The sequence below is a fragment of the Candidatus Saganbacteria bacterium genome (assembly GCA_016223245.1).
Taxonomy (GTDB): domain Bacteria; phylum Margulisbacteria; class WOR-1; order XYC2-FULL-46-14; family XYC2-FULL-37-10; genus JACRPL01.
This window is the reverse complement of sequence record JACRPL010000006.1, coordinates 57,672-115,342: the sequence shown is the minus strand read 5'-3', so window position 1 is coordinate 115,342 and position 57,671 is coordinate 57,672. Positions and strand designations below refer to the sequence as shown.

The following is a 57,671-nucleotide window of genomic DNA, read 5'->3' as shown; positions in this document are numbered from 1 at the left end:
TGCTCGATGCGGCAATGCATGCCGGCGCACGCGAAGCCTATTTGGTCGAAGAACCGATGGCCGCCGCGATCGGCGCCAATCTTCCTGTTTCCGAAGCCGCTGGTTCAATGATCGTTGATATCGGAGGCGGTACGACCGAAGTTGCGGTCTTGGCTTTAGGCGGAATTGTTGTCAGCAAATCAATAAGGGTTGCAGGCGATGAAATGGATGAAGCTATCGTTTCACACTGCAGAAAAAATTATAATTTGCTTATCGGGGAACGCACCGCAGAACAAATAAAGATCGATATCGGGTCCGCTTATCCATTACCTGAAGAAAGAACAGTTGAAGTCCGCGGCCGCGACCTCGTGACAGGACTTCCAAAAACCCTAACTTTAACATCATCTGAAATAAGGGATGCTTTGGCCGAACCCGTCGCAACAGTTGTTGATGCAGTAAGGATCACGCTCGAAAAAACCCCGCCGGAGCTTGCGGCTGATATCATGGACCGTGGGATCGTTATGGCAGGAGGCGGATCTCTTTTAAGAGGTTTAGACAAGCATTTGTCACAGGAAACGGATATGTCTGTTTACGTCGTCGACGACCCGATATCATGCGTCGCGTACGGAACGGGCAAAATATTGGAAGAGATAGATATTTTGAAAAAAGTCCTGATCATGCCCAAAAAAACCTCCTAGAAGAACCGAAAAAATAGCGTGCGTTACAGCTTCGTTGCATTTTTAATACTTGCATTGTCGTTTGCCTTGAATTTTAAGCAGGTTGCGGAATTTCCGTCGGTTGTAATGTTAAGACAAGGCGCGCATTATTCCCTTTATCCCTTTGAAATTGGTTTTTCAATTGTCATTAGGGCGGGAAAGGGCGCGACCCTTTTCTTTGCGAATTCATTCAGGGCTCAATCCCGCATCAAAGAATTGGAGCTCGTCTTAAAAACTACAAAAGCGGAGCTATCGTCTAGCGCGAGCTTGAAAGAGGAGAATCAAAGACTTAAGGAGGCTTTAAAGTTTTCCGAGACCGGGTTTTTTGGCCGAAAGCTTATACCGGCGAATGTTCTCGCGCGAGAGAATAAGAATTTTTCGCAAATAATGATAATTGATGCCGGGTCGCTAAAACAAATAACTCCTGGAATGACAGTTGTTTCAAGCTATGGCCTGGTCGGGCGCGTGGCAGAGGTTTCCAAGTTCACTTCAAAAATCATTCTTGTTACTTCCCCCCAAAGCTCGATCTCGGCATATCTTCCGCATGTAAACGCATTTGGGGTCATAAAAGGGAACGGGGGGAACAGGCTTGAGCTTGAATACATCGGCGAAAACATTTCTGTCGAAACAACAACGCCTGTAATTGTTTCATCGGTGAGCGATTCATTCGTCCAGGGAGTGCTTATCGGCAAGGTTTTAAAGGTTGAAAGAAATATCGACGATATTTTCCAAAAGATCCATGTTGAGCCGGCAACGGATTTTTCGAAATTGGGGGTCGTTTTTATATGCAAGCCATAGCTTTAATAGTTTTATCGGCATTAACACTTGTCCTGCAGGGGCAATTAAGGGCTTTTGGTTTTCCGGACCTTAGTCTTGCGCTTGTGATCGCGGCCGCCGTAAAAATGCGGGAAACGCAATCGGCTGCCTATTCATTTACGATCGGTTTTTTTGAGGACGCGGCCTATTCGGGCTCGTTTATTAATACGCTTGTCAAAGTTTCGGTTGCGATCTTATCCGCGTCCATCAGATCACTTCTAACGCTTAATGCGGATAGGCTTTGTATCGTCCTAGCGGCCATCATGACGCCTGTTTCAATGCTCCTGTCGAGCTTGGCATCGAGTTTTTTTATCCCTGATTTCCACCAAAGCTTCTCGATATTTAATTTTTTCTATATCCTTGTTGTGAATTCCATCTGCGCGCCGATATTTTATAATATCCTCGACCGGATCCAAAATAATGAACAATAGGTCCCAAGTATTTATTATCGCTTTGAATGTGATGCTTGCTTTTTTTATTTTGAGGCTTATAGGCCTCCAATTGGTAGAAAATGAAAAATATAAACGGTTGTCAATGGACAATGCTGCCCACACGACCCCGATACTTGCGCCTCGAGGTATAATTTTTGATAAATACGGCAAAGTAATGCTGAAAAACCATCCCGTTTTTATGGCATATCTTCGTCCCCATCTATTGCCGGACGACCCCAAAAATGTTTTACACAAGCTGGGCGAAATTTTAAAAATGGATCCCGGGAAAATCCATAAAAAATACATTGAAAGAAAAACGCCTTTATCCGAAGGCATTCTTATCGCTTCTAATCTTCCGACTTCTGTTGTTTCAAGGATCGAAGAAGACAGGGACGGGCTTCCAGGGGTCGAGGTCATCTGTTTCCCTCTTAGGTCATATCCGTATAAAAAGGTTGCATCCCACATTTTGGGCTTTGTCGGTGAGATAGACAAGAATGAACTTCGAGCCCTCAAAAATGAAGGTTTTAAGCTCGGGGATCTTATCGGCAAAGACGGCGTCGAAAAATCTTATGATAAATATTTGAGGGGCGTTTCAGGCGGAAAGAAGATCGAAGTTGATGCCCTGGGAAACCCCATGAGAGTGTTGGATATTGTCGATCCGGTCCCGGGCAGCAACATCATTTTGACGGTGGACCTCGACTTGCAAAAAAAGGTCGATGAAGCATTGGGCAACAGGGAAGGGGCAGTTGTGGTTATTGACCCCAATAGCGGGGAAATTTTGGCGATGTCGTCGCATCCTGCATATGACCCTTCAAATTGGGATGCACAGGGCACGAGGAACCATCCTTTTATGAACAGGGCTCTTTCGAGCTATCCGCCGGGATCGATCTTTAAGCCTGTGACCCTTTCCGCCGCGCTTGAAACCGGCAAAACGACCGAAAATGAAATATTCAAATGTTCCGGCGTATACAGGCTTGGACATAGGATCGCAAAATGCTGGAAGGAGAGCGGACATGGGAGGATAACGCCTATCGAAGGGCTTGTCTGGTCATGCGATGTTGTTTTTTACGAGCTTGGCAAACGATTGGGGCCTGATATATTGCATGAGTTTGCGCAAAGTTACGGTCTTGGGCAGAAGACAGGGATCGATCTTCCGCAGGAGAAAAGAGGCTTTGTGCCGTCGTCCAAATGGAAAAAGGAACGGTTTAATGAGGATTGGTATGACGGCGACTCGATCAACCTCGGTATAGGGCAGGGATACACGCAGGTAACGCCCCTCCAAATGGCTTCCTTATTTGGAGAAATCGCTGCCGGTAAAAGGTTCAAGCCGTATGTCGTAAAAAAAATCATTGATAATAACGGGAAAATATTATTTGAAAACAAGCCGATAATTGTTTCCGAGATCCCGATCGCGAAAAGATTCCTCGACTTGATAAAAAGCGCATTAATGGACGTTGTGTTCCGCGGCACTGGAATTGCGGCTTATGTTCCAGGGAACGAAGCCGCCGGAAAAACAGGCACAGCAGAAAATCCTGGGCTTCCGCATGCTTGGTTTTTAAGCTATGCGCCGGCAGCAACGCCTGAAGTAGCTGTCGCGACTTTTGTGTCGCATGGGGAACATGGGGATCGTGTTTCTGCAATGATCACGCATGATATATTAGAGTGGTATAGAAAAAACCGATTAAGTGCCAAAAAAATCATCCTGGACAGCAATTGATTTGTTTGGTATAATTAATAACTGTTATGGAAAAATTAGATCTCGAAGCGCAGGATAGGGTTGAATTAGGCAATAAAAATAAGTCCCTAAGGAAAAAGGGGGTTATCCCTGCTGTTATTTACGGCCATGGGATAAAGTCCCGTGCTATAGCTATTGAATGGAAGTCCTTCCTAAAGACCATAGGGACGAAAGCCGGGTCAAACGCGATCATCACGCTTAAGGTCGGCAAGGATAATTATCCTGTTATAACCCATGAGGTCCAAAAAGACGCGACAAACGACCATATCCTTCATGTTGATTTCTTTAAGATCAACATGGACGAAGCGATCAAGGCCAAGGTCCATATTGAATTAAAAGGCGTTCCGACTGGCGTAAAAGACGATGGCGGCATCTTAGTTCTTAAATTAAGGGAAATTGAGGTCAAATGCCTTCCGTCTAATATCCCCGAAAAATTTGAAGTTGATGTGACAGGATTAAAATTAGGCGAGAGCCTTTTGGTCTCGGACATTAAGGCTTCTGAAGGCATAGAATTTATAACTCCAGCGAATGAAGCGATCGCAAATGTCGCGATACCTGCCAAAGAAGAAGAAATTGCTCCTGCTCCTGAAGCCGGAGCCGCAGTTACTCCTGAAGCTGGAGCCGCTGTCCCGGTTGAAGGCGCCGCAAAAGCCGTTGCACCCGTCGCGCCTGCCGCAAAGCCCGAAGCTAAAAAACCTGAAGCCAAAAAATAAACTCCACAAGATTTTCTCGCCGCACTACGATATAATTACTGGTAATTATTATGGCTGGTTCAGATCTAAATACTTCATCGTCTGGCATTCATCCCGGGAAGCCGATCATTTGGCCTTCGGGAAAAAGCTCGGCCCAATCAGAATCCGTTAAACAAGCGCAAACAACACAAACTGCCGGCGGGGTGCGCCCTTCAGCGGGGGCAAAAACTGCAGGAGTAACAGCTCCTGCCCAAGCACAAATGGCGCCCGCAGTCTCCGCGCCAAAAGCCGCAGTAAATATCGCGCGCGCCCTTACTATGGCTGATATAAAACAGCATTTAACACAGCTGCAGGTGCCGGATTCGGATTTTAATGTTACCCTTGCGTCTTTAATGATAAAAGACGGCATGGAAATATCCAGGACGAATTTTATTGCTCTTTTATCAATGCTTACGGGGACGGATAAAAGCTTGAACATGCAGGAAGCCGCAATAATGCTTTTAATGAAAGGCATCGAATCCCCTGAAGCTTTGCAAATACTCGGAAAATTCTTTTCAGAAAACCCGCAGATCGCCGCACAGCTCACAGCCCTTCTTGAAGGCCTAGGCAACCTTTCAACCGCCCTAAGCGTAAGCCAAGGACTGCTCAATCCAAAACTTGTAGCACAGCTTGGGGCGCTGCTTAGCCAATTTGACAGCGTGATCAAGGAATTGAACCAAAAGACGCAAATAAGCGGGAACAATTTAAAATTGCTGAACGACCTTTCGGGATTAAAATCGCTTCTTGAAGGCGTCCAAGCGCAAGCCCAGGCATCTGATTCCGCGGAAGCGCAGGTACTCCAGGCAAATCTAATGTCGACGCTCGGCAAGATGAATTCCGCGATGGATAACCTTGTCGCGCAAGCTTTGCTTTCGCAGAAAGGCAGGGAAGAAGTAAATTATTTATATAAGCAGGTCCCAAACACTTCTGTCGCTCCGCCCAAGGACGTTGAAATTGTCGTAAAAAGGGATGGCCACGGGCCCCAATCCGAAATAGATTATGAGAATACGCAAGTTATCCTTTCCCTGCAGACCGCAAACCTGGGAAAAATGGTGTGTTCAGTCTATATCAAAGGCAAACGGGTTTATGTCGTATTCGTATTTAATGAAAAGCAATATGGCGACGAAGCCAGGGAGCTTATCGCAAAAGAATTTTCCGAGCTGCAAAAAAAACTTTCCGGCAAGAATTTTGCAGTTTCAGGATACCAAGTTAAGATCGATCCCGCCATGTGTTCAGTTAAACCATATTTGATTCCAATGCTCGCAAAATTGGGCGATCAGTTAAAAAAGATCGACCTGGAGGCTTAAATTGGCTGAACCGGAAAAAATCGAGGTCCCGCGCAAAACGGCAATTGCTATACGCTACGATGTCGAAAAAGACAAGGCCCCGTTGATATTAGCATCGGGCCGCGGGCCGATCGCCGATGAGATATTAAGGATCGCGGACGAAAACAAGATACCTCTTTATGCCGACCCGGAGCTTGCAAAATTATTAGGAAAGCTAGAGCTTGATACCGAGATCCCTCCGGAACTTTACGTTCTCGTTGCTGAAGTGCTTTTTTTCGTCTTTCAGCTTGACCGCATGGCTGAAAAACGCGAGAGGCTTATAACCAGGATGAGAGACCAGGAAAAGAAATAAAATAAATAATTTTTTTATTGATTTTGTTTGCCTTAGTGTTATAATTTGTTCAATAATTATTCCCATGAGGAGGGGCTATGTCCGATTCGATTTTGGAGATCGGGAACAGCGGTCTTGAAACCACAGACGAAAAGGTAAAAAGCCTCATTAACCGCATGGTAAACGCTGATACCCCGGGCTTTAAGAGCTCCGATGTCACGGTCAGGTCATTCCCTATGGAGCTTGATGCGGCCGAAAAAAAGATCAAAACGCAAAAACCCCAGGTCGACGGGACATTTTACAACTTCGACCAAGGATCATTGATCAGGACTGGGAAAAATACGGATCTTTCAATCGCAGGTTCGGGATTTTTTGTAGTCCTTGGGGAGTGGGGCGAGGGATATACGCGCGACGGCAGGTTTACTGTAAATTCCGAAGGAAGGCTTGTTACTACGACCGGGAATCTTCCTCTATTAGGGCAGAACGGGCCTATATCTATTCCTTTAAACTCCGGCATAGTTGTTTTGGAAAATGGGGAGATCCGGGCGGATAAAGTTACAATTGACAAGATCAGAGTTGTTGATTTTGAAGATAAGGCGTCGCTCTCTTCTATAAACGGGATTATTTTTAAACAAAGCTCTAATTTGCAGCCTGTTAAAGAAGTTGAAACACCAAAAATCCTCCAAGGGTTCATTGAATCATCGAACGCAAAGGCTGTCGACCAGATGGTTGAGCTTATAAGCTTAAGCCATCTTTATAACCTTAATACAAAAGTTATTTCAACGCGCGATGCCAGCATGTCCAGGGCGATCGAAATGGGCAAGTCCCAGTAAAGGAGGTAATTTTATGTTCCAACCGTTATATGTTGCAGCAACGGGCCTAAACGCATTCGAAGATGAATTGCTTAATATCACAAATAATGTTTCAAATTCAAAGACAGTCGGATTCAAAAAATCCGATTCCCAAATGGAAAGCTTGCCATATGTCCAAAGGTCTTTTAAGGATGAGCTGGCGTGGGCCATGCAGGCTGACAAATCGGTGCCTTCCGTTTTCCCTGAATTCGGCACAGGGGTCAAAGTTGCAGCCACTCTAAAGGATTTTTCGCAGGGAACGCTTGAGAATACTTCAAACCCATTGGATATAGCAGTCCAAGGCGCCGGGTTTTTGCAGGTAAAAATGCCTGACGGGTCAATAGGATATACGCGCGCCGGGAATTTGCATGCCGACAATGACGGCAATCTTGTCGATTCAAACGGCCATTTGGTCGATCCTGCGGTTATTCTTCCTTCAGGCACGACCGGCGTCGTAATCCAGCAGAATGGGACAATGCTTGTTTCTATAAACAACAGCACGTCATTGGCCTCTATCGGCCAAATAACATTGTCAAGATTTTCCAACCCGGAAGGATTGAGGAGCATGGGCCAAAATTTATATTCAGCGACAGATTCTTCCGGCGACCCGATTGTCGGATATCCGCTTGATCCTGGTTTTGGGGCCATAACGCAATATGCCCTGGAATCATCGAATGTCGATGTCATCTCCGAAATGATGCGGATGGTAATGGTGCAAAGGGTTTTTGACACTATCACAAAAGCGGTCTCAACCTATGAAGGCATGCTTACGGCCCTTGAAAGGATGAAAGCGTAATATATTAATGACAAATGACAAATTTCAAATGACAAATTGGGTCTTGGTTTTGGTATTTGGGATATTATCATTTGCTGCCCCTGTCCATGCCGATTCGATAAACGACAAGATCGAGAATGCCATAAAAGATTATGTCATGTCCGAAAGGTCTGACTGGGAGGACGACAATATTAAGGTATCGTTCTCCGGGGCCGAGAATATGACCGATAAATATTTAAACGACCAAAATGTCCAGGTTAAAGTTTCCGAAAATTACAATCTTTCAAAGATCACGCCCCGGATGCTTATTCCGCTGATCTTTAAGGGGGGCGGCAAGATCGAGAACGTTAATTTGTGGGTAAGGCTTGAAGTTTTCAAGGAAATAGCAACGGCTAAGGAAAGAATAAAACGAAATGCCGTTATAAAAGATGATGACCTTTCCATTTCAAACAAGGAAGTCGCGCTTCTCCCGATGAATTATTATGAAAGAAAAAATGACATCATCGGCAAAGTCGCAAAGATTAACATCGAAAAAGGGGCTGTGATTTTTGAAGCGATGGTTAAAACAAAACCGGACGTTGCCAAAGGCGCAAAAGTCAATATCAAATCATCAAGCGACGGCATTGTGATAGATGTTTCTGGAATTGCGCTTGAGGATGGGCGGATTGGTGATACAATTAAGGTCAAACGTTTAGATTCAAGCAAAAGTTTGGATGCAGTAGTAAATGCCCAGGGAGAAGTCGAGGTTAAACTATGAAATATAATGTTGGGATTTGTTTGTTGCTTGTATCTTGTATCTTGGTTATTTCGTCCCACGCCGATTCATTATGGAACAAAAATTCATCATCGCCGTATTCGCCTGAAAAGGGCTATAAGGTCGGGGATATCATAACAATAATTATTTTAGAAAGCACGAATGCCCAGCAGAAAGCTGGCACCGACACTAACGTAAAAGACGATCTTGGGATAAAGTTGACGCATACGCTCCAGCGCCTGACGCCTTTGGTCGGGACGAGCAATGATATTGCATTCGGCAACAGCAATAAATATTCCGGGGCAGGATCGACGCAAAGGGCGTCAAGTGTGACTTCAAAAATAGCATCAACAGTAACGGAAGTATTAGACAGCGGGAATTTAAGGGTCGAAGGCCATCGCACCCTGGATATCAATGATGAAAGCCAGGAAATATATATTTCCGGGGTTGTGCGGTCGAAAGATATAAGCGGGAGCAATACAATCTTTTCGTATCAAGTCGCAGATGCGCAGGTATCGATCAAAGGCACTGGCGTTATACAGGAAGCAGAAAGCCCGGGCTGGCTTTCGAGGTTGCTCAATTGGCTTTTCTAAAAAATAATTACCAAGTTGGGATTTGGGATTTGGTCATTGGGATTTTGATTCTGACCATAAGTTTTCCTTGTTATGGAACGCCTTCTGTCAGGATCAAGGATATCGCGCATGTTCTCGGGGCGCGCGAAAACCAATTGATGGGTTTTGGGCTGGTCGTAGGGCTTAGGAACACAGGCGATACGCAGCAAACAGGGTTCACCAAACAAGCAATGACAAACCTGCTCTCCAAAATGGGCGTTGCCCCGCAATTGGACTTTAACAGCAGGAATATTGCCGCAGTAATGGTCACAGCAACCCTTCCCCCGTTCGTAAAATCCGGCCAAAAGATCGACATTACTGTTTCTTCGATGGGTGATGCGACAAGCCTTGCAGGAGGAACTCTTTTATTGACTCCCCTTCAAGGGCCCGATTCGGCAGTTTACGCCTCGGCGCAGGGGAATATTACCGTTGACCAGGATATCCTTATCCCGAACCTTCCGCCGATAAGGAACAGCAGATCGACCGCCGGGCGGGTTCCGGGCGGAGGGCTTGTCGAAAAAGAAGTCCCTGTTACGTTCAGCGAAAAGGGCGGATTATCAATAGTGCTTGATTCACCTGATTTTACGACTGCGGGAAGGATCGCGGACGCTATTGCTGCTGCGGGGTATGATGCGAGGACTTTTGATGCTGGGACCGTTAAAGTTACGGTTTTTAGCCAGGAAGATGCGCTGGCTGTCATTCAAAAAGTCGAAAATCTGACAATTGTTCCTGATTCGGTCGCAAAAGTTGTCATTAATGAACGAACGGGTACAATAGTTATGGGAGAGAATGTTAAGATCGCGGCCTCCGCAGTGAGCTTCAGCGGGATCAATGTTTCGATCGGCCCTGTAAAGCTTTATTCTGAAGGAAGTTCGATCGACAAATCAGAAATTAACACTTTGAGGACGCAAACCAACGCAAATTTCAAGAAATCTCAAAAGGCCTTGACATATGTCCCGCAAGCGGCAAGGCTTGTAGACCTGGTACGCGCATTGAACAGGATTAAGGCTACTCCGCAGGAGCTGATAGCCATACTTCAGGCATTAAAGAAAGTCGGTGCGCTTAAAGCTGACCTGGAGATAATATAATGGAAGTAAATCCATATATCAACCATGGCGCAATTCCTAATATCAAACAGGCTTCCAGCGTTAACAAAGAATTCCTCGCGATGTTCTACAAAGAGATACTTAAAGAAGGCTTTAGCGGCGAGTTTATGGGGATGAACGAGGGCTCGCAGTTTTCGCAAATGACAAAAGATGTTTTTATCGAAAAATTATCGAAGGAGCTAAGTGACAATACTAAAAAGATCTAAAGAAAAGAAAATTCTGCCCAAGTCCCTCGAGGCATATATGCCTCTTGTGCATTCGATCGCTTCGATGGTGTCTGGCAAAGGATTGCCGCCATCTGTTGATTACAATGATCTTGTCTCTGACGGCACTATCGGGCTTATGAAGGCATGGGAAAATTTTGACGTGAACCGAGGAGTAAAATTTGAAACATATGCCTCATACAGGGTCAGGGGAGAGATATTGGACGGCCTTAAAAATTACAGCCCTGTCCCTTATCGCATACAAGTCATGATAAGGGACCTGGCAAAAAAGGGATATAAGGCGACCGTTGCGAAGAAAATGGAAAAAGAAGAAAAAGAGCTGGAAAAGAAGGACCTATCCGAAAGCGAGTTCAAGTCTGCGGTAAAGAAGATAAAAAAGATCGTTGCGGCATCCGCACTGATGTATTTACTGTCCTTGGAAGAGATAGTCACAAGGACCGAGGTCCAGGTTGCCGGTGAGCGCGGCCCGGAGCATGACGTAGAATTTTCGGAGCTTCGGGAAAAACTTGGAGCTTCCATGCAAAAACTTCCTTCTCTCCAGAGGGATGTAATGGACCTGTTTTATAACAAAGGCCTGAACCAAAAAACTATCGCAGCAAAGCTCAAGCTTTCCCGGCCGAAAGTATGCCGCCTGATAGACCGCGGCGTTAGGCTGCTGCAGGAGGAGCTTAAACATGGTTGAAAATATCGGAATGTTCGATGATGCGTATCTTGGGCTTGAGACTGCTATGAAAAAGTCTGCCGAGATCCAGGCTGTCCACGCGCATAATCTCGCGAATATCAATACTCCGGGTTTTGAGCCGCTGGAATTCAATAGCGAGCTTGGGCGGGCGCAAAAAAGGCTGGATGGAAAAAAGGTTAACCTGGAAGAAGAAATGTCAAAACTTTCCGAAAATTCAACAAAATATTCCGCTTATGTGAAGCTATTGACCCAAAAAATCAATATTATTAAGTCAATAGCTTCGCAGGGGAGAAAATAATTTATGGGGATCTCGCGCGCGCTTGAGATAAGCATTTCGGCTATTGAAGCTGAAAAGCTTCGGATGGAAGCGATATCTTCAAATATCGCGAATGTCAATACCACAAGAACATTGGATGGCGGCCCGTATAAGAGGCGTGAAGTCTTATTTTTGGAAAAACCTCTTTCTTTTGACGAGGAATTATATATTGCGAACAATAAGATAGAAAAAAAGACAGGCGGGGTCAAGGTCGCGGAAATTGTTGAGGATAAGACGCCGCTTCAAAAAGTTTATAATCCCACGCATCCGGATGCCGATAAGAATGGGATGGTCCAAATGCCGAACGTAAAGCTTTCTAAAGAAATGGTTGATATGGTCGAATCGTCTAAAATGTATGAGGCGAATATTACGGCTTATAATACCACAAAAAAAATGATGCAGGATACTTTGCAGATCCCGTAATTTGGGGAGGATATTAAATGGTTGAACCGATCGACAAATTGCAATTGAGGCTGGCGCAGCTGTTAGAAGATGATATCCCTCAATCATCAAGACCGAGTTCAGTACAGATTACGCCGCAGATAGGCAGTTCCCCGTTTGTTTCGAGCAATCCTTTCGAAGATGTGCTTGCGAAAGCGGTAAATGCGTTGGATAATATCTCAAAAACAGAAATGCGGGCGAACCAATTGATAGGGGATTATATACATGGGAAAGCCGACTTGCAGGATGTTATGATCGCGACATCAAAATCGAGCGTATTGATACAACTTGCGATAACAACAATAAATTCGGCTGTCAGCACATTCAAAGAAATAACGCAGATGCAGGTATAAAATAAGGCAAGGAGGCGAAATGGCGGAGGAAAACCAACCGATCGTTAGCAACCAAAGATTAATTATAGCTATTTCGGTAGTTGTAATCGCCATCTCTCTGTTCCTGTTATGGAATTTCCGCGGGTGCATGCCGATGTCCGCAAGCAAAGGGCCTTCAGATGTCAGGATTTACACCAATTTAGACCTTAAAGACGCGGCAAACGTTATTACCAGGCTAAAAGAGCTGAAAATTCCCTACAAAATTGAACAAGACGGGTCGGCGATCAGTGTCCCGAAAGAAAAAGCGGATGACGCGCGGCTTGGTCTCGCGGAAAAAAACCTGCCGCAAGGCGGCGCCGTCGGCTGGGAAATATTCAATGAAACAAGGATGGGAGCCACCGACTTTGACCGAAGGATCCAATTAATACGCGCGATATCTGGAGAATTGTCGCGTACGATACGAAGAATCGAAGGAGTAGATGATGTTCGGGTCCAAATAGTGCTTCCGGAAACCAGGTTGTTTGAAGTTACAAAAGCTCCTGTAACTGCGGCTGTCCTTTTGAAGATGATGCCCGGAGTATACCTTCGTCTCGAACAAATAAACGGGATCATCCATCTTGTTGCAAGCAGTGTCGAGAACTTGAAGGCCGAAAACGTAACGATCGTTGATGACATGGGCAATATTTTAAGCAGCAAAGCCTTGAATGCAGTGGAAGAGTTCCAGCAAAAGCCGATCATTAGGGAAACGATGCCTCAAAAGGAAATAGAAAAAGAAGTTAAAAAGAAAGTTGGGCCGGAAATCGCAGAAGAACAAGAGGAAGCAAAAAAGACGGAGGAAAAAATAACAGAAAAAGTTGAAGGGCCTGTAAAATCCGAAGTAAAGGCAAAATTTTCCCTGCCGTTCAATATTTGGCCGATAAATAAACAAAAGGAAGCCGCCGCAGAAAAACCCATCGAAAAACCGGTTGAAAAACAAATCGAAAAACCAGCAAAATTATCCGCCGAAGAAAAGGCTTTGCTCAAGCTGAAGGCGAAAGAAGAGTACGAAAGGCAATTGACCTCTAAGGTACAGGAGCTATTAAGCCAGTTCTATCCGCAAAACGGAGTGATTGTTAGGGTCAATGTAATGTTTGGCGATTCAGGCTCTTGGCAGAAAGCCACCAAATTAAAGATCAGATCGGATGCAGGCTTCATTATTGCGCCGATCCGTAAAATTACGACAATTGTACTGATCGATAACAGTTTTCCGCTTTCATACAAGCTGAAAAAATCCACCTACCAAACTATTGCTCTTGCGATCTCTTACAACAAACTGCGCGGCGACAGGATGATATTAAAGCAAGTTCCGTTCCATTACGCTTCCGTCCAGCCGATAAGCCCAAAAAAGCCTTTTCAGATAAATCTTCTGAATTATTTTCTTTGGGCGTCAGGGGCAATAATTGTTATTGCAATATTCTTTATTGCGGGGAGATTTGCAAAACGAAAGCAAATAAACATGCCATTTGAACATGCGGCTGAATCAAGCGCTCCAAGCGTTCCGTCCGAATCTGAAGCTACAACTACTGTAAAACAAATACAGGATATAGCGCATGACAATCCTGAAAGGCTGGCCAATCTATTGAAAAAATGGCTTACGGAGGAAGACCAATGAAGCTTTCGGGGCGGGAAAAAGCGACTATTTTTCTTTCTATTTTAGGATCCGAAACTTCGTCCGCGATCCTTAGATATCTTCCCGAAGAACTTGCGGATATAATCGCATCCTCTATAAATCATCTTCCGACGCCAACCCCTGAAGCGCTCGGCGAAGTTTTTGCTGATTTTAACAGTTATGTTGCGCTCCCTCCAAAATCTAAGGCATCGGAAAAACCTGCTTTTGAAATACCGGAAGAATTCAGAAAAACAGGCATTGATTACTCGGGGCCGAAAGCGCCTGGAGATAAGGATAGGATATACCATTCGAGCAGCAAGAAAATAGCATATTTGCTTTCAAGCGAGCGCCCGCAGATCGCCGCATTTATGCTTTCAAAACTTCCGCCAATGCAGCGCGAAGAAGTATTGATGAACATAACTGTTTCACGCGACCAAATAGACGATATTTTGAGCGATATCAAACCGACCCCGCTTAGCGACGAATTAAAAGATAAATTGATCGAGCATTTTTCGGAGAAGCTTTGATGGCTTTAATAAAGCATTCAAAGATCAAAGAAACAGGCGAGATATTAATAAAGACAAAGCCGGTCCAAGTTCATGTGGAGCCTGATGCGCTATCGCCCATAGAACCTGAAAATTCCGGCGGAGAAAGGCTTGACCTTTCCGAGGCAGAGCAAAAAGCAAGCGAGCTAATTGCTGAAGCCAGGTCAGAGTCAAAATCGATCAGGGATCAGGCATTTGAGGAAGGGATAGAACAGGGCAAGAATCAGGCCGCAGAAAATATCAAACAATCGCTCCAAACGTTAAACGAGGCCGTAATCGAAAGAAAAAAAATAATAAAAGACGCCGAAAGCGAAATATTGCGCCTGGCGATCAAAGCTTCCGAGCAAATAATAAGGTCTGAAGTTTCACTCCACCGCGATGTCTGCTTGAATATCGTATCAGACGCAATAAACAGGGTGTCTGACCGCGAACAGGTCATTATCCGCGTAAACCGCGAGGATGCGGATTATATAAAAAAGTATAAGGATAAATTAATGGGGATCGTCGATGGGGTGAAAAGCTTCTCTATACTTGAAGACAGCCAGATCGAGCCCGGGGGCTGCGTTATCGAAACAAACCTTGGATATGTCGATGCCAGGATCTCCACAAAATTACAGGCTATAGAAGACGCTTTTAAAAAAGAAAACAAAGAAGAAGGCGAGTAAATGCCAGTCGATCTTGATAAATACCATCGCGCTATTGAAAAAGCCGACCTTGTAAAAGTAATAGGAAAGATCGTCCAGGTTGTAGGGCTTATTATTGAAGCCCAGGTCGGCGGTGTTTCAGTTGGCGACCTATGCGCAATAAAGATAGAAAAAGAGGGAAGAGAAGCATTAGCCGAGGTTGTGGGCTTCAAAGAGCAAAGGGTGCTGCTTATGCCTCTTGGATCTACATCGGGCATTTCGCCTGGGTCCCAAGTGTTTGCGGCAGGAAAACCTCTTATGATCAAAACAGGCCATAGTATCCTAGGCAGGGTCTTAAGCGGATTAGGCGAGCCGATTGACGGCAAGGGACCAATTTCTTTTAATGAAGAAAGGCCTCTTTACGCCGAGCCTCCGGATCCAGTAAAAAGACCCAGGGTTGCAGAAATATTGCGCGTTGGGGTTAGGGCTATTGATGGGTTGCTTACAATTGGCCGCGGCCAAAGGATGGGTATCTTTGCAGGGTCAGGCGTTGGGAAATCCACTCTTATGGGCATGATAGCAAGGAACGCCGAAGCGGAAGTCAACGTTATCGCTCTGGTTGGCGAGCGCGGACGCGAGGTCAGGGATTTTATTGAAGAATCGTTGGGAGAGGAAGGCCTTAAAAAATCGGTTGTCGTGGTCGCAACATCCGACCAGCCTCCTCTCATCAGGCTAAAAGCCGCCTTTGTCGCAACAGCTATTGCCGAATATTTCAGGGACCTTGGGAACAAAGTTATTCTAATGATGGATTCGGTAACGCGTTTTGCAATGGCCCAGCGCGAGGTCGGGCTTGCGGCCGGAGAGCCTCCCACGACCAGGGGATATACTCCGTCTGTTTTTGCGCTCCTGCCGAAATTAATGGAGCGGTCGGGAACGTCAGTTGTCGGGTCGATCACTGCATTTTACACTATACTTGTTGAAGGCGATGATTTCAACGAGCCTATAGCCGACCAATGCCGGTCGATCTTAGACGGGCATATTATCCTTTCAAGGGACCTGGCGGCACGCAACCATTATCCTTCAATTGAAGTTCCACATAGCGTTTCGAGGCTCATGTCTAATCTCGTGTCTGACGAACAGAGGGAAGCGGCCGGGAAATTAAGGGAAGTTTTGGCGCGCTATGCCGAGGCCGAGGACCTGATAAATATCGGGGCATACGTCAAAGGAAGCAACCCGAAGATCGATTATGCTCTTTCAAAGATCGATGAAGTCAATGACTTCTTGAAGCAAGGGACATTTGAGCATATTGATTTTGAAGAAACTGTCAACAGATTGATAGGCATTTTTATTTTGGAGCAATATATGGCGCGAAAAGTAAAGGCCGGGAAATTCAAATATAATTTGGAAGCAGTGCTCAAGGTCCGCGGGATCCGCGAAAAAAAAGAACAGGAAAAATTTGCCGAAAAAAAGAGGGAATATCTCAAGGAAAAAGAAGAGGAAGAAAAATTAAAATCCAAAAAAAGGAAAGAAGAAGAAGATATAAGGCAAGTCTTCAAGAAAGGCGCGGTGTCCGATTTTGAAAAAGTCCTCCGCAGGCATGCGCATCTGGGGATACTGAAGGAAGACATTAAAGAACAGGTGGAAAAAGTGATAGAAGCAAGCCGGGTGCTGGAAGACCAGCGCGAAAAGCTTGTATCATCAATGAAAGACAAGAAAATCATCGAAAAAGACAAAGAAAAGACGCTTGAAAAATACAAAAAGCTGATGCAAGACCTTGAACTGAAGTTTTTGGACGAGATCGCGACCCAAAGGTTTCAAAGGGAAAAGAGAGAGGATTAAGCCGCCTTTACGATCTTGTGAGCTTTAATGCATTTTGTGCAGACGTTTTCGCGCAGTTTTTTCTTGCCTTCCATAATATATATCCTTTGGATATTCGGCAAAAATACGCGCTTTGTTTTTTTGTGGCTATGGCTGACATTTTCGCCGTAATTCGGAGATTTGCCGCAAACATAGCATTTTCTGCTCATTATAAAAATATCTTATCAAAATTATGTTAAAATGTCAAATAATGATAAGCGGCAAACTTCAAAATCCAGTCCAATACTTGAAAGGCGTGGGGCCAGCTTTGGCGAATATCCTTTCCAAGATCGGAATATTTTCCATAGAAGACCTCATCTATTATTTTCCCTATGAATATGAGGATCGCAGTGTTGCAACAAGGATCGGTTCTATCAAATGTCCTCAAGACAGGATAGTTATCAAAGGCGAGATCACGCATGTTGAGAAGCAACAGACCAAAAATCGATTTTCCATACTCAAGGTCACGCTAAATGATAAGACAGGGGATATTAAGGCCGTTTTTTTTAATCAGCCATTTTTAGACAGGCAATTCAAGCCCGGAGTAAAACTTATAATCACCGGAAGGTCCGAAATGAACCATTTCCAAGGCGGATTGCAAGTGATACCAAAAGAGTGGGAGTTAGATACCGGAAAGACCTTGGCAATCGTTCCCATTTACCATTTAACCGAGTCCCTTTATGCCAAAACTTTAAGAAAAATAATAAGCAACGCGATTGATCTCCATCTAAACGATATAACTGATGTAATCCCTGGAAGCATACTTAAAAAATATGGCCTTCAAAATATCCAAGAATCCATAAAGAACCTTCATTTTCCAAAGGACCTAAATAATATTGGAACATATAAGAACCGGATAATATTCGAAGATCTCTTCTTGTTCCAGCTCGGCCTCGGAATGAGAAAGAAAGATTTTTCCAGGGGAAAATGCATTCAATTCAAGATCAAACATGAAATCATCGACGCATTTCCGATCGATTTTGAATTGACAAGAGCGCAGAATAAAGTGCTTTCAGATATATTCAGCGATCTATCATCGGGGCTTTCCATGCATAGGCTGCTGCAAGGGGATGTTGGGTCCGGTAAAACTGTGGTTGCGGCTCTTGCCTGTTTTGCTGTAATTAAGAATGGATTTCAAGCGGCCGTCCTCGCTCCAACGGAAATATTGGCGCAGCAGCATTTTGAAAAGATGTCGAAATGGTTCAAGACGCATAAAGTTAGATTATTAACAGGCACTTCCCAGAGAGCCGCAAAAAAAGCCGTGCCTGCCGGCAGGCAGGAATATCTCGATGATGATCTGGTAATAGGGACCCATGCCTTAATTGAAGATAAGATCAAATTCAATAAATTAGGGATCGCTGTGATCGATGAACAGCACAGGTTTGGAGTCCTGCAAAGATCGGCGCTAAAAGAAAAAGGCATTAATCCGCATTTTCTATTCATGACTGCAACTCCCATTCCAAGATCATTGGCTTTAACTTTATACGGCGATCTTGATAGGTCGATAATCGATGAAATGCCTCCGGGAAGGACGCCGGTCAAAACACATTTTGTTCCAAATCAAAAAAGAAAAAATTCGTATGATTTCATGCGAAGCAAGATAAGCGAAGGACAGCAAATATTCATTGTTTGTCCGCTTGTTTCAGAGTCGGAAACGTTAGATCTAAAAGCTGCTGTCGACGAGGCGGAGCTTTTGCAAAAAGAAATATTCCCCGAATTTATAGTCGGCCTTGTCCATGGGAAAATGAAGCCAAAAGATAAGGATGAAGTTATGGAACAGTTCCGCAACAAGAAGATACATATATTAGTTTCGACAACAGTTATTGAAGTCGGCATCGATATTCCTAACGCGTCAATAATGGTCATTGAGCATTCAGAGCGATTCGGGCTTTCACAGCTTCATCAATTGAGGGGTAGGGTTGGCAGGGGGCAAAATGAATCGTATTGCTTCCTAATGGGCGATCCAAAAACTCCCGAGGCCAAAACTCGGATCAAGGCGATGATTAATACCAATGACGGATTCAAAATCGCTGAAGCAGACCTTAAACTGCGGGGGCCCGGTGACTTTTACGGCGCAAGGCAATCGGGTTTGCCCGAATTTCACATGGCTGATATAATAAGAGATGAAAATACCTTGGATATTGCGCGAAATGAGGCTTTTGAATTCATTAAAACCGATCCCAACTTGGCAAATTCCCCGGAATTAAAAGCCAAATTATTTAAACGTTACGGTAAATTCTTAGGATATTAATGAGAATAATTGCAGGATCCGCCAAAGGAAGAAGAATAAAAGTCCCGCCAGGCAGCTTGAGGCCTTTAAGCGACCAGGCCCGAGAAGCCCTTTTTAATATTCTTGCCGCTAAAACGCCCGAAAGCAATTTTCTCGATATTTTTGCGGGTTCAGGTTCGGTCGGGCTTGAAGCATTGTCTCGCGGCGCAAAACTTGCATTCTTTGTCGAAAAAGATCGGAGATCGGCTTTAGTCATCAGGCAGAACCTGGCTGACCTTGGATTTATTGATAAGGCAGAAACCTACTCGCTCGAGGCAAAGCAGGCGCTAAAAATATTCCAAAAAAACGGCGCTAAATTTGATATAATATTCATCGGGGCTCCATACGGAAGTCCCGAGCTTTCAAGATCGCTCGCGTATTTAGGGGGATCCGATCTGTTGAACCCTAACGGCATTATTATTGCCGAACACAGGTTTAAATCATTATTGAAAGATAATTTCGGGACATTAGTAAAGTTTAGGGAGGAGAGATACGGAGATACCGTATTCTCTTTCTATAAGGTGGAATCATGAGGCGCGCAGTATACCCGGGAAGCTTCGATCCAGTCACAATGGGCCATCTCGACGTGATCAAGCGGGCGGAAAACCTTTTCGACGAAGTCTATGTTGCGGTAATTTCAAACCCTGAAAAAAAGCCTTTTTTCCCGCTCCGCGATAGGATAGGCATGCTGAAAGAAGCTGTTAAAGGCTTTAAAAGAATCAAGGTTGATAGTTTTAACGGCCTGCTTGTCGATTACATAAAAAAGGTTAAGGCGTCATCGATCATCCGGGGATTAAGGGCCGTCTCGGACTTTGATTACGAGTTCCAAATGGCGCTTACCAACAGGAAAATGGCGCCCGAAATCGAGACTGTTTTTTTGATGACGGATTATAAATATTCATATTTGAGCTCAAGCATAGTTAAGCAGATCGCCAGCCTAAAAGGCGATATTTACGGCCTTGTCCCAAAAAATGTCGAAAAAATGCTTAAAGTCCGGAAATAGGAGGATGTCATGGAAATATTAGGATTGCTTGACAGTTTGGAGGCCGCGATATTGGATGGTTTTAAGATCCCTTTGACAAAAAGGCTTCTTATAAATGAGGAGCAGGTCTTGATACTTATTGACAAGATCAGGATGGCCGCACAAGGAGGCTCCGATTTTGCAAAAAGAGCTATAGATAAAGATCGAAGCAAGCCCCTCGAACAGCAAGAAAATGAAATTAACCTTGAACCCTTGCCCGGAAAGAATAACGCGTCCGAGATCATCGAACAGGCATACCAGATAGCAAAAGAAGTCCGCGAAGGCGCGGACAAATACGCGGACGAGATACTTTCAAACCTTGAGCTTACATCCAGCCGCGTATTAAGGACTGTCAAAGCAGGCCGCGACCGTTTAAAGAAAAACGTACAAGGCGCTGAAGTTTCCAATGTCTAGAAGCTACAATCGAAGATCCGATGGCCTAAGACCTCTAAAGATCACAAGAAATTTTGTCAAATTTGCGGAAGGTTCCGTATTGATCGAGGTTGGCGATACCAAAGTTATCTGCAACGCGACTGTAGAAGAATCAGTCCCGCCCCATAGGAAAAACTCCGGTTTAGGTTGGGTTACCGCCGAATATTCAATGCTGCCCCGCGCGACAACGCAAAGGACTCAGCGCGATCGCGGAGGAAAAATAAACGGCAGGACGCAAGAGATACAGCGCTTGATCGGCCGAGCTTTAAGATCGATCGTTAATTTTTCGGAGCTTGGTGAAAGATCGATCTTGATAGATACCGATGTTATTCAAGCGGATGGCGGGACAAGGACAGCTTCGATCACTGGGGCTTTTGTCGCAATGTATGACGCATTATTAAAATTGAAAGCTTCGGGAAAAATAACAAAAATCCCAATTACCGAATTTATTGCGGCGGTATCGGTCGGGATCGTGAAAAATGAATCAGTCATCGATCTTGATTATTCTGAAGATTCTGCAGCATCCGTCGACATGAATATCGTAATGACCGAATCGGGGAAATTCGTGGAAGTCCAGGGAACAGCCGAAGACGAGCCTTTCAGCAAAGAAGAATTGGACAAATTGTTGGACCTTTCAAAGATCGGGATATCTCAAATGATCAAACTACAAAAAGGAGCCTTAAACCTATGAGAGGAATAATACTTGCCGGAGGCACCGGATCGAGGCTTTTTCCTTTAACCAAGGTGACAAATAAGCATTTGCTGCCTGTCGGGCGAAAACCGATGATCTTCCATCCGATAGAAAAACTGACAAAAGCTGGGATCGTTGATATATTGATCGTCACCGGTGTCGAGCATATGGGGGATATAGTGACGCTTTTGGGATCAGGCAAAGATTTTGGCTGCAGATTTACCTATAAAGTACAAGATGAGGCCGGAGGCATCGCTCAAGCTCTAGCTTTAGCCGAAGATTTCGCCGGAAACGACAAAATGGTGATCATCTTAGGCGACAATATTTTTCAAGACGACCTGAAGCCATTTGTCGAAAGATTTAAGAGACAAAAACAAGGCGCCAGGATACTAGTCAAAGAAGTTGAGGATCCTAAACGATTTGGCGTAGTCGCATTTAATAACGGCAAAGTTACAAGCATTGAAGAAAAACCCAAGAAACCAAAAAGCAAGTATGCCGTTACCGGCATTTATTTTTATGACCCGCAAGTATTCGGCATAGTTCGGGGATTAAAGCCTTCAGGACGTGGAGAGCTTGAGATCTCGGATGTTAATTCCGCTTATCTTAAAAGAAAACAACTTGAATACGATATTTTATCCGGCTGGTGGTCTGACGCAGGGACTTTTGAATCGCTTGAAAGATCAACTTTATTGGTGGAAGGGAAGATCAAGTTATGAAGCTATTGGTAACAGGCGGAGCAGGTTTTATCGGAAGCAATTTTATCCGGTATATATTATCAAAACACCCCGACTACAAAGTGATCAATTTTGATTCTTTAACTTATGCGGGGAATCTTGATAACCTAAAAGACATCGACAGCAATCCCAATTATTCATTCGTAAAAGGCGATATTTGCAATGCGGAAGATGTCGAATCGGCAATATCGGGCGTTGATGCGATAGTGAACTTTGCCGCGGAATCCCATGTTGACAGGTCAATTGCATCTGCCGGATCATTTATTCAAACTGACGTTTATGGCGCATACATTTTGCTCGAAGCCGTAAAAAAACATAAAATAGGCCGATTTCTCCATATTTCAACAGATGAAGTTTACGGGAGCATTAAAGAAGGTTCGTTCACCGAATCCCATACGATAAGCCCGAACAGCCCCTATGCCGCGAGTAAAGCAGGCGGAGACCTTATCGTCAGGTCATATTTTAAAACTTTCGATCTCCCACTGATAATCACGCGATCTTCAAATAATTATGGCCCCTGCCAATACCCTGAAAAATTCATTCCTCTATTTATTACAAATGCATTAGAGGGCAAAAAGCTTCCATTGTACGGGGACGGAAAAAATGTCCGTGATTGGCTTTATGTATTGGACAACTGCGAGGGGTTGGATCTTGTACTTCACAAAGGCAGGGAAGGCGAGGTCTATAATATCGGCGGCGGCAACGAAAAGCAAAATATAGAGATCGTAAACATTATCTTATCGGAATTAGGACTAAGCCAAAGCATTCTTGAATATGTAAAAGATAGGCCGGGGCATGACAGGAGATATTCGCTAAGCATCGAAAAGATCAAAAAAGAACTGGGGTGGGAGCCAAAGGCTAAGTTTGAACAGGGACTAATTGATACTATTAATTGGTATAAAAATAATCAAGATTGGTGGAAAAAGATCAAAAATAAAGAGGGTTGGAATGTATGAAATTAGCTGTAATTGGCACGGGTTATGTCGGATTGGTAACTGGCGCCTGTTTTGCAAATCTTGGAAATGAGGTCATATGTGTAGATAAGGACCAAAAAAGGCTTGAAGTTTTGGAAAAAGGCAAGGTTCCATTTTATGAACCCGGTCTTCCGGAAATGGTCGCAAAGAACCATCAGGCCGGCCGCATAACATTTACTTCTAATATTATTCCTGCGCTGCAAAGATCGGATATTATATTTATCGCTGTTGGTACTCCGTCAAGATCAAACGGCCAAGCTGATGTTTCATCCGTCGTTGACGTTGCGAAAACCATAGCCAAAGCCATTAAAGCCATGAAATCGTCGAATGGTAAATTTAAGGTAATTGTCAACAAAAGCACAGTGCCTGTCGGCATGGGAGACATAGTAACGAAGATCCTGATCGACAGCGAAGTGTCGGAGAAGAAATTTTCCGTAGTTTCAAATCCTGAATTCTTAAGAGAAGGATCCGCTATCGCCGACTTTTTAAATCCCGACAGGATCGTCGTTGGAGCTTCCAATAATCGCGCTTTCAATGTGATCACAGAGCTTTATAGGCCATTGAATGCTCATATCTTGTTCACTACGGTTAAAAGCGCCGAGCTTATTAAGTATGCATCAAACGCATTCTTGGCAACAAAGATCTCTTTCATCAATGAGATAGCAAATATTTGCGAACGCGTGGGATCGGATGTCAACGAAGTTGCAAACGCGATGGGTCTGGACAAACGCATCGGCCGCGCATTTTTAAATGCTGGGATAGGATATGGAGGGAGCTGCTTCCCTAAAGATGTTCTTGCCCTGATGCATCTTGCCCGTGAACAAGGGTACGATCCTCAAATATTGTCTTCGGTAACAGAAGTTAACGATTTCCAGATCGATGCGTTCGTGGGGAAAATAATCAAAACTTTAAAAAGCGTCAAAGGAAAACAAATAGCAATGCTTGGATTATCCTTCAAACCCGAAACCGATGACTTAAGAGAAGCTCCATCCCTTAAAGTAATCGATTCTTTGGTAAAAAAAGGCGCAAAGATAAATGTTTATGACCCGGCGGTTTCCGAAAATTCCAAAAAACAGCTGAATTATCTTTATTTCGCGGACAATGTTTATGATGCCCTAAAAAATGCCGATGCAATAGTTGTCGTAACCGAATGGGCAGAATTCAAGGAGATCGATCTTGACCGCGCAAAAAAACTCGTAAAAACAAGGATTATTTTCGATGGGCGTAATATTTACGAGCCAAAAAAAGTAACAGAGGCCGGATTCAAATATATCGGAATTGGGCGATGAAAATATTAATTACCGGCGGGGCCGGTTTTATTGCTTCGCATTTGACCGACCTTTTGCTTAAAGAAGGGCATGAAGTAATATGCGTTGATAATCTTATTACCGGGTCGCTTCATAACATTAAACATCTTGAGGGAAACAAAAGATATAAATTCATTGAGCATGATATTTCCAGCTATCTAGATCACAAAGACAAGATAGATTATGTGCTTCATATGGCGTCGCCTGCAAGCCCTATTGATTATCTTGAACTTCCGATCGAAACATTGGAAGTCGGGTCGCTCGGTACATTTAATGCGTTAGAATTGGCTTTAAAGCACCGCGCGAAGCTATTATTCGCTTCTACGTCAGAAGTATATGGCGATCCAGAAGTTTCTCCGCAGAAAGAAGATTACTGGGGACATGTAAATCCAATTGGCCCTAGAAGCGTATATGATGAGGCAAAACGATTTTCGGAAGCAACTGTCATGGCCTATAAAAGGCATAATAAGCTCGATACTAGGATCATCCGTATTTTTAATACCTATGGGCCGAGGATGCGTAAGAATGACGGCCGTGTTGTTCCAAACTTCATAAACCAAGCTTTAAAAAATGAGCCATTCACAATTTATGGGGATGGAAAGCAAACCCGAAGTTTCTGCTATGTTTCAGACATGATTGATGGAATATATAAAGTAATGGCTTCAAACTTCGATACCCCTATAAACCTTGGAAACCCATATGAATTTACAATGATCGAATTGGCTCAAGTTGTTTCAAAAGTCGCGGGAATACGTTTAAAAACAATATCAAAGCCATTGCCGCAAGACGATCCGAAGCAAAGGTGTCCCGACATAACAAAAGCCAGAAAAGAATTTGGATGGGAGCCAAAAGTCCAATTGGAAGAAGGCATCAGAAAAACTATGGAGTATTTCAAACAAAATGACAAATAGAAAGATATCTGCCGTCTTTTTAGATAGAGATGGGGTAATAAATGAAAAGATCGAAGGCGGCTTCGTCAAAGTTTGGGATGAATTCAAATTCCTACCTGACACAGCTTCAGCTATCAAATTATTAAATGACAAGAAAATCCCCGTCTATTTAATATCAAACCAATCCGGTATTGGCCGAGGAATAATGAGCCATAATGATCTTGAAAAAATCCACAGGATAATGACCGAATTTTTGTCGGCCGAAGGCGCTCATCTGGATGATATTTTTGTTTGTCCCCACGCTCCCGATGAAAATTGCGATTGCAGGAAACCTAAACCCGGGTTGCTCCTGCAGGCCAAGAAAAAACATCCCGAAATTGAATTTATAAACTCTTGGTTTATTGGCGATTCGGGATCGGATGTTGCTGCGGGATCGGCTGTAAAATGCAGGACTTATCAGCTTAAAAGCACAGAAAACTTGCTCGAAGTCACAAGAAAGATATTGGAGAAACAGGTTGGAAAATAAAAAACTAAGCATTGTTATGCCTGTTTTTAACGAAGAAAAAATCATTGAAAAAAGTGTTAGAGGTTTTTACGGCAAGGTGCTAATAAACTTCATCGATTGGGAATTCATTGTTGTTAATGACTGCAGTACTGATAAAACCTCAAAAGCATTGAACGACCTTAAAAAAGAAATTAGCTTGACCATAATAAATAACAAAGAAAATTTGGGGCATGGGCCATCTCTATTAAAAGGATTACATTGCGCAAAAGGCGATTATGTCTTTCATGCCGACAGCGACTACCAGATCCCGCCCGAAGCTTTTTGGGGCCTATACAAAGATATCAATACAAGTGATTATATCCTAGGATGTAGAAGCCGCAGGAAAGATCCAATAAATAGATTAATAATAAGTAATATTTTGAGATCGATAATATTTCTTTTTTTTAATTTAAAGATAAAAGACATCAATTCGCCATTCAAGCTGATGAAGGCCGGAATGTTAAAAGAGGCGCTCAAAACCATCCCGAATGACTTCTTGATGCCTTCGGTAGCTCTTGGAATATTCGCGAAACGAAACCATTATCATTTCAGGGAAACGGAAGTGGCTCATTTGCCAAGGCTTTACGGCAAATCAACGATATTAAGGTTGAAACTCGTGAAGTTCTGTATAATATCCTTTATCCAGCTTATAGGTTTTCAAAGTAAATTATGAAAACATCCACTTGCCCTCATCCGGCTTTATCTTTCAATATATTTTTTCATAATCACCTTCTCCCAGAGGGAGAAGGACTTATTGATATCCGTAAAACCAATAATCCCTCTCCCTTTGGGAGAGGGTGGGATAGAAAATGTTTTCGATCTAGGAATAGATGGGTGAGGGTTTTATGAAATATGATTACATTGTTGTCGGCGCAGGATTTTCAGGCGCTACGGTCGCCGAAAGGTTGGCAGCCCAAGGAAAATCCGTATTGATGATCGAACAAAGAGACCATGTCGGCGGGAATTGCTTTGATTATAAAGACGAAAATGGGATAACGGTCCATAAATATGGCCCGCATATTTTCCATACAAAAAGCATTGAGGTCTGGGCCTATCTTTCGCAATTCACCGAATGGCTTCCGTATAAACACAAAGTCCTTTCGAATCGGGGGGACATAAATGTATCGCTTCCGATAAGTTTTAAGTCAATTGATCAAATATACCCTGCTTCAAAAGCCGCATCTTTGAAAATAAAACTAAATGATTCGTTTGGAAGCGGCGTTAAAATATCGATAATTGATCTTTTAAATGATAAAGACTCTGAGCTTAAAGATCTTGCAAAAGAAATATTTGAAAAGATTTATCTTGGCTACAGCCTTAAACAATGGGGCGAGGACCCTAGAGGGCTTGACCATTCGATCCTGAATAGGGTGCCTATTTGGACCAATTACGGCGATTATTATTTTAATGACGTTTATCAAGGAATACCAAAAGATGGATATACACGGATAATAGAGAACATGATAAATAAGCCGAACGTAAAAATATTGGTCGGTCAAGATTATAAAAATATAATCGGGAACCTGCAATACGACAAAATGTTCTATACAGGCCCGATCGATCATTTTTTTAATCATAAATTCGGTAAACTGCCTTACAGGGCGTTACGATACGAATTTGAAACGCTGAATACCGAATGGTTCCAAGCAAATTCAGTCATAAATTATTCGGGAAACGAGCCATTCACGCGCATAACCGAGTTTAAGCATTTTGACGATCATAGATCGGATAAGACCGTTATTCTTAGGGAATATCCTGAAAACTATGAATTTGGAAAAAATACCCCATCATATGCTATCCCCAAGGGCGAAAATCATGAATTATACGAGAAATATAAGTCCGAAGCCGATAAATTGGAGAATGTCGTATTCTTGGGCAGGCTTGCCGAGTATAAATATTACAATATGGACGAAGTTGTATTAAAGGCGATCGAAGCCTTCAATTACTGCGCGGTAAATTAATATGGCACAGCCCATGGCCACAGTTTGCATCCCGGCCTTTAATGGGGCGCAATATCTTTCGCAGGCTATTGATAGCGTGCTTAACCAATCATTTAAGGATTTCGAGCTTATTATTGTTGATAATAATTCAACCGATGGCACCGGTCCTATAGTTAAGCGGTATATCGATGAACGCATGCATTACCATAAAAATCCTTCCACTCTTAATATGGCCGCGAATTGGGATGAATGCCTTTCTCTAAGTTCAGGTAAATATATTTGCCTATTGCATGCCGATGATCGTTTGCAGGCCGATTATTTAAAAGTTATGGTCGATATAATGGAAAACGATCCTGAGATCGGTTTTGCTTTCTCGGCATCGAATATTATAGATCGGGTCTCTCATATCGTGTCGCGAAGCATTCCTTTTCCGAATAACTATATTGTCCCAGGTGTTTACGAGTTCCAAAAGCATATATTGGGAAATTATATTTTTTGCCCATCAGTAATTGTCCGGCAGAGCGCCTATGCCAAGGTCGGATCGTTTCACGGCGGCTTGCGGCATCTTCTTGACTGGGATATGTGGTTAAGGCTCGAGATCTCCGTCGGTAAGGTAGCATATATCTCCCAACCGCTTGTTGATTATAGGATCCACGATAAAAGCGCGACTGCCTCGGAACTATATACAAACACGCCCGCAGAATTCAATGAATGGTTGAGCGTCATGATCGCAAACCTTTCAAGCGGCATCTTATCTAAAAAACTTGATAGGAATACATTTAAACGTTTGATTAACCGCGTCTTTCTAAGATTAATTATTCGTTATTTTAAATTATCCGCCAAATATTTGCTTTTTGGGAAAATAAGGGAATATATTCTCCTCACAAAGCATCTATTCAGCTCCATTTTATCAAAAAATATTATAAGACCAACCTTAGGTTTGGTTGGAACTGTTATTTCGTACGTTTTTGATCGTACCGGTTATTACGGGTATCAAAAGAAATTTGGCCGCGCAATGGTACCGGGCGAGCAAATCCAAGAGAGGACGCCGTGAAGCGATCAGCAGAACTTATTTTAGGGATAGTAACGAGCTATATTTTGTTCGGTATAAATTTTATCGTCAATTTGGCGATGATCCCGTTGATGCTGCATTATTTAGGCAATATGAGATACGGTTTATGGCTGACCCTCTTGTCGGTTATAGGATATATTGGGATCATGGATATGGGGAGCACCTTCACTATAAGCAAGTATACTGCCGATACGCAAGGCTCTGATCAAAACAAGAAACTAAGCCGCCTATTGTCGACAGCATTACTTATATATTTTGGGCTAGGGCTTGCCGTATTGTCCATAACTATTGGGTTAAGTTTCTTTATAGCTTCGGGATTCTCGCTAAGTGGCATATTGGCAAGCGAAGCGACGGTCGCCTTCGTGATGATCGGCATTAACTTGGCCTTAACTTTTATTTTCAATGTTTTTAGCGGGATCATTTTTGGCAGGAAACAGGTAGTCGCTTACAATATCTTTAATGCCCTGAATATTTTATTAGGATTCGCAGGGACTCTTATAACCCTAAAGCTTGGGTATGGGTTGATCGGAGTAGCTTTGGCTTTATTAGCGGCGAATGTTATAGTTTCTGTGATCCGGATATTTTTTGTAATTAAAACTCTTCCCGGATTATCTCTTAGCATTAGGGAATTCGAACCAACTCTTTTACGCCAAATACTATTTTTCGGATCGATGATGTTCATCCTTGGAGTAGGAGGTCAGATCATTTTCAATACCGACAATATCGTTATCGCCAAGTTCTTGGGACTTGGCCTTGTAGCATCCTACGCTATAGCATTCCGCGTCAATCAAGTCGCGGTTTCGTTCATAAATAAATTGGCGGATACATTCTTTCCCTTTTATGCGGAACTGCACGCTCTTGGCGATCGCGAAAAACTTCGCATATACCTTTTTGAAAGTTCCCAGTTTTCGGCGATAATTTCTTTTTTTATATTTATTTTTATGGCTTTTTGGGGGAAAACAATGATCACCCTGTGGTTAGGCCATGAAAATTTTATTGGCCGGCCTGTATTTTTCCTTTTAGCCTTGATCGTCCTTATGAGCAGTTTGGTGCATTTGCCTGCGGTAGTTTTGCAGGGAATGGGCAAAATTAAATCGGTAGTGGGCTTTAACATTGCGGAGGCGGCAATTAATCTCGGGCTTTCGATAGTCTTGGCGGCCCAATTTGGCGTATTTGGGGTCGCGCTCGGGACAGTTATCGCCATGGCAGCAACCAGTTTGTGGTATGTCCCATATCGCGCATGCAGAGAAACAGAAAGCTCCTTTAGCGCATATATTGTTTCGACAATTATCTTGCCGGCTTGTCTCTCTGCTATTACCGCCGGCGCCATTTTCATCATGGAATACGCCGGGATCGGCAGTGATCCGTTTATGATCGCGCTAAAAGCTTTTTTGGCGCTTATATTCTATTTATTTATTTTCTTTTGTTTCGGCTTGAGCCGGAAAAGAAAAACCTTTTATTTTGAAAAATTCAGGAATTTCAGGAATGAACTATTAAATAGGGAAATTGAGATAGATTATGAATAGCTCATTAAAAGCCACACTTGTTTATCCGGGCATCGGAATGCGGGGATTTAATAGCTATGGCCGTGGAAGCGATCCCGTTGTTAATTATATAAATCACGGTCTTTGTTCCATCAGCAGTTATGCAAAACAAAAAGGTTACGATGTTAAAGGCATTGATCTTCGTAAATTGAGAGATTGGGAACATTATTCCGAAATATTGAAGGAACAAGGCTCTGAAGTCGTCGGTTTCTCGATCATGAGCATCGATCTTTTACCGGCGCTCGAAGCGATAAAAATAACAAAGCAGACCAATCCAAAGGCAATAACTGTTGTTGGAGGGGTCCACCCGACGATAATGCTTGAACAGATGAAAAGCAACAATGATATCGATATAATCGTTGTTGGTGAAGGGGAAGTAATATTTTCTAGAATATTGGATATAATTAAAAGCGGCGGAATGCCTGACAGGGTCTATCAGGGCGAGGCAACCTCGCTTGACACGCTGTCGTGGATCGATAGGGACCTGTTTGATGTAAGCGCCGAACTGTTCCACCCGTTCATCAAGTCTTTAAAAGCACCTTTCGTTACGCTCAATGTCGGGCGGGGATGCCCGTTTAATTGCACTTTTTGCCAGCCGGCCGAACGGCGTGTATTTGGCGACAGGGTCAGGATGAGAAGCGTTGAAAATGTCATTGACGAATTGGATCATCTGTATAGCCGGTATAAATTCAACAGCTTTATGGTCCACGACGACCTATTTACCTATGACAAAAAATGGGTCATGAGGTTTTGTGAGGAGTATAATAGATTGGGCATCAAAAAGAAATTTGTTTGCCAGAGCCGCGCAGATATAATAAGCAACAACGAAGAGCTGATCTATGAGATGAAAAAATCGGGACTGGCATGCCTTATAATCGGTTTTGAGAGCGGCAGCCAGAGGATCTTGGATTTTATCAAAAAAGGGACAACGGTCGAACAAAATTTGCGCGCGGCCGAAATTTGCAGGAAAAATGGCGTTGAAATATTTGCCAATTATATGTTCGGCCTGCCGACCGAGACAAAAGAAGAGGTGGAACAAACGATCTCAATTATCGAAAAGATCGATCCCGACTACGATTCGCCGTCCTATTTTACCCCGCATCCCGGAAGCGAGCTTTTTTTATATTGCAAGGAACACGGGCTAAGCTTGATCAAAGATCATGAAGTTGACCGTTCTCCCAGATCTCAAAAGATCAAAGGAGTGGATTATTTGTATCTTGATTCCAGGATAAGGTCCATTAAAAAGAAAAGGCTCTTAAAAAAGATCGCAAATAAATTCCGCGAAACAATTGCGCATTGGCGATACATATGGAGGAGAAACCAATGAAAATAAAAAAAACTAAAATTGCGGGATGTTATGAAATTGAACCAATAATACATCTCGACGCGCGCGGAAGTTTGGTCAAGTTCTTCGAGGAAGAACAGTTTCTAACGCATAAGCTGCCAACATGTTTTGCGGAGGATTTTTATTCAAAATCAAGCAAAGGCGTTTTAAGGGGAATGCATTTCCAGACACCGCCGGCGGCTTATTCCAAGATCGTTTGTTGTTTGTTCGGCGAGGTATTTGATGCGATCGTTGACCTAAGGATCGGATCGGAAACATTCGGCCAGCATGAAACTTTTGAACTTAGCGCAAAAGTAAGCCATTTGCTCTACCTCCCCGCTGGAGTGGCCCATGGGTTTTATGTTTTAAGCAGCGAGGCAATCCTGCTCTATAAGACAAGTTTTAAGCATTCACCCGCAAATGATGGGGGTATACATTGGTCCAGCGCGGGGGTCCCCTGGCCAAACAATAAACCGATCGTGTCCGAGCGCGATGCTAAGCTGCAAAACCTCAAGGATTATAAGAGCCCATTTATATATGAAAAGATCTAATTCCAAATTTAATAATATACTCATTACCGGAGCTGCAGGGTTTATCGGTTCTCATTTGTTGGAACGCTTGCTGCAAAAAAAGATAACGATAAGCGTGGTTGTAAGGCCCGGAGCAGATAAGTTATTGCTGGCCAAGAAATATCCGATCGTCAAGATCTTTGAACATGACGGTTCGACAGAAGGATTACTCTCGATATTAAGGCGGGCAAAGCCTGATATCGTTTTTCATCTCGCTTCCCTGTTCATATCAGAACATTCATCAACAGATATTAATCCATTGATCGGATCAAATGTTCTATTTGGGACACAGTTGCTCGAGGCCATGAGAGTCAACCAATGCAATTACTTGGTAAATACGGGTACCTCATGGCAGCACTTTCAAAACAAACACTACAGCCCCGTCAATCTTTATGCCGCGACCAAACAGGCGTTTGAAGATATTATTGAGTATTATGCAAGCTCAACAGAGCTCAAAGTCATTACTTTAAAGCTTTTCGACACTTATGGGCCGGAAGATAAGCGGGCAAAATTATTTAAACTTCTCCATGATTCTTCAATATCCGGACGGTCGATCACAATGTCCCCTGGCCGCCAATTGATCGACCTTGTATATATAGACGATGTGATCGACGCTTATCTTAAGGCGGCTTCAAGGATTGCTAGATCAAAGGGCAAGAGAATTGAGAACTTTTCTGTTTCGTCGGGCAAACCCCTTGAGCTTAGAAGAATTGTTGATATTTATTCCAAATTGTCCGGTCGAAATGCCAATGTCATGTGGGGTGGGCGAACATACCGGGATAGAGAGGTAATGATCCCTTGGAATAAAGGAAAGAGGCTGCCTGGATGGAAGCCAAAAATTGGATTAGTGGAGGGGATCCGCAAATTACTTGGGAAAGAAAAAAAATGAATAAACCTAAAGTTTCGATAGTTATACTCAATTGGAACCAATATTTTGATACAAAGGAATGTCTCGCTTCGCTAATGAACACAGATTATGGCAACTTTGAGATCATTTTAGCCGATAACGGATCCAAAGATAGCTCGCAAATTCATATTAAAAATGAATTTCCGGGAATAACTTTGATTGAAAACGGCAAAAATCTTGGTTTCGCCGAAGGGAGCAACGTTGGGATAAGGCTTGCGTTATCCCATGGCGCCGACTATGTTCTTCTGTTAAACAATGACACAACTGTTGAACCTAATTTTCTGTCGCATCTTATTTCGGCAGGACAAGAAAATCGTTCCGCCGGCATATTATCCCCGAGGATAATGCAATATTCCGATAAAACAAAGGTTTGGTTTTCTGGCGGAAAGTTTTTACCTATCATAAGAAAACCGGCGCACGACCTTTCGGGATCCGGCGAAACAGAATGGATCTCCGGTTGTTCAATGCTTATCAAAAGAGAAGTATTGGGGAAAATAGGCATGCTCGATGCCGATTATTTCAATAATTATGAGGATGTGGATATTAGCATTCGGGCAAGAAGGGCGGGGTATCAATTGTTGATTGTGCCGAAAGCGGTGATCTATCACAAATTTGCGGCATCAATGGGGGGGAAATTGTCTCCCTTTTACACTTATTTTCGCACGAGAAATAATCTTTTGTTCTTCAAAAAGACAGGTCAATTAATACCGTTGGTGCTAAATCTGGTAATTTTCCCGATCTATTCGCTGATAGAGTCTTTAAAAAATAGGCAATTCGGCAGTATTAGAACTACAATGCTTGCAATATATGATTTTGCATCCGGTAAGCTTGGGAAGGGTTCAATGAAATGAGCTCTATACAAAAAACTATATTTTTTATTGTTTTTATATTATTATCGATCTATGTCCTGACTTTCACGCCTAATATTCCGATCGCCGACCAATGGTCTTTTATCCATATAATAAAACAACCAAATATTCAAAATCTTTGGGCAAGGGTAAGTGAGCACCGGGTATTTTTCCCAAATTTGATAACCGTCTTTTTGGCCCATATAAGCCAGTGGAATTTAAAATACGAGACTTTTGCATCTCTTCTATTGTTTTCAATGTTAATGCTTCTTATATATAATTCATTTTCAAAGAATATTAGCAATAAAAGTGCGAGAATACTTTTCTTTTTTGCGTTATTGGCCCAATACTCCCCGATACATCATGAAAATATATTATTCAGTTTTTCGGCATACCTCCTATGCCTCGTTTTTGTTTTTTTAGCTATTATCAATTCGTACAATACAGGATCAAATTTGAGGTCGCTCTTGATCATGATAATTTCATTGGTCATAGCTTCCTTCTCTTTTTTGACCGGCCTTTTGGGCTGGATCGCATGTCTTCCCGGCATAATATTTTCTCCAAAGAAAAACATTCAAAACATGCTTATGTTCTTTTCAGCGTGCATATTAACATATATGCTCTATTTTTCCGAGAATGTCCTGACCAAAAACAATACGGCCTTACCGCTCACAAATACTATTAAAATCATCGAATACTTTTTCGTTTATTTCGGGGCTAATTTTATTCCTACTTACAAAGTAGGTCATTTATTGCCGATATTGCTTCTGATCGCTGGAATTTGGGGCTTTATTTTCTTTGTTATCGGTGCTGTATTAGTGTTCAAAACGTATAAATATGGCCATAAAGAAACGATCATACCGTATTCAATGATGTTCTATTCTATTTTGACGGCTTTCATTACATCTATTGGGAGGGTTAATTTTGGGATCAAGTTCGCGTTATTATCGAGATACCATATGTTCCAAATGTTCTATTTCTTGGGCTTTATTTGGCTTTTTCTCTTATATTTAATTAGAACAAAAAAAATCGACCATTATCTAAAGCCAGCAATATTAATATTCACTTTGGTCATTATTTCAAATTGGGCAAGCGGGATAGCACTGGGGATCTATAAAATAAAGAAATTCGCGCCGATCGAAAAAGAGCTTAGGTTGAAAGGCGATAGGATGTCGATCAAGTCATCCGAGCAAATCTATGGCGACCGGAAGGTCTTGGAAGAAGGCATTAAAACATTGAAGGAGTTAAAATATAATGTTTTCGGCGATTAAAGCAAACAGAATATTCATGATCTTCTTATTTATCCTGTTATTGGGCTCTTTTATCAGGATCTATGACCCGATATTCCGAAGCCTTTGGGGTGATGAAGCGCATAGTATTTATTCCGTATCCGGCCATTTTGATATCAAGGCATTGGCAATCGAATCCCATCTTCCGGCATATTTTGCGATATTGTTTTTATGGATAAAAGTTTTCGGACCTACTGAATACGGGTTGCGCATGCTTTCAGTTATCATTGGCATATTTTCTATGATAGCTATGTACCTTTTCGTAAAAGATACAATAAGCGATAGGGCCGCCTTAGTTTGTGCCGGCCTTTTAGCTTTTTCACCATTGGCCATTATGCATTCTCACGAAATTAGGTTGTATGGGCTAATGCTATTGTTATCTATTTTATCGGCCTGGTCGCTCTTTAGGTTGTTGTACAAGCAAGTGACAATTAAAGCCTCAATTGTTTTCATTTTATGCACTTTGCTGTTAGGTTTGACCCAAATTTATTCGGCATTGATGATATTTAGCCAATTTGTACTTTGCGCGATCATTTACCTAAGAAAAAAAGATGCCAACTCTCGTTTAGCGCTTGGCTTTTTGCTTATTGTTTCAATTCTAATTTTCCCTCTTTATTTTAAGATCATCATTCATGCGGCCATGGCCGTTATTTCCGGGACCCCGGATATGGCGTTTTCCACGTTCCCCCCAACATTAAAATTGCCATTGATCTTCTTTGTGCTTGCCTTGGGTGAGACGGTCGCACCTTGGAACATTATTGTAATTCCATCGTTAATAATTATTGGATCCTTGTTGATATTTCAATTCATTGGATCGAAAGATGAAAAAAACGTGTACATGATGATATTTCTTGTAATGCCTATAGTTATAGCATCTATTTTACCGTCGACAATGCCAAAATACCTCATCTTTACATTGCCATTTTATATTGCCTTGCTTGGGATTTCCCTGTCGCGTATAAAAAATCCGGTCATTTTCTATATTTTATTTGGGCTGATCCTTTTATTTCAAAGTATTTCGATCGCCAATTATTTCACATTTAATGAATACCATAATTCAAACCAGATCGAGCCATGGAGGGAAGTCTCTCAAATAATAGAAAAAGAACATTTAAAAGGCGATCTAATTGCCGCAACAAATAGGCATATTACATATAATATCTTAAAGTATTATCTTCCGGGTGATTACGAAATGGTTTCGCTTGTAAATGGACATGCGCTCCTAAAGCCTTCCGAATTGATAGCCAAAAGGATCTGGCTCATAACAAATATTGTCGATGAGCGGGTTTTCCCGAAAGGATATATTGAAAGCATAAAACTTAGCCTAGGTAATAATTATCGGCTGAAAATGATCCGGAAATTCGTCCCCTACGAAAGCACTTTAGTTTCAAAATTGCCGATAAATAGGCACAAGAAGGGCTCATATAGGATAACAGTATCTTTGTATGAAAAAATCGGATAAAATATCTATAATGGAGGAAACAATATGAAGGTAATGATCCTTGCGGGAGGTTTAGGGACAAGAATTGGCGAAGAATCGTCATTGAAGCCAAAACCAATGCTTGAAATAGGCGACAAGCCTATCCTTTGGCATATCATGAAGCTTTATTCCCATTTTGGGTTCAACGATTTCGTCGTATGTTTGGGTTACAAGGGCTATCAGATAAAAGAATATTTTGCCAATTACTTTTTGCATGAATCCGACGTTACTTTCGATTTCAGTTCAGGCTCCCAAAAAACAATTATCCAAACTAATACGGCAGAACCATGGCGAGTGACGCTTGTTGATACCGGGATCGAGACTTCGACCGCGGGAAGGATAAAAAGGGCCGGAAAATATTTGGACAATAAGGCTTTTATGCTTACCTATGGAGATGGCGTTGGGGATATTGATATCAAAGCATTGGTAAATTTCCATAAAACCCACGGCAAGCTTGCAACCGTGACCGCCGTAAGGCCTATTGGGCGGTTTGGAGCATTGAACATAAAAGACGATAATCGGGTTTACAAATTCCAGGAGAAAGCGGAAGGCAATACTTCGTGGATCAATGGCGGATTTTTTGTCCTGGAACCCAAAGTCCTGGATTATATAAAGGACGAGATCATACCTTTTGAGGAGGATACTGTTCGGAATATCACAAAAGATGGACAGCTTATGTCTTATAAACATACGGGTTTCTGGCAGCCGATGGACACATTGAGGGAAAAGAAAATACTCGAAAGTTTATGGGATTCGGGCAAAGCTCCCTGGAAAGTGTGGGGTTAATGTCAAATGACAAATTTTTGGAAAGATAAGAGAGTCTTCATAACAGGTCATACCGGTTTTAAGGGCTCATGGCTTTGCCTGATGTTAGATCATTTCGGCGCAAATATTACGGGCTACGCTTTAAATCCGTCGACTGAACCATGCTTGTACGATCTTTGCAATTTAGATAAATCCGTAAGATCTATCATTGCCGATATCAGGGATAAAGATCGGATAAAAGCTGAAATTAAAAAGGCTCAACCGGAAATAGTCATCCATATGGCGGCACAGCCCATAGTCCGAGATTCTTACGTTATCCCGGTCGAAACTTATGAAATAAATATTTTTGGTACTGTGAATTTATTAGAGGCGGTCAGAGCATGCAATAGCGTTAAGGCAGCAATAAATATTACGACCGATAAAGTATATGAGAACAAGGGGCAAGCCCCGATGCGGAAATCGGGGCAAGGGTCAAGGGGATTTAGAGAAAATGACCCGCTAGGCGGATATGATCCATATTCAAGCAGTAAAGCTTGTTCAGAGATAGTTACTGCGTCTTACAGGGATTCCTTCGGATTAAATATTGCAACAGCAAGGGCCGGAAATGTGATAGGCGGAGGAGATTGGGCAAGCGACAGGCTTGTTCCGGATTTTATTAGGGCAATTTCAAAAAGCGAGAAAATACTTATAAGAAACCCGAAAGCTGTAAGGCCATGGCAGCATGTATTGGAACCTTTGACCGGATATTTGCTGCTGGCGCGAAAATTGTACGAAAAACCCGGCAAATTTGCCGAAGCTTGGAATTTTGGACCCAAAAAAAAAGACGCGAAGCCGGTTATTTGGCTTACAAAAGAATTATGCAAAAAGTGGGGAAATGGAGCTTGTTATGAAATGGCAAAAGGCAAGCATCCCCATGAAGCGCATTATCTTATGCTTGACGCCTCAAAATCCAGATCAAGGCTCAAATGGAGGCCAAAATTAGGCCTTGAAAAAGCGCTTGATATGGTCATTGATTTCACAAAAGCATATGCAGCCGGAAAAGATATCAGAGAGGTTTGTTTAAAGCAAATTGAGGGATATTATGGGAAATGAAGCGGAATTAAGAAAAAAAACAATTAATGCGGCTATTGATTTTTACAGATCGAAAAAGAAACACAAATATTCCGCTGGAGACAAAATTCCTTACGCCGGGCGAGTTTATGATGAAAAAGAGATCTCAAATCTGATAGATTCATCTTTGGATTTTTGGCTAACGACGGGAAGATATGCGGAAAAATTCGAACAAGGCTTCGCAAAATTTATCGGGGTAAAATATTGTTCTCTTGTTAATTCGGGGTCATCCGCAAATTTATTGGCCTTTATGGCGCTCACATCGCCAAAGCTCGGGGATAGAAGGATCAAGAAAGGCGATGAAGTAATTACGGTAGCAGCAGGATTTCCGACAACGATCTCACCGATCATCCAATATGGCGCCGTTCCTGTATTTGTTGATGTCGCTCTCCCAAGCTACAACATTGATTGCGTACAGCTTGAAGCGGCGTTGTCGAAAAAAACGAAAGCAGTAATTATAGCCCATACGCTTGGAAATCCTTTTAATATCCAGAAAGTTAAAGAATTTTGTTCCAAACATAAAATTTGGTCGATCGAAGATAATTGCGATTCTTTGGGTTCTAAATATAAGCTTCATGGCAAATGGGCTTATACCGGGACTTTCGGGGATATAGCGACTTCAAGCTTTTTCCCGGCGCACCAAATAACTATGGGCGAAGGCGGAGCAGTTTACACAAATGATCCCATGCTAAATAAGATCGTCAATTCATTCCGCGATTGGGGCAGGGACTGCTGGTGCCCATCCGGACAAGATAATTCCTGTAAAAAGCGTTTCAAATGGCAATTAGGCGAACTTCCGTATGGATATGACCATAAATATATATATTCACATTTCGGATACAATCTAAAAGTTACTGATATGCAAGCGGCAATAGGATGCGCGCAGTTGGAAAAACTTCCCTCGTTCATTAAAGCACGGCGGGCAAATTGGAAAATGCTTCGTGATGGACTGTCAAAGCTTGATGATATTTTCATCCTTCCCAAAGCCGAAAGGAATTCTCTCCCCAGCTGGTTTGGTTTTCTTTTGACCGTAAAAGATGACGCATGTATTACGAGAAATGAGATAGTCCATCATCTCGAGTCAAAAGGGATTCAAACCAGGATGCTTTTTGCCGGGAATATGACCAAGCATCCGTGTTTTGATGAAATGCGCAAGAATAAAAAAGGATATCGAGTGGTCGGCGATCTGAAAAATACCGATCTTATCATGAATAATACTTTTTGGGTTGGAGTATATCCTGGAATGACAAAAGAAATGATCGATTTCATGTTGGATGAGATCAGAAAAGCAGTAAAACGATGAAACTGCTTATTACAGGCGGATCGGGTTTTGTGGGAAAGAACTTGATCGAATATTTTGGTGAAAAATACGATATTTTATCACCCACACGCGCTGAGCTAGACTTAATTGATTCGATAGCTGTAGAAAATTATTTTAAGAATAATAATATTGATATCATGGTCCATTCCGCCGTCCGCCCCGGACATAGAAACGCGAAAGATCCCTCAAAACAATTAGAGCAAAATACAAGAATGTTCTTCAACATAGCAAGAAACGAAAAAAAGTTCAAGAAAATGATTTTTTTGAGCTCCGGCCTGGTATATGGCATAGATCATTATCTGCCGAAAATGAAAGAAGAGTATTTCGATGTAAATGTTCCAGATGATGAAGGTGGCTTTTCAAAATATCTCTGCGCAAAGTATTTAGAAAAAACCGATAACATTGTCGAACTTAGGCCTTTTGGAGTTTTTGGGAAATATGAGGATTATGCGATTAGATTCATCTCAAATGCGATATGCAAGACAATATTCGATCTTCCTATCACAATAAAGCAAAACAGAAAATTCGATTATATTAGTATTGATGACTTATGTTTAGTTATTGAGCATTTCATTGTTTGTACAAATAAGCACAAAGCATACAATATTGCACCCGATAGATCTATCGAACTAAAAGAAATTGCAAAGATCGTGCTTAAAGTCTCGAAAAAAGACCTTCCGATAAAAATTCAACAGGAAGGTCAAGAGACCGAATACAGCGGCGACAATTCACGATTAAAAACAGAGATTGAAGGCCTCAAGCTCACGCCTATTGAAGAATCTATCCGTAAATTATATGATTGGTATGTTGAAAATAAGAGTAAGATCGATAAAGAACTATTGCTTTTTGATAAATAGAAGGGATTAATATGCAAAAGATAAAGATCACATTTCTGGGAACGAACGGTTGGTATGACACCGATTGCGGTAATACCGTAAGCCTTTTAATTGAAACGCCTAACGAATACGTTATTTTGGATGCTGGCAATGGTATTTATAAACTGGATAAATATATTAGATCAAAAAAACCGATCTTTCTTTTTATAAGCCACTTCCATCTCGATCATGTTATAGGTCTTCATGTTTTGGCAAAATTTAATTTTAAGCAGGGGATTTCGCTTTGTCTGCCTGGTAATTATGTTAAGACCGCTCATGAATTTATCAATAAGCCATATACCGCGCCACTTGATCTGCTTAAAACAAAAGTTAAAATTGTTGATTTAAAGAAACGATCAAAAGAAATATCGTTTTTAGAGGACTACAAGATATTATTGCATGTTGTCCCGTCATATGGATACAGGCTTAATTTTTCGGGCAAAGTAATAAGTTACATCACCGATACTGGGTATTGCGATAATGCGATCAGGCTGGCTCAAAGATCAGACCTTATCATCTCCGAATGTGCATTTAAGCTTGGTATGGACCACTCCGAATGGCCGCACTTAACTCCCGCGACAGCAGCAGAAATTGCAAAGGTTTCAAAATCAAAGAAGTTGGTTCTTACACATTTTGACGCCGAAGTATATCAAACGCTTAAAGAAAGAAAAACTGCACAGAAACAAGTAAGAAATATCTTTAAGAATACAATAGCCGCCACAGACGGGATAACTATATCAATATGATCAAAGTTTCGGATTACATAGTAAAAAAGCTTGAAGAATACGGGATAAAAGACGTTTTTATGATCTCAGGCGGCGGAGCTATGCATTTAAATGATTCCGTGGGCAAAAGCAAGAAAATCAGATATATTTGCAACCATCATGAGCAAGCATCCGCGATCGGAGCAGAAGGATATTTTAGGGTCTCCGGAAAGATCGGCTGCGTTATCATAACATCTGGACCTGGTGGAACAAATACCATGACCGGCGTGATAGGCCAATGGCTTGATTCAATTCCAGTAATATATATTTCGGGGCAGGTTAAGAGGGAAACGACAATTGAATCTTATCCTGATCAGAAATTAAGGCAATTAGGAGATCAGGAGATCAATATCGTAGACATTGTAAAACCGGTTACAAAATATGCAGTATATGTCGAAGATCCATATAAGATCAGGTACTATTTAGAAAAAGCTCTCTATTTGGCGATGTCAGGCCGTCCTGGGCCTGTTTGGTTAGATGTGCCGCTTGACGTCCAGTCTTCAATGGTTGATGAGAACAATTTGACAGGCTACGATAAAAAAGAAGACGAGATCAAGTTTGCCAATGATGAAATAAATTCTAAGATTGCAAAAACAATTGAATTGCTGAAAAACGCTAAAAGACCAGTAATAGTCGCAGGACATGGGATAAGATTGTCAGGCTCACTAAAAATATTCAAAAAGGTCATCGAAAAGCTAAGAATTCCTGTCCTTTCAACTTTTAATGGATTTGATCAAATTCCTTCGGATCATCCATTGTTTATCGGAAGAATTGGAACAGTGGGAACAAGAGCCGGAAACTTTGCACTCCAAAACTCCGATCTGGTATTATATATCGGGACCAGGAACAATATCAGGCAGGTTAGTTATAACTGGGAAACTGTCGCAAGAGAAGCAAAAAAGATAGTAATAGATATTGATCCAACAGAACTTAATAAACCTACGTTGAAACCTGATATTGCAATAAATTGCGATGCTAAATATTTCTTAGAGGCATTATACACAACGATTGCCTGGAAAAACATATCGATCCCCAAAGAATGGCTAATCTGGTGTACAGAGCGCAAGAAGAAATATCCTACTGTACTACCGGAATATAAAAAACTTAAGAAATCAATCAACCCATATTATTTTATCGATGTTCTAACAAATCAGCTTAGATCTAATGCAATTGTTGTGGCGGGAAATGGCACGGCATGTGTATCGGTTTTTCAAGCAGGAATTGTTAAACCAAATCAAAGGATGTTCTGGAATTCGGGATGCGCCTCGATGGGATACGACTTGCCGGCTGCTATCGGTGCTTGTATTGCGGCAAACAAAAAAGAGGTTATCTGTATTGCAGGCGACGGCAGTCTGCAAATGAATATGCAGGAATTGCAAACAGTTGCAGGCCTTAAGCTTCCGATAAAGATATTTGTTCTTAATAATCAGGGCTATTGCTCGATAAAACAAACTCAAGATTCTTTCTTTGAAGGGAGGCGAGTTGCTTGTTGTCCGGAAACCGGAGTTACTTTTCCGGATATTACGAAAATTGCAAAAGCTTACGGGATAAGTGCTGTTACCATAAAAAATCAAAAATCACTTAAGAATGACATTGCGGCGATCCTTAATAAGCGCGGACCAGCTGTTATCGAGGTCATTCTTGATCCTACTTACAGGTTTGAACCAAAGCTATCTTCTGTTAAACTAAAGAACGGTAAAATGAGATCAAAACCATTGGAAGATATGTTCCCGTTCCTTCCAAGAGAAGAGTTCAAAAGCAATATGTTGATAAAAGAATTGGAGGATAATGATGAATAATTTAGAGAAAAAAATGGTTTCGGTCCTTTTGGACCTTAAGGAAAACCATCACGTCATTGGAATAAAGGCTGAATTTGAGGCAGAGGGTACCAGGCTCGAAGAAGCTTTGCGTTTAAAAGAAGTTATATCAAAAGCAGGCCTTGATCTTACGATTAAAATAGGCGGGTGCGAAGCGATAAAAGATATGTATGACTCAAGATCGATAGGAGTGGCTCGCATAGTCGCTCCAATGATCGAATCGCAATATGCATTAAAGAAATATTTGCAAGCTGCAAAATTGGCATTCCCAAAAGATGAAAGAGATGGGGTTTCTTTATTAATTAATATTGAAACAATTACAGGCTCCAATAATTTTGACGAAATGCTCAAGCTTCCAAACATTTCCGAACTTGATGGCATAGTATTAGGACGAGTTGATATGACTGGGTCTATGGGTTTAACCCGTGAAGATATTAATTCAGATAAAATATTCGACGTTGCAAAAGAATTGCTTCTTAAATCAAAACAAAAAAAACTTGAATGTGTTATTGGCGGAGGCGTTTCAGCTGCGTCACTTCCATTTTTCAAAAAGCTACCTACCGGAGCGCTCGATAGATATGAAACACGCAAAGTCATATTTAAATGCCCTGAAGCCTTAAACGATAATGCGGATAAGGGGATACTTAAGGCTGTGGGTTTCGAGCTTATGTGGTTGAAAAACAAACGCGATTTCTATGGCATGATCTTTGAAGAGGATAAAATTAGGATCGAAATGCTTCAATCCAGGTACGACAAATTAATTAAAGACGCGGGAGGAAGCATCGAATGACCGGAAAAAAAGCGCTTGTAACCGGAGGGTCGCGAGGTATTGGCAAAGCAATTGCCGATCTTTTAAAAAAAGAAGGTTTTGCAGTGCTTGCGCCGACTCGAAAAGAATTGGACCTTGCGGATAATTCTTCGGTTGCTAACTATATATCCTTATTAACCGGATCAATTGATGTTCTTGTAAATAATGCGGGAATAAATCCAATCGGCAATATTTCTGAAATTGACGATAAGGATCTCGACGAGACTATAAAAATAAACTTGTCATCACCAATACGATTGATCAGGGGCATCGTGCCTATGATGGGAAAAGGACGCATCGTTAATATTAGTTCAATTTGGAGTGAGGTTTCAAAGCCCGGAAGAGGGGTATATGCCGCGACAAAGGCTGGACTTAATGCATTGACAAGAACGCTTGCGATCGAACTTGGGGAAAGGGGTATTTTAGTAAATTCCGTATCTCCGGGATTTGTTGAAACTTCGTTAACCAGGCAAAACAATTCCGAAGAACAGATAGCTTCAATAAAAAAGCTGATCCCTCTTGGTCGCTTAGCAAATATCGATGAAATCGCACATTTGGTCTGTTTTCTTTGTTCGGACAAAAACACTTATATTACAGGCCAAAATATCATTATTGACGGCGGTTATACATGCCAATAGATGGTCTCTCGATCAAGTCAAAACTAAATGATTATACCGTAGATTTTTTATTTCCAAAAGACCTACTGGACAAGATATCAGAATTGAACGAAGCATTTTTCATAATAGATAAAAAAGTTTGGGAACGACATAATAAAAGCATGCTTTCAAAGATCGACGCTTCAAAAGCGGTTATTTTTGAAGTAGGCGAAGATAAAAAAACATTTGAGGGCGTTCAAATATTGGTCGATAGTTTAATTGAACGCTCTTCAAAGAAAAACACTGTTTTAGCTGTTATAGGCGGGGGTATTCTTCAGGATATTGCCGGATTTGCGGCTTCAATCATATATCGGGGAATTAATTGGATCTTTTTCCCTACAACCATGCTATCTCAATGCGACAGTTGTATTGGGGCAAAAACTTCATTGAACTATAAAGGATTCAAAAATCTTTTGGGAACTTTTTACCCCCCATCCGAGATATATATAATTCCTGAATTTTTGGCAACACTAACTGATATCGATTATTTAAGCGGGATCGGGGAGTTGGTTAAACTCTTCTTGATCGGCGGTACCGGTAAAACAATTGAACTCAAATCCAAAATGAGCCCGTTACTTGAACGCGATTTGATAACAATCGGTAAAATGACCAGAGAGGCTCTATTAATAAAAAAAATATATATTGAAACTGATGAATTTGATAAAGGCCGCAGGAACATCCTGAACTTTGGGCATTGTTTCGGACATGCATTGGAAACCGCAACAGATTATAAGATACCTCATGGGCAAGCTGTTGTTCTTGGTATAATGTTAGCTAATCATGTAGCTATCGATCGAGGCCTAATGTCAATGACGTTATCGGAGGATTTATCTAAAAATGCTCTACTTCCAGTGGTCAAGATCGATCTAAATGACTTAAAGATCGACCATAATGCAATAGTCTCTGCCATGAAAAAGGATAAGAAAAGAACAGGCGAAGGATTGTCGCTTGTAATGATGCAAGAAAACCATAAGATGATACAAGTTAACGATCTTGCGAAAATTGAAGCCATAAAAGCATTGGAGGCTATATTGTGAAATTAATCAGCGTAGTCACTGCGTGTTTCAACGAAGAAAAAAATATCGAGGCGATATATTCTGCCGTAAAAAATATTTTCCAATCCGATTTAAAAGATTACCGATACGAACATATATTTATCGACAATGCTTCTAGTGATAGAACGGTCGCAATTCTCAAAGATATCGCAAAAACCGACAAGAATGTTAAGATCATCGTAAATACGCGCAACTTCGGACATATAAGATCGCCTTACCATGCGCTTCTGCAGGCTCATGGAGATGCTGTGATTTCAATTGTTGCAGATCTTCAAGACCCGCCAGAAATGATAAAGGATTTTGCAAAAAAATGGGAAGATGGGTTTAAAGTGGTAATTGGCGTCAAGAAGGCAAGCAAAGAATCCAAGTTTATGTTCAGCATTAGACAATTATTTTATAAGATTATCGAAAGCTTGTCGGAAGTTAAGCAGATACGGAATTTTACCGGATTCGGATTGTACGATAAAAAAGTAATGGATATTTTACGCTCGCTTAATGACCCATATCCATATTTTAGAGGGCTCATTAGTGATTTAGGCTTTGAAATCGCTATAATTGAATATATCCAGCCGAAACGTGATCATGGCATCACAAAAAATAATTTTTACACTCTTTACGACATGGCGATGCTTGGGATCACAAACCATTCAAGGGTTCCTCTAAGGCTTGCGACAATGCTCGGCTTCCTTGTTTCAATAATCAGCATTCTTGTGGCAATTGGATATTTTATCTATAAGATCATCTTTTGGGATAATTTCAATGTAGGGATTGCGCCATTGGTCATCGGGGTCTTTTTCTTTTCAGCCGTACAATTGTTTTTCATCGGCATCATCGGAGAATATATAGGTTCCATTCATACGCAAGTCTTAAAAAGGCCTCTGGTCATTGAAAAAGAAAGAATAAATTTCTAGGATGAGGCTTTTTTTCCATACCCATAAAGAAAAGATCAATTACCTCTTGGCAGGGATCTGGAATACGATATTTGGATATTTGGCATTTATTTTGCTGTACCGGCTATTCTCCGAAAAGATGCACTATCTTATTCTTTTCATTATAAGCAATATTGCCAGTATCACTAACGCTTACATAAGCTATAAAATATTCGTTTTCAAAACTAAAGGAAAGTATCTTAAGGAATATATGAGGTTTTATTTTGTTTATGGATTCTCAATAGTTGTTAACTTGGCCTTACTGCCGCTTATTGTTGAATTTTTGAGGATAAATCCTATCATTGCACAAGTGCCGCTCATATTTCTAAATGTTATTATAAGTTATTTGGGCCATAAGAAATTCTCATTTAGCTGAAAGAGGTTAAAATGAAAAAAAGTTTGATCGTTTTCCTTATATTAATGACTGCGGCAATTGTTTTCCATCCTGTCATTCTAAACGGAATGGCAAAATTCCTTTATGTCCGAGATAAACTTGAAAAATCCGACGTGATCCTTGTGCTTGCGGGCGACAGCAACGGTGAAAGGGCGGCTCACGGCGTTGATCTGTATAAAAAAGGATTTGCGCCAAAGATCCTAATGAGCGGGGGGCCGGCAATATGGCATTTGACTTATGCCGAAAACATGAGGAACCAGGCAACATCCCTTGGCGTCCCAGCAAAAGATGTCTTATTGCAAGACAGATCAAGATCAACGTTTGAAGATATCAAGTTTTCACTGCTCATATTAAAGAAAATTGACGCAAAAAAAGTGATATTAGTTACATCTCCAACCCATATTAGAAGGTCTCGGCTAGTCGCACGGAAGTTCTTCAAGAAAGAAGGCATAAAAGTCATGGCTTCACCTGTAGAAAAAAGCGAATTCAACCCGAATAAATGGTGGACCAGGCATGAAGATACACAGTATGTTGTTTGGGAGTATGTTTCACTGATCGGCTATATGTTGAAAGGCAAGTTGTTTTAAGATAAAATTGGTATAAGAGGTCATTTGATGTCAAAAAATATAGTTTTAATTACCGGCGGGGCTGGATATATCGGAGCAGTCCTCGTTAGGGAACTGCTAAACAAAGGCGAAAAAGTCAGAGTATTCGATAAGATGTATTTTGGCGACCGATCTTTGGAAGATGTTAAGGATAAGATCGAAATAGTACAAGGCGATGTCAGGCAGTTTCCAGAAGACGCCTTGAGCAATGTCAAGGCTGTTGCCCATCTTGGCTCATTAAGCAACGATCCAACCGCTGAATTCGACCCTAAAGCTAACCATGAAATAAATTTTGAGGGCACAATGAGAGTTGCGGAAGCATGCAAGAAAAAAGGCGTTGATCGTTTTACTTTTGCAAGTTCGGCCGCTATAATCGGATTCCATGTTGACACGATCGCGGATGAAACTTATGCGCCGAATCCTCAATCGGAGTATGCCCAATCGAAATTAGACGCCGAAAATGGATTGCGATCCCTTGTTTCGGACAACTTCCATCCTGTCATATTCAGGCAAGCAACGGTTTTTGGTTTCTCTCCAAGAATGCGATGGGATCTTGTTGTCAACACAATGACAAAGGATGCTTTTGCTAAAAACAAGATATTTGTTTATTGTGCGGGGGACAATTGGCGGCCTCTTATACATGTTAAAGACATCGCATTGGCGCATATTGAGGGAATCAAAGCTCCAAGCGGTAAAGTTTCCGGCCAAATATTCAATCTCAACCACAAAAACTATAGGATATTGGAACTTGGGCATTGGGTAGCTGAAATATTGAAGAAGTTTACAAAAGTCGATATCGAGGTGCTTTTTGGCTCGAAGGAATCGCGAAGCTATAGGTTGAACAGCGAAAAGATAAGGGATGTGCTTGGCTTTGAAGCAAAACATTCTATTGAAGAAGCGGTCTTGGAAATATTCAGCTTATTGAGATCAGGCAAATATATTGATTTTGAAAACCTGATCTATTATAACATCGACTGGATGAGGCTTCTAGTCGAGATGGAATCAAAGCTCAAAGTCATCGGAAAGGTATTTTGATCGTGAAGATCGCTATAATTGGTGCAGATGGACAATTAGGGACTGATTTATGTAAGATCATAGACAAATCGTCGCAAGCACCGTTGACCTTAAATGATATTGATATAACAAATGAATCTCTCTGCAAATCGGTATTGAGCGGATCAAAACCTGATATTGTAATAAATACAGCCGCATATCATAGGGTTGACGCTTGCGAAGAAAATGATGTTGAAGCCTATAAAGTGAACGCTCATGGGGCCAAGAACCTTGCGATCGCATGCCGCGACATCAATGCAAAACTTGTCCATATTTCAACTGATTATGTATTTGATGGCGATAAAACATCTCCATATACCGAAGATACTGTCCCAACCCCAAGATCCGCGTACGGCATATCAAAACTAGCTGGTGAACAATTTATTAAATATTTATGGGAAAAACATTTCATTGTCAGAACTTCCGGTCTTTATGGCGCGGCAGGATGTTTGGGTAAAGGCGGAGGAAATTTTGTCGAGAATATGATAAAACGCGCAAAAAACGCCCAAGAGATTAAAGTTGTGACCGATGAAGTTTTGACCCCAACATATACTCGCGATTTAGCGAAAAAGATATACCAAATAATTAAAACTCACCATTTTGGCCTGTATCATATTACGAATGCCGGTTCTTGTTCTTGGTGGGAATATGCCGACCAGATATTTAAATTTCTGAAAATGAACATAATTGTGCAAAAGACAAACGCAAACAAATATAAAACAAAAGCCAGAAGACCAAAGAATTCAGTGTTGGCGCATCTGAAGCTTAAAGAACTGGGGATTGACGACATGCCGGATTGGAAAGAAGGGCTCAAAGCTTACTTGATCGAAAAGGAGCATATCAAACCATGAAAAAAGCGTTAATTACAGGGATCACTGGGCAAGACGGATCATATTTGTCGGAATTCCTTCTAAAGAAAGGGTATGAAGTGCATGGGATAATTAGGCGCGTTGCCCTGGAGGATATTGAACACAGGATGTGGCGATTAAGGGATTTTTACGGCAAACTCATCCTTCATCCCGCATCCCTGGAAAATTATGCCAGCCTTTTTAAGGTGATAGAAAAAGTTATGCCCGACGAGTGCTATCATCTTGCCGCCCAGAGTTTTGTCAGCTACTCGTTCGAGGATGAATTTTCTACGATCAACACCAATTTGAACGGCACCCATTATATGTTGTCCGCTATAAAAGAGCGTGCGCCCAAGTGTAAGTTTTACTTCGCGGGATCATCTGAAATGTTTGGCGCCGCCGCGGAAACGCCTCAAAATGAAAATACGCCTTTCCACCCAAGATCGCCCTACGGCATATCCAAGGTAGCGGGCTTTGACCTGACAAGAAATTATAGGGAAGCTTACGGCCTTTTTGCCTGCAGCGGAATTTTGTTTAACCATGAATCGCCAAGAAGGGGATTTGAATTCGTCACAAGAAAAATAACTAATGCCGCTGCAAGGATAAAGCTTGGGCTTGAAAAAGAATTGCGGCTAGGAAACCTTGAAGCAAAAAGGGACTGGGGCTTTGCGGGCGATTATGTCGAAGCGATGTGGAAAATATTAAGCCAGGACAAACCGGATGATTTTGTCATCGCTACGAACGAAACCCACTCAATCCTAGAGTTTGCCCAATTGGCATTTTCAATAGCCGGCCTGGATTACAAGAAATATGTTGTTGTGGACGATCTATTGTACAGGCCGGCGGAAGTGAACATTTTATGCGGGGACTACAGCTTCGCTCGGAGAAAATTATCCTGGGAACCAAAGATCAAATTCCATGAATTGGTTGAATTAATGGTCGAAGCCGATCTCAATCGTTTAAAAAAATTAAAATAGCCATTGTCCACGATTACCTCCACCAATTTGGCGGAGCCGAAAGATGCGTAGAAGCTTTCCATAAAATTTTCCCTGAAGCCCCGATATATACTTCGATCTTTAATCCATTCAATTTCCCCGAAAGCTTCAAAAAGATGGCTATTAGGACATCCTTTATGCAAAGGATCCCCTTCATTTTTAAGAACTTCAGGATCTTTTTCGCGCTTTATCCGTTAGCTTTCCTAAGTTTTAATTTATCGGGATATGATGTGGTACTATCTTCAAGTTCCGCGTTCGCAAAAGGGATAAGAAAACGGAAGGGCGCCGTCCACGTCTGCTATTGTTATAACCCAATGCGATTTGTTTGGCGATACTCCGATTATATAAAAAAAGAAAATTTCCCCGGCCTTATCAATTGGATACTGCCGTTCGTCTTATCGCCCATTAAATGTTGGGATCTATATAACAGTAAAAATGTGGACCATTTTATCGCGATCTCAAAAATAGTTTCCCAAAGGATAAAGCAAATATATAGTCGCGATTCAATAGTGATCTACCCGCCGATCGATACAAAACAATATGCAGTATCGGCAATTGATGGGGACTATTTTCTTATAGTTTCAAGGCTTGTCGGTTATAAGCGGATAGATCTCGCGGTCGAAGCGGTATCAAGGTTAGGCCTGCCTTTAATTATAGCAGGTGAGGGTCCTTCATTAGCTCAATTAAAACGGAATGCAAGCGCCAATATTACGTTCTTAGGAAAGGTCAGCGATCAAAAGTTGAAGAAGCTTTTATCCGAATGCCGCGCGCTGATCCTTACTGGCGAGGAAGATTTTGGAATGACGCCTCTTGAAGCTGCGGCATCAGGAAGGCCTACGATAGCATATGCTAAAGGCGGCGCGCTAGAAACTGTGGTCGATGAAATAACAGGAATATTCTTCGGCCAACAATCTGCAGAAAGCCTAATGAAAGCAATTGAAAAGTTTGATAAAATGGATTTCGACAAGAAAACTTTAAGAGCTCATGCCGAAAAATTCGATAAAGAGATATTTAAAGATAAAATAAGGAGATTTTTTGATGAAAATAAAATACTTTGATAAAGCCATAGAATGGATGTTCTTAGGCTTGATGATCCTATTGCCTATTATTTTTGACAGGAGGATCGGTATTGTGTTTTCAGGCACCAAATCTGCGATGCTCCGCCTTTTTATACTTCTTATCGCGACAATTTGGATCATCAAGATATTGATCCGCGGAAACCATGTTTTTTCCCGCACGCGCCTTGATTGGCCGATCTTAACATATCTTCTCTGTGTGACAGCCGCAACGGTCACATCGATAAATGTGATTATCAGTTTTTTTGGCTTTTACGGCCGATATGAAGGGCTAACTACATGGTATTGTTATGCAATGATGTTTTTTATTGCAACAAATTATTTTCATGGATTTGCTAAATTAAAACAACTCATCGCCATCGTCGCGCCTACTGCAACTGCGATGGCAGTTTACGGTATAATCCAGAGGATGGGGAACGATCCATATGTCTGGGGGGGGGTCGTGACATGGCAGAGGGTAATCGCAACAATAGGCCAGCCGAACTTCCTATCCGCATATATGGATATGGCTTTTTTTATACTGTTTTTTTTCCTGCTTGTGCCGCAGGCCCAAAGCGAACGCCCCATTATATTGACAAAAAAAAAGAAAATCTTCGATGACCTGAAAAGGCGAGAGGGGAGCGCCTGGCTTGATAATATATTACTCCCGATCATCTATTATCTTGCGGTCCCTCTTATTTTTATTATAATGATTTACACGCAGGACGGCCAAAATCCCTTAATTTGGTATTTTTTCTTTATTCCAACGGCTATCTGCGGAATAATGTTTGCGCAAACTTTTGAAAAATTGCCGGACATGGCAATGAAAGCCCTTATTGGCATAAGCATCGTCCTTGTTTATATCTGCAATTTCTATACGCAAAGCAGGGGAGGCTATATCGGCTTAGGCGTAGGCCTTGTCTTGATCTTGGCCTTAGCCCCAAGAAAAAGATTGGTCGATAATTGGAAGCTTTTGTCCGCTGTCTTGATAGCTATAAGCGTAATTTCGATCGCAACCGCTTTAAACCCCGATTTTTCGCCATTTGCGCGGTTTGCAGGCGAGATAAAAGTAAAAGGGGTCGAAGAGCAAAGCGAGATAAAAACGAAGGAAAAAGAAACGCCGGTTGAGCTTGGGGGAGCTGCCGGGTCGCGCGGAGAAACATGGAAAAGCGCGCTTGGGATAATTTCCGACAATCCTGTTTTTGGGGTTGGCCCTGAAGTATTAAAGATGGTATTTCCAAGGTATGAAACCGATTTGTTCAGGTTCAAAGAGGCTTTCCATGTAAAACAGGATAGGAGCCACAATGAAACCTTTGATGTGCCGGTAACAAAAGGCTTGATATCGTTCTTTGTATATTTATTTATACTTTTATCATTGTACAGGTTCGGTTTACTGAAGCTTAAATCCGTTGATGATGACCGCAAGGTATTGATTGTTGTTGTATTTGCAAGCCTTGCTTCGTACATTATCCAAAATCAATTCAGTTTTGGGGTAATAGCCATTACTTCGCTATTTTGGGTCTTTTGGGCTGTTATAATGAATATTAGCTCTAATCAAGCGCATGAGAACGAGAAAATAGTGCAATTTGACGATATCCCATGGATTCCGGCTGGAATAATTGTAGTTATTGCTGCTTATTTATGCCTTATTTCTGTTCAACAATTTAAAGCTGACAAGGAATTCAAAATGGGCAAAACACTGCTTGATATGAGAAGATTTTCTGAAGCTGTCCCATATTTCAATCGCGCTATCGATATTTTCCCGTACGAAGGCGGAACAGTTACGCATTACGGGATAGCTCTTTTGAACAATGCGCTTTCATCTCCGGCGTCGCAAGAAGACCAACAGAAGAAATTGCAGGAAGCGCTGGATGCTTTTGCCTACGGCATGAGAGTCGATCCGCTTAATGCCGATAACTATTATATTTCATCGAGGATACACTTGATGCAAAATAATATCGAGAAAACACTTATTAACACGGCGATCGCATTGAAGATAGACCCGTATTACGCTGAAGCTTATTTGACATATGCGGCGATTGCCGAAAAACAAGGCAAATTTGACGATGCAAAAAAAGCTTATGCTGAAGCATACCGGATCAATCCAACATTATCCGAGCCGAAGCTTAAATTAGCTTTTAGCCACCTTAAGAGCAATGAACTGGATCCCGCATTCAAATTATTCCAAGAGATGCTGACAACCGATCCGAACAATGCCGATGTCCATAAAGGCCTCGCAGAGATTTACGGGAAGAGGGGCGAGACAGCCAGGGCTCGGGAAGAGCTTGACTTTGTCAAGTCATTGATTAAAAAATGAAAGTCTTAATTGATGCGGCTTTGATCAATGTTTCGTTCCTGATGGCATATTTTGTCAGGTTCCATGTAATGGTATTTGTGACCCACGGTCTTGCGCCTGTTTTCCAAAAATTTTCTGGAACGCTTCTTTTTATCACGATATTATGGCTTGCAATCTTCAAACTGGTCGGATTATATGAAAAAAAATCATCGGATATTATTGACGAAGCCGCTTTGCTCCTGCTATCAGTTACCGTCGCATCATTTGTCATATTCGGAATGCTGTTCATATATCGTGGATTTTGGTTCTCAAGGCTTCTTATCGCGTATGCATGGCTGTTCTCATTTTTATTGCTGCTTTCACACAGATTAATATCCGCTTTTATAAGGAATCTATTGCACTCATTCGGGATCGGGATCAAACGAGTCTTAATTGTAGGTCATGGCGAAATGGGACAAACGATTGCGCAAAGGCTCAAACATGTCAAGGCCTTAGGAGGGCTTCCAGTCGGATTTATTACGGATACATCAAAGCTTAAAGAATCAATTAGGCAAAATTCCGCCGATGAGGTGATTTTTGCGGATAGCTCCATGCCTTACAAGAAAATACTCGACCTGATTACCGATTGCGAAACCCTTCGGGTAAAATTCAAGATCGTACCAGGCATCCTTGAGATCATGGCTTCGCGGATAAATATCGACGAAGTAGGGGGAGTGCCCCTAATAACCGTTTCCGAAATAGGTTTGGCGGGCTTTAATGCGTTCATTAAGCGGCTAGTAGATATTATTGTTTCCGGCGTACTGCTTTTTATATTATTGCCATTATTCATAATAGTTGCCTTACTGATCAAGATCAATTCAAGGGGGCCGGTATTTTTTTCGCAGAATCGCGTAGGACAAGACGGTTGCCTTTTCCCAATGTTCAAATTCAGGTCAATGGTCATTAATGCCGAAGAAATGTTAGACAAGATCAAGGGCATGTCCGAAGTCGAGGGGCATATCTTTAAGATCAAGAAGGACCCGAGGATAACCCGCATCGGAGTGATAATAAGGAGGCTTTCGATCGATGAATTGCCTCAATTGTTCAATGTGCTGTTGGGCCATATGAGCCTAGTGGGGCCCAGGCCGCCGCTCCCGTCGGAGGTTATAAATTATTCTCCATGGCACAAAAAAAGATTGAGGACAAAGCCCGGGATAACAGGGCTTTGGCAAGTATCAGGCCGATCGCTCTTGCCATTTGAGGATATGGTAAGGCTCGATATCTACTACATCGAGAACTGGTCATTGTGGATGGATTTTAAGATTTTAATAAAAACGATCCCTGTCGTTATTACTGCCCATGGGGCTTATTAAAAGACCGCGATCTTTCCCCTTTTAATATATTTCTTGCCGTTTGGATCGGAAGCAGCTATCACATACGGAAAAATACCGCCCAGGGCCTTTTTTCCGTACTGGTCACTGCCGTCCCAAGTGAAAATACCGCTTGCCGGCATATTGCCGTAATTTTTCTTATAGATCAGGTCGCCAAGCATGTTATAAATATACAATTCCAGATTTGCGGAAGCTGACATTAAATATTTGATCGTTGTTGTCTCATTATTGCCCGGGCTGAAAGGATTTGGGCCGTTCTCGAGGCTTAGGATAGATAAATCGCCGGAAGCGCTTCCTAGTACAGATTGGGCGGCAAAAGAGGAAATTAATATTTGCGCGCTTTCCTTACTTGTAAAATTCCCGACCATGTCGCGAAGAGAATATTCCAATAAATAGTTGCCGTCAGGCATCGGGTTTGTCGGGACAAAAGCAGCGGAACTTTTATCGTATTTTGTATATCCTTCAACCTCCAAACTTCCCCGGAAAAGCTTAAGGTATGACCCGGAGCTGTCGATGCCCGAACCGTCCTCGAAAAATCTCAAATTGACGCTTTTTCCGCTTGCGCGGAACAATTTTTTATTGACGGCAGGTTTTGTATTGTCGATCTTAAACTTTGAAATCCCGACCCCTAAGTTCCCGGCAGAATCGACAAGCGTCAATTTGATCGAATGTTCGCCATCGGCAATCTCCGGAGGAAGGCTAAAAAAACCCGAAACAGTTGAATTTTCGGGATCAAAATCAAGACTTTCGCCCGTCTTTTCCTTGTCGATAAATACATTAGATACAGCCCCAGCAATGATATCGTTTGTCTTGTCCTTTACTTGCGCCCGAATAATAAGAGTCGAATCTTTTTTATAGAAATCATCGGCCCTTGGGGAAATTATATGTAATTGAGGGATATCGTCGCTGTAAGTTATAGAGAGGCTTTCGGAAGATGCGTTCGAAGCCTCGTCAGTTGCAAGGACCAAAATATTGTTTTTTCCTGGGAAAAGATTGATCATTGATGAAAACTGGCCATTCTTCCCGACATCAACTTTTTTTCCGTTAACAAAAAGCGCTTCCCCGCTTAAAACCAAGCCCCTAATCTCTATCGTGTCAGAACCTGTTAAAAAAAGCTCTTCGGCATCGTTTAATATTTTGATCTTTGGGGGGATCCGGTCCAGGGTTAGCCCGAAAACATTGGAAGATTTTACGTATGAGATGCCGTCTGTAGCATATGCCTTGATTGCATAATTCCCATCCGGCAAAGGCAATAAAACATCCGTTTCTGAAGAAATATTATTTATATCAAAAGTCTTATCATCGCGAAAACTTGGGTCCGAGCATATTTTTAAGCCGTAGATCAGCTGGCTTGGATCGCCATTTGAAACACTAAGCTTGAAATGGACGGTGTTTTGATTTGTCACAAAGGCATCTTTCGGAATTTCGATTTTAAGCTGCGGCGTAAATTTGATAATATTGCTGGCCGCCAAATCGCCGTTTTTTTCAAAGAATGAAATAAGCTTATTGCCTAAAGGGTAGGAGCCCAAATATTTTTCCGCGGGAGGCCTTGATTCAAATAATTTTTCTGCCCTATGGACCAAGCCTCCATATTTGTCGAACCTGATAAGATGCGGGACCGGCCCATCCGGCAAATATTCAGAAAAAAACAAGAGAAAAACCCCATAAGATTGCTTGGCTTCCGTCCCTGTCATTTTATAAGATGATTGATACAATGAAATAGGTTCTTTTTTATTTTCAGGCAGGTATTTTATTTCAGTTTGGCCGCTTGGTAAAATTTCGGCCCATATAAGAACGGGATTTTCCGGAAGGAAGGAATGGTCAAACCCTATGAGGCTTGAGATCGTGTTATCCGAAACATGAAGTTCGATCGGGTTTGAAATTGTCTGGTTTATTGCGTCGATCTTGTAGATATTTTTTCCTGAATTAGCAAAAATCGTTATCTTGTCTTTTTGGGGAAATATCTCATACGAATCGACATAAAAATCCGCCATAAGCACAGGCCGCGAAAAGCTTTGACCATTATTTGAAGATAATGAGTAATATAATCGCTTTTTCTCCGCGGAAAATAGATGCCAAATGCCGTTATTTATTAAAACAGAGTAATTGTCAGGATTAAAATCGTTTATTATCAGTTTTGCAGGGGAAAAGCTTTGGCCAAGGTCCAAACTTTCGCGGACCCACAATTTGTTATCATTGTTTACGAACAAGTAAAGATTTTGGCCGGAAACAAGATCATATTTCGCCTCGCTTGAAACAGGGCTTTTATATTTTGTAAAACTTTGGCCCAGGTCATTTGATGTTTGATAGGCCTTTCCGTCGAGATGATA

The 57,671-nt window shown here is 41.9% G+C and carries 61 protein-coding genes (2 of these 61 cut by a window edge); 59 read left to right on the top strand and 2 right to left on the bottom strand.

Features of this window, described 5'->3' with window-relative positions:
- From HZC34_02350 to fliI, 21 genes are all read left to right on the top strand, one after another.
- Positions 1-677: the 3' portion of a rod shape-determining protein gene (locus HZC34_02350; protein ID MBI5700674.1), read on the top strand. It extends 352 nt beyond the left edge of the window; the window shows 677 of its 1,029 coding nt (coding positions 353-1,029); its start codon lies off the left edge, out of view; the stop codon is at positions 675-677.
- A gap of 18 nt (positions 678-695) precedes the next feature.
- A complete protein-coding gene (gene mreC, locus HZC34_02345; protein MBI5700673.1) occupies positions 696-1,493 on the top strand; it encodes a rod shape-determining protein MreC in 798 nt (265 codons plus the stop codon).
- Entirely contained in the window at positions 1,481-1,942 is a 462-nt protein-coding gene (locus HZC34_02340; GenBank protein MBI5700672.1) for a hypothetical protein, read from the top strand. The genes mreC and HZC34_02340 overlap by 13 nt, the downstream gene beginning before the upstream one ends.
- Complete coding sequence (gene mrdA / locus HZC34_02335) at positions 1,932-3,659, top strand: penicillin-binding protein 2 (GenBank protein MBI5700671.1); 1,728 nt, start codon at positions 1,932-1,934, stop codon at positions 3,657-3,659. Before HZC34_02340 ends, mrdA begins: the two co-directional genes overlap by 11 nt.
- A gap of 26 nt (positions 3,660-3,685) precedes the next feature.
- A complete protein-coding gene (locus HZC34_02330) occupies positions 3,686-4,390 on the top strand; it encodes a 50S ribosomal protein L25 (GenBank protein MBI5700670.1) in 705 nt (234 codons plus the stop codon).
- Positions 4,391-4,440: 50 nt separating this feature from the next.
- Positions 4,441-5,715, top strand: a complete 1,275-nt coding sequence (locus HZC34_02325; protein ID MBI5700669.1) for a hypothetical protein — start codon at positions 4,441-4,443, stop codon at positions 5,713-5,715.
- 1 nt (position 5,716) lies between these two features.
- Positions 5,717-6,046, top strand: coding sequence for an EscU/YscU/HrcU family type III secretion system export apparatus switch protein (locus HZC34_02320; GenBank protein ID MBI5700668.1), 330 nt, complete (start codon positions 5,717-5,719; stop codon positions 6,044-6,046).
- Between the two features lie 77 nt (positions 6,047-6,123).
- Positions 6,124-6,858, top strand: a complete 735-nt coding sequence (locus tag HZC34_02315) for a flagellar hook basal-body protein (GenBank protein ID MBI5700667.1) — start codon at positions 6,124-6,126, stop codon at positions 6,856-6,858.
- A gap of 13 nt (positions 6,859-6,871) precedes the next feature.
- Positions 6,872-7,672: a flagellar basal-body rod protein FlgG gene (gene flgG, locus HZC34_02310; protein ID MBI5700666.1), complete on the top strand. Its 801-nt coding sequence runs from the start codon at positions 6,872-6,874 to the stop codon at positions 7,670-7,672.
- Between the two features lie 7 nt (positions 7,673-7,679).
- Entirely contained in the window at positions 7,680-8,408 is a 729-nt protein-coding gene (flgA, locus tag HZC34_02305; protein MBI5700665.1) for a flagellar basal body P-ring formation protein FlgA, read from the top strand.
- Complete coding sequence (locus HZC34_02300) at positions 8,405-8,998, top strand: flagellar basal body L-ring protein FlgH (protein MBI5700664.1); 594 nt, start codon at positions 8,405-8,407, stop codon at positions 8,996-8,998. Before flgA ends, HZC34_02300 begins: the two co-directional genes overlap by 4 nt.
- The gene (locus tag HZC34_02295) at positions 8,986-10,104 is read left to right on the top strand and encodes a flagellar basal body P-ring protein FlgI (GenBank protein MBI5700663.1); all 1,119 of its coding nucleotides are present in this window, start codon (positions 8,986-8,988) and stop codon (positions 10,102-10,104) included. Before HZC34_02300 ends, HZC34_02295 begins: the two co-directional genes overlap by 13 nt.
- Positions 10,104-10,328: a hypothetical protein gene (locus tag HZC34_02290; GenBank protein ID MBI5700662.1), complete on the top strand. Its 225-nt coding sequence runs from the start codon at positions 10,104-10,106 to the stop codon at positions 10,326-10,328. Before HZC34_02295 ends, HZC34_02290 begins: the two co-directional genes overlap by 1 nt.
- Complete coding sequence (locus HZC34_02285; GenBank protein MBI5700661.1) at positions 10,306-11,028, top strand: sigma-70 family RNA polymerase sigma factor; 723 nt, start codon at positions 10,306-10,308, stop codon at positions 11,026-11,028. The genes HZC34_02290 and HZC34_02285 overlap by 23 nt, the downstream gene beginning before the upstream one ends.
- Positions 11,021-11,326: a hypothetical protein gene (locus HZC34_02280; GenBank protein ID MBI5700660.1), complete on the top strand. Its 306-nt coding sequence runs from the start codon at positions 11,021-11,023 to the stop codon at positions 11,324-11,326. The genes HZC34_02285 and HZC34_02280 overlap by 8 nt, the downstream gene beginning before the upstream one ends.
- A gap of 3 nt (positions 11,327-11,329) precedes the next feature.
- Complete coding sequence (gene flgC, locus HZC34_02275) at positions 11,330-11,767, top strand: flagellar basal body rod protein FlgC (protein MBI5700659.1); 438 nt, start codon at positions 11,330-11,332, stop codon at positions 11,765-11,767.
- Between the two features lie 17 nt (positions 11,768-11,784).
- Entirely contained in the window at positions 11,785-12,138 is a 354-nt protein-coding gene (locus tag HZC34_02270) for a flagellar hook-basal body complex protein FliE (GenBank protein MBI5700658.1), read from the top strand.
- 19 nt (positions 12,139-12,157) lie between these two features.
- A complete protein-coding gene (fliF, locus tag HZC34_02265) occupies positions 12,158-13,768 on the top strand; it encodes a flagellar M-ring protein FliF (GenBank protein MBI5700657.1) in 1,611 nt (536 codons plus the stop codon).
- Positions 13,765-14,292 carry a hypothetical protein gene (locus HZC34_02260; protein ID MBI5700656.1) on the top strand — a complete coding sequence of 176 codons (528 nt, stop codon included), beginning with the start codon at positions 13,765-13,767 and terminating at the stop codon, positions 14,290-14,292. Before fliF ends, HZC34_02260 begins: the two co-directional genes overlap by 4 nt.
- Positions 14,292-14,975: a hypothetical protein gene (locus HZC34_02255; protein ID MBI5700655.1), complete on the top strand. Its 684-nt coding sequence runs from the start codon at positions 14,292-14,294 to the stop codon at positions 14,973-14,975. The genes HZC34_02260 and HZC34_02255 overlap by 1 nt, the downstream gene beginning before the upstream one ends.
- Entirely contained in the window at positions 14,976-16,772 is a 1,797-nt protein-coding gene (fliI, locus tag HZC34_02250) for a flagellar protein export ATPase FliI (protein ID MBI5700654.1), read from the top strand. It abuts the gene before it with no gap.
- Here fliI and HZC34_02245 read toward each other — a convergent pair.
- Complete coding sequence (locus HZC34_02245) at positions 16,769-16,960, bottom strand: 50S ribosomal protein L28 (GenBank protein MBI5700653.1); 192 nt, start codon at positions 16,958-16,960, stop codon at positions 16,769-16,771. The two genes, fliI and HZC34_02245, sit on opposite strands and share 4 nt — an antisense overlap.
- Positions 16,961-17,001: 41 nt before the next feature.
- On the opposite strand from HZC34_02245, the gene recG reads away from it, so the two are divergent.
- The 38 genes from recG (at position 17,002) to HZC34_02055 (ending at position 55,323) form a co-directional block, all read left to right on the top strand.
- Positions 17,002-19,041, top strand: a complete 2,040-nt coding sequence (gene recG, locus HZC34_02240; protein ID MBI5700652.1) for an ATP-dependent DNA helicase RecG — start codon at positions 17,002-17,004, stop codon at positions 19,039-19,041.
- A complete protein-coding gene (gene rsmD, locus HZC34_02235) occupies positions 19,041-19,592 on the top strand; it encodes a 16S rRNA (guanine(966)-N(2))-methyltransferase RsmD (protein MBI5700651.1) in 552 nt (183 codons plus the stop codon). Before recG ends, rsmD begins: the two co-directional genes overlap by 1 nt.
- Positions 19,586-20,062: a pantetheine-phosphate adenylyltransferase gene (coaD, locus tag HZC34_02230; GenBank protein ID MBI5700650.1), complete on the top strand. Its 477-nt coding sequence runs from the start codon at positions 19,586-19,588 to the stop codon at positions 20,060-20,062. Before rsmD ends, coaD begins: the two co-directional genes overlap by 7 nt.
- 9 nt (positions 20,063-20,071) lie before the next feature.
- Positions 20,072-20,494 (top strand): hypothetical protein, encoded by a 423-nt coding sequence (locus HZC34_02225; protein ID MBI5700649.1) that lies wholly within the window; start codon positions 20,072-20,074, stop codon positions 20,492-20,494.
- Positions 20,487-21,203: a ribonuclease PH gene (gene rph, locus HZC34_02220; protein MBI5700648.1), complete on the top strand. Its 717-nt coding sequence runs from the start codon at positions 20,487-20,489 to the stop codon at positions 21,201-21,203. Before HZC34_02225 ends, rph begins: the two co-directional genes overlap by 8 nt.
- Positions 21,200-21,919, top strand: a complete 720-nt coding sequence (locus tag HZC34_02215; protein ID MBI5700647.1) for an NTP transferase domain-containing protein — start codon at positions 21,200-21,202, stop codon at positions 21,917-21,919. The genes rph and HZC34_02215 overlap by 4 nt, the downstream gene beginning before the upstream one ends.
- Positions 21,916-22,893 carry a dTDP-glucose 4,6-dehydratase gene (gene rfbB, locus HZC34_02210; protein MBI5700646.1) on the top strand — a complete coding sequence of 326 codons (978 nt, stop codon included), beginning with the start codon at positions 21,916-21,918 and terminating at the stop codon, positions 22,891-22,893. The genes HZC34_02215 and rfbB overlap by 4 nt, the downstream gene beginning before the upstream one ends.
- Positions 22,890-24,200 carry a UDP-glucose/GDP-mannose dehydrogenase family protein gene (locus HZC34_02205; GenBank protein ID MBI5700645.1) on the top strand — a complete coding sequence of 437 codons (1,311 nt, stop codon included), beginning with the start codon at positions 22,890-22,892 and terminating at the stop codon, positions 24,198-24,200. Before rfbB ends, HZC34_02205 begins: the two co-directional genes overlap by 4 nt.
- Positions 24,197-25,129, top strand: coding sequence for an SDR family oxidoreductase (locus HZC34_02200; protein ID MBI5700644.1), 933 nt, complete (start codon positions 24,197-24,199; stop codon positions 25,127-25,129). The genes HZC34_02205 and HZC34_02200 overlap by 4 nt, the downstream gene beginning before the upstream one ends.
- The gene (locus HZC34_02195) at positions 25,119-25,634 is read left to right on the top strand and encodes an HAD family hydrolase (GenBank protein ID MBI5700643.1); all 516 of its coding nucleotides are present in this window, start codon (positions 25,119-25,121) and stop codon (positions 25,632-25,634) included. The genes HZC34_02200 and HZC34_02195 overlap by 11 nt, the downstream gene beginning before the upstream one ends.
- Complete coding sequence (locus tag HZC34_02190; GenBank protein MBI5700642.1) at positions 25,624-26,325, top strand: glycosyltransferase family 2 protein; 702 nt, start codon at positions 25,624-25,626, stop codon at positions 26,323-26,325. Before HZC34_02195 ends, HZC34_02190 begins: the two co-directional genes overlap by 11 nt.
- Positions 26,326-26,497: 172 nt before the next feature.
- Positions 26,498-27,613, top strand: coding sequence for a UDP-galactopyranose mutase (glf, locus tag HZC34_02185; GenBank protein MBI5700641.1), 1,116 nt, complete (start codon positions 26,498-26,500; stop codon positions 27,611-27,613).
- A 13-nt stretch (positions 27,614-27,626) separates the two neighbouring features.
- Complete coding sequence (locus HZC34_02180) at positions 27,627-28,646, top strand: glycosyltransferase (protein ID MBI5700640.1); 1,020 nt, start codon at positions 27,627-27,629, stop codon at positions 28,644-28,646.
- Positions 28,643-30,190, top strand: a complete 1,548-nt coding sequence (locus HZC34_02175) for a polysaccharide biosynthesis C-terminal domain-containing protein (GenBank protein MBI5700639.1) — start codon at positions 28,643-28,645, stop codon at positions 30,188-30,190. The genes HZC34_02180 and HZC34_02175 overlap by 4 nt, the downstream gene beginning before the upstream one ends.
- Positions 30,183-31,535, top strand: coding sequence for a B12-binding domain-containing radical SAM protein (locus tag HZC34_02170; GenBank protein MBI5700638.1), 1,353 nt, complete (start codon positions 30,183-30,185; stop codon positions 31,533-31,535). The genes HZC34_02175 and HZC34_02170 overlap by 8 nt, the downstream gene beginning before the upstream one ends.
- A complete protein-coding gene (locus HZC34_02165; GenBank protein MBI5700637.1) occupies positions 31,532-32,083 on the top strand; it encodes a dTDP-4-dehydrorhamnose 3,5-epimerase family protein in 552 nt (183 codons plus the stop codon). The genes HZC34_02170 and HZC34_02165 overlap by 4 nt, the downstream gene beginning before the upstream one ends.
- Positions 32,070-32,990, top strand: a complete 921-nt coding sequence (locus tag HZC34_02160) for an NAD(P)-dependent oxidoreductase (protein ID MBI5700636.1) — start codon at positions 32,070-32,072, stop codon at positions 32,988-32,990. The genes HZC34_02165 and HZC34_02160 overlap by 14 nt, the downstream gene beginning before the upstream one ends.
- Positions 32,987-33,859, top strand: coding sequence for a glycosyltransferase family 2 protein (locus HZC34_02155; GenBank protein ID MBI5700635.1), 873 nt, complete (start codon positions 32,987-32,989; stop codon positions 33,857-33,859). Before HZC34_02160 ends, HZC34_02155 begins: the two co-directional genes overlap by 4 nt.
- Positions 33,856-35,127, top strand: coding sequence for a hypothetical protein (locus HZC34_02150; protein ID MBI5700634.1), 1,272 nt, complete (start codon positions 33,856-33,858; stop codon positions 35,125-35,127). The genes HZC34_02155 and HZC34_02150 overlap by 4 nt, the downstream gene beginning before the upstream one ends.
- Positions 35,111-36,607 carry a glycosyltransferase family 39 protein gene (locus HZC34_02145; GenBank protein ID MBI5700633.1) on the top strand — a complete coding sequence of 499 codons (1,497 nt, stop codon included), beginning with the start codon at positions 35,111-35,113 and terminating at the stop codon, positions 36,605-36,607. The genes HZC34_02150 and HZC34_02145 overlap by 17 nt, the downstream gene beginning before the upstream one ends.
- Before the next feature lie 24 nt (positions 36,608-36,631).
- Positions 36,632-37,411 carry a glucose-1-phosphate cytidylyltransferase gene (rfbF, locus tag HZC34_02140; protein ID MBI5700632.1) on the top strand — a complete coding sequence of 260 codons (780 nt, stop codon included), beginning with the start codon at positions 36,632-36,634 and terminating at the stop codon, positions 37,409-37,411.
- 6 nt (positions 37,412-37,417) lie between these two features.
- Positions 37,418-38,482, top strand: a complete 1,065-nt coding sequence (rfbG, locus tag HZC34_02135; protein MBI5700631.1) for a CDP-glucose 4,6-dehydratase — start codon at positions 37,418-37,420, stop codon at positions 38,480-38,482.
- On the top strand, positions 38,472-39,803 hold the full coding sequence (rfbH, locus tag HZC34_02130; GenBank protein ID MBI5700630.1) for a lipopolysaccharide biosynthesis protein RfbH: 1,332 nt from the start codon (positions 38,472-38,474) through the stop codon (positions 39,801-39,803). The genes rfbG and rfbH overlap by 11 nt, the downstream gene beginning before the upstream one ends.
- Positions 39,800-40,678: an NAD(P)-dependent oxidoreductase gene (locus tag HZC34_02125; protein ID MBI5700629.1), complete on the top strand. Its 879-nt coding sequence runs from the start codon at positions 39,800-39,802 to the stop codon at positions 40,676-40,678. Before rfbH ends, HZC34_02125 begins: the two co-directional genes overlap by 4 nt.
- An 11-nt stretch (positions 40,679-40,689) precedes the next feature.
- On the top strand, positions 40,690-41,442 hold the full coding sequence (locus HZC34_02120; GenBank protein MBI5700628.1) for an MBL fold metallo-hydrolase: 753 nt from the start codon (positions 40,690-40,692) through the stop codon (positions 41,440-41,442).
- On the top strand, positions 41,439-43,259 hold the full coding sequence (locus tag HZC34_02115) for a thiamine pyrophosphate-binding protein (protein ID MBI5700627.1): 1,821 nt from the start codon (positions 41,439-41,441) through the stop codon (positions 43,257-43,259). Before HZC34_02120 ends, HZC34_02115 begins: the two co-directional genes overlap by 4 nt.
- Positions 43,252-44,067 (top strand): citrate lyase beta subunit, encoded by an 816-nt coding sequence (locus HZC34_02110; protein MBI5700626.1) that lies wholly within the window; start codon positions 43,252-43,254, stop codon positions 44,065-44,067. Before HZC34_02115 ends, HZC34_02110 begins: the two co-directional genes overlap by 8 nt.
- Positions 44,064-44,723: an SDR family oxidoreductase gene (locus HZC34_02105; GenBank protein ID MBI5700625.1), complete on the top strand. Its 660-nt coding sequence runs from the start codon at positions 44,064-44,066 to the stop codon at positions 44,721-44,723. Before HZC34_02110 ends, HZC34_02105 begins: the two co-directional genes overlap by 4 nt.
- Positions 44,714-45,778, top strand: coding sequence for a 3-dehydroquinate synthase (locus HZC34_02100; GenBank protein ID MBI5700624.1), 1,065 nt, complete (start codon positions 44,714-44,716; stop codon positions 45,776-45,778). Before HZC34_02105 ends, HZC34_02100 begins: the two co-directional genes overlap by 10 nt.
- A complete protein-coding gene (locus HZC34_02095; protein MBI5700623.1) occupies positions 45,775-46,707 on the top strand; it encodes a glycosyltransferase family 2 protein in 933 nt (310 codons plus the stop codon). The genes HZC34_02100 and HZC34_02095 overlap by 4 nt, the downstream gene beginning before the upstream one ends.
- 1 nt (position 46,708) lies before the next feature.
- A complete protein-coding gene (locus tag HZC34_02090; protein MBI5700622.1) occupies positions 46,709-47,101 on the top strand; it encodes a GtrA family protein in 393 nt (130 codons plus the stop codon).
- A gap of 11 nt (positions 47,102-47,112) precedes the next feature.
- Entirely contained in the window at positions 47,113-47,706 is a 594-nt protein-coding gene (locus tag HZC34_02085; protein MBI5700621.1) for a YdcF family protein, read from the top strand.
- A 27-nt stretch (positions 47,707-47,733) separates the two neighbouring features.
- Positions 47,734-48,759, top strand: a complete 1,026-nt coding sequence (locus tag HZC34_02080) for an SDR family oxidoreductase (GenBank protein MBI5700620.1) — start codon at positions 47,734-47,736, stop codon at positions 48,757-48,759.
- A gap of 2 nt (positions 48,760-48,761) precedes the next feature.
- The gene (gene rfbD, locus HZC34_02075) at positions 48,762-49,628 is read left to right on the top strand and encodes a dTDP-4-dehydrorhamnose reductase (protein ID MBI5700619.1); all 867 of its coding nucleotides are present in this window, start codon (positions 48,762-48,764) and stop codon (positions 49,626-49,628) included.
- Positions 49,625-50,602, top strand: coding sequence for a GDP-mannose 4,6-dehydratase (locus HZC34_02070; protein MBI5700618.1), 978 nt, complete (start codon positions 49,625-49,627; stop codon positions 50,600-50,602). The genes rfbD and HZC34_02070 overlap by 4 nt, the downstream gene beginning before the upstream one ends.
- Positions 50,593-51,678, top strand: a complete 1,086-nt coding sequence (locus HZC34_02065; protein MBI5700617.1) for a glycosyltransferase — start codon at positions 50,593-50,595, stop codon at positions 51,676-51,678. Before HZC34_02070 ends, HZC34_02065 begins: the two co-directional genes overlap by 10 nt.
- The gene (locus HZC34_02060) at positions 51,659-53,992 is read left to right on the top strand and encodes an O-antigen ligase family protein (protein ID MBI5700616.1); all 2,334 of its coding nucleotides are present in this window, start codon (positions 51,659-51,661) and stop codon (positions 53,990-53,992) included. Before HZC34_02065 ends, HZC34_02060 begins: the two co-directional genes overlap by 20 nt.
- Positions 53,989-55,323 carry a sugar transferase gene (locus HZC34_02055; GenBank protein ID MBI5700615.1) on the top strand — a complete coding sequence of 445 codons (1,335 nt, stop codon included), beginning with the start codon at positions 53,989-53,991 and terminating at the stop codon, positions 55,321-55,323. Before HZC34_02060 ends, HZC34_02055 begins: the two co-directional genes overlap by 4 nt.
- Here the strand turns inward: HZC34_02055 and HZC34_02050 are convergent.
- Positions 55,320-57,671: the 3' portion of a gliding motility-associated C-terminal domain-containing protein gene (locus HZC34_02050; protein MBI5700614.1), read on the bottom strand. 99 nt of this gene lie beyond the right edge of the window; the window shows 2,352 of its 2,451 coding nt (coding positions 100-2,451); its start codon lies beyond the right edge, outside the window; it ends in the stop codon at positions 55,320-55,322. The genes HZC34_02055 and HZC34_02050 overlap by 4 nt on opposite strands.

Coding starts and splice junctions, on each gene's coding strand:
- HZC34_02340 (MBI5700672.1), top strand. CDS start 1,481: ATGCAAGCCATAGCTTTAATAGTTTTATCGGCATTAACACTTGTCCTG.
- mrdA (MBI5700671.1), top strand. CDS start 1,932: ATGAACAATAGGTCCCAAGTATTTATTATCGCTTTGAATGTGATGCTT.
- HZC34_02330 (MBI5700670.1), top strand. CDS start 3,686: ATGGAAAAATTAGATCTCGAAGCGCAGGATAGGGTTGAATTAGGCAAT.
- HZC34_02325 (MBI5700669.1), top strand. CDS start 4,441: ATGGCTGGTTCAGATCTAAATACTTCATCGTCTGGCATTCATCCCGGG.
- HZC34_02315 (MBI5700667.1), top strand. CDS start 6,124: ATGTCCGATTCGATTTTGGAGATCGGGAACAGCGGTCTTGAAACCACA.
- flgG (MBI5700666.1), top strand. CDS start 6,872: ATGTTCCAACCGTTATATGTTGCAGCAACGGGCCTAAACGCATTCGAA.
- flgA (MBI5700665.1), top strand. CDS start 7,680: ATGACAAATGACAAATTTCAAATGACAAATTGGGTCTTGGTTTTGGTA.
- HZC34_02300 (MBI5700664.1), top strand. CDS start 8,405: ATGAAATATAATGTTGGGATTTGTTTGTTGCTTGTATCTTGTATCTTG.
- HZC34_02290 (MBI5700662.1), top strand. CDS start 10,104: ATGGAAGTAAATCCATATATCAACCATGGCGCAATTCCTAATATCAAA.
- HZC34_02280 (MBI5700660.1), top strand. CDS start 11,021: ATGGTTGAAAATATCGGAATGTTCGATGATGCGTATCTTGGGCTTGAG.
- flgC (MBI5700659.1), top strand. CDS start 11,330: ATGGGGATCTCGCGCGCGCTTGAGATAAGCATTTCGGCTATTGAAGCT.
- HZC34_02270 (MBI5700658.1), top strand. CDS start 11,785: ATGGTTGAACCGATCGACAAATTGCAATTGAGGCTGGCGCAGCTGTTA.
- fliF (MBI5700657.1), top strand. CDS start 12,158: ATGGCGGAGGAAAACCAACCGATCGTTAGCAACCAAAGATTAATTATA.
- HZC34_02260 (MBI5700656.1), top strand. CDS start 13,765: ATGAAGCTTTCGGGGCGGGAAAAAGCGACTATTTTTCTTTCTATTTTA.
- HZC34_02255 (MBI5700655.1), top strand. CDS start 14,292: ATGGCTTTAATAAAGCATTCAAAGATCAAAGAAACAGGCGAGATATTA.
- fliI (MBI5700654.1), top strand. CDS start 14,976: ATGCCAGTCGATCTTGATAAATACCATCGCGCTATTGAAAAAGCCGAC.
- HZC34_02245 (MBI5700653.1), bottom strand. CDS start 16,960: ATGAGCAGAAAATGCTATGTTTGCGGCAAATCTCCGAATTACGGCGAA.
- recG (MBI5700652.1), top strand. CDS start 17,002: ATGATAAGCGGCAAACTTCAAAATCCAGTCCAATACTTGAAAGGCGTG.
- rsmD (MBI5700651.1), top strand. CDS start 19,041: ATGAGAATAATTGCAGGATCCGCCAAAGGAAGAAGAATAAAAGTCCCG.
- HZC34_02225 (MBI5700649.1), top strand. CDS start 20,072: ATGGAAATATTAGGATTGCTTGACAGTTTGGAGGCCGCGATATTGGAT.
- rph (MBI5700648.1), top strand. CDS start 20,487: ATGTCTAGAAGCTACAATCGAAGATCCGATGGCCTAAGACCTCTAAAG.
- HZC34_02215 (MBI5700647.1), top strand. CDS start 21,200: ATGAGAGGAATAATACTTGCCGGAGGCACCGGATCGAGGCTTTTTCCT.
- rfbB (MBI5700646.1), top strand. CDS start 21,916: ATGAAGCTATTGGTAACAGGCGGAGCAGGTTTTATCGGAAGCAATTTT.
- HZC34_02205 (MBI5700645.1), top strand. CDS start 22,890: ATGAAATTAGCTGTAATTGGCACGGGTTATGTCGGATTGGTAACTGGC.
- HZC34_02200 (MBI5700644.1), top strand. CDS start 24,197: ATGAAAATATTAATTACCGGCGGGGCCGGTTTTATTGCTTCGCATTTG.
- HZC34_02195 (MBI5700643.1), top strand. CDS start 25,119: ATGACAAATAGAAAGATATCTGCCGTCTTTTTAGATAGAGATGGGGTA.
- glf (MBI5700641.1), top strand. CDS start 26,498: ATGAAATATGATTACATTGTTGTCGGCGCAGGATTTTCAGGCGCTACG.
- HZC34_02180 (MBI5700640.1), top strand. CDS start 27,627: ATGGCCACAGTTTGCATCCCGGCCTTTAATGGGGCGCAATATCTTTCG.
- HZC34_02170 (MBI5700638.1), top strand. CDS start 30,183: ATGAATAGCTCATTAAAAGCCACACTTGTTTATCCGGGCATCGGAATG.
- HZC34_02165 (MBI5700637.1), top strand. CDS start 31,532: ATGAAAATAAAAAAAACTAAAATTGCGGGATGTTATGAAATTGAACCA.
- HZC34_02160 (MBI5700636.1), top strand. CDS start 32,070: ATGAAAAGATCTAATTCCAAATTTAATAATATACTCATTACCGGAGCT.
- HZC34_02155 (MBI5700635.1), top strand. CDS start 32,987: ATGAATAAACCTAAAGTTTCGATAGTTATACTCAATTGGAACCAATAT.
- HZC34_02150 (MBI5700634.1), top strand. CDS start 33,856: ATGAGCTCTATACAAAAAACTATATTTTTTATTGTTTTTATATTATTA.
- HZC34_02145 (MBI5700633.1), top strand. CDS start 35,111: ATGTTTTCGGCGATTAAAGCAAACAGAATATTCATGATCTTCTTATTT.
- rfbF (MBI5700632.1), top strand. CDS start 36,632: ATGAAGGTAATGATCCTTGCGGGAGGTTTAGGGACAAGAATTGGCGAA.
- rfbG (MBI5700631.1), top strand. CDS start 37,418: ATGACAAATTTTTGGAAAGATAAGAGAGTCTTCATAACAGGTCATACC.
- rfbH (MBI5700630.1), top strand. CDS start 38,472: ATGGGAAATGAAGCGGAATTAAGAAAAAAAACAATTAATGCGGCTATT.
- HZC34_02125 (MBI5700629.1), top strand. CDS start 39,800: ATGAAACTGCTTATTACAGGCGGATCGGGTTTTGTGGGAAAGAACTTG.
- HZC34_02120 (MBI5700628.1), top strand. CDS start 40,690: ATGCAAAAGATAAAGATCACATTTCTGGGAACGAACGGTTGGTATGAC.
- HZC34_02115 (MBI5700627.1), top strand. CDS start 41,439: ATGATCAAAGTTTCGGATTACATAGTAAAAAAGCTTGAAGAATACGGG.
- HZC34_02110 (MBI5700626.1), top strand. CDS start 43,252: ATGAATAATTTAGAGAAAAAAATGGTTTCGGTCCTTTTGGACCTTAAG.
- HZC34_02105 (MBI5700625.1), top strand. CDS start 44,064: ATGACCGGAAAAAAAGCGCTTGTAACCGGAGGGTCGCGAGGTATTGGC.
- HZC34_02100 (MBI5700624.1), top strand. CDS start 44,714: ATGCCAATAGATGGTCTCTCGATCAAGTCAAAACTAAATGATTATACC.
- HZC34_02090 (MBI5700622.1), top strand. CDS start 46,709: ATGAGGCTTTTTTTCCATACCCATAAAGAAAAGATCAATTACCTCTTG.
- HZC34_02085 (MBI5700621.1), top strand. CDS start 47,113: ATGAAAAAAAGTTTGATCGTTTTCCTTATATTAATGACTGCGGCAATT.
- HZC34_02080 (MBI5700620.1), top strand. CDS start 47,734: ATGTCAAAAAATATAGTTTTAATTACCGGCGGGGCTGGATATATCGGA.
- HZC34_02070 (MBI5700618.1), top strand. CDS start 49,625: ATGAAAAAAGCGTTAATTACAGGGATCACTGGGCAAGACGGATCATAT.
- HZC34_02060 (MBI5700616.1), top strand. CDS start 51,659: ATGAAAATAAAATACTTTGATAAAGCCATAGAATGGATGTTCTTAGGC.
- HZC34_02055 (MBI5700615.1), top strand. CDS start 53,989: ATGAAAGTCTTAATTGATGCGGCTTTGATCAATGTTTCGTTCCTGATG.